The sequence below is a fragment of the Oceanicella sp. genome (assembly GCF_056449545.1).
Map to the genome: position 1 here is coordinate 1 of NZ_JBWOMN010000122.1, position 56,340 is coordinate 56,340.

General features: G+C 69.4%; 53 protein-coding genes (1 of these 53 only partly in view). 22 read left to right on the forward strand and 31 right to left on the reverse strand.

Annotated elements, in window-relative coordinates; translation table 11 throughout:
• Nucleotides 1-342: 342 nt before the first annotated feature.
• The 6 genes from AC1HC7_RS15870 (at nt 343) to lexA (ending at nt 5,452) form a co-directional block, all read left to right on the forward strand.
• The gene (locus AC1HC7_RS15870) at nt 343-942 is read left to right on the forward strand and encodes an anthranilate synthase component II (protein WP_479496746.1); all 600 of its coding nucleotides are present in this window, start codon (nt 343-345) and stop codon (nt 940-942) included.
• The gene (gene trpD, locus AC1HC7_RS15875) at nt 942-1,958 is read left to right on the forward strand and encodes an anthranilate phosphoribosyltransferase (protein ID WP_479496745.1); all 1,017 of its coding nucleotides are present in this window, start codon (nt 942-944) and stop codon (nt 1,956-1,958) included. The genes AC1HC7_RS15870 and trpD overlap by 1 nt, the downstream gene beginning before the upstream one ends.
• A gap of 34 nt (nt 1,959-1,992) precedes the next feature.
• Nucleotides 1,993-2,793, forward strand: a complete 801-nt coding sequence (trpC, locus tag AC1HC7_RS15880; RefSeq protein ID WP_479496873.1) for an indole-3-glycerol phosphate synthase TrpC — start codon at nt 1,993-1,995, stop codon at nt 2,791-2,793.
• A 42-nt stretch (nt 2,794-2,835) separates the two neighbouring features.
• Complete coding sequence (gene moaC, locus AC1HC7_RS15885) at nt 2,836-3,312, forward strand: cyclic pyranopterin monophosphate synthase MoaC (protein WP_479496744.1); 477 nt, start codon at nt 2,836-2,838, stop codon at nt 3,310-3,312.
• Nucleotides 3,313-3,420: 108 nt separating this feature from the next.
• Entirely contained in the window at nt 3,421-4,608 is a 1,188-nt protein-coding gene (locus AC1HC7_RS15890) for a molybdopterin molybdotransferase MoeA (protein WP_479499213.1), read from the forward strand.
• Nucleotides 4,609-4,732: 124 nt separating this feature from the next.
• Entirely contained in the window at nt 4,733-5,452 is a 720-nt protein-coding gene (gene lexA / locus AC1HC7_RS15895) for a transcriptional repressor LexA (protein ID WP_479496742.1), read from the forward strand.
• 54 nt (nt 5,453-5,506) lie between these two features.
• Here lexA and AC1HC7_RS15900 read toward each other — a convergent pair whose 3' ends face one another.
• Entirely contained in the window at nt 5,507-7,600 is a 2,094-nt protein-coding gene (locus AC1HC7_RS15900) for a ComEC/Rec2 family competence protein (RefSeq protein WP_479496741.1), read from the reverse strand.
• 73 nt (nt 7,601-7,673) lie between these two features.
• On the opposite strand from AC1HC7_RS15900, the gene gltX reads away from it, so the two are divergent.
• Nucleotides 7,674-9,107, forward strand: coding sequence for a glutamate--tRNA ligase (gene gltX, locus AC1HC7_RS15905; RefSeq protein WP_479496740.1), 1,434 nt, complete (start codon nt 7,674-7,676; stop codon nt 9,105-9,107).
• A gap of 95 nt (nt 9,108-9,202) precedes the next feature.
• Complete coding sequence (gltA, locus tag AC1HC7_RS15910) at nt 9,203-10,498, forward strand: citrate synthase (protein ID WP_479496739.1); 1,296 nt, start codon at nt 9,203-9,205, stop codon at nt 10,496-10,498.
• 62 nt (nt 10,499-10,560) lie between these two features.
• Here gltA and lpxB read toward each other — a convergent pair whose 3' ends face one another.
• The 12 genes from lpxB to pyrH all read right to left on the reverse strand — a co-directional run bounded on the left by lpxB (nt 10,561) and on the right by pyrH (nt 22,920).
• Nucleotides 10,561-11,751 carry a lipid-A-disaccharide synthase gene (gene lpxB / locus AC1HC7_RS15915; RefSeq protein WP_479496872.1) on the reverse strand — a complete coding sequence of 397 codons (1,191 nt, stop codon included), beginning with the start codon at nt 11,749-11,751 and terminating at the stop codon, nt 10,561-10,563.
• A 14-nt stretch (nt 11,752-11,765) separates the two neighbouring features.
• Entirely contained in the window at nt 11,766-12,620 is an 855-nt protein-coding gene (locus tag AC1HC7_RS15920) for an LpxI family protein (RefSeq protein WP_479496738.1), read from the reverse strand.
• Between the two features lie 5 nt (nt 12,621-12,625).
• Nucleotides 12,626-13,426, reverse strand: a complete 801-nt coding sequence (gene lpxA / locus AC1HC7_RS15925) for an acyl-ACP--UDP-N-acetylglucosamine O-acyltransferase (RefSeq protein ID WP_479496871.1) — start codon at nt 13,424-13,426, stop codon at nt 12,626-12,628.
• Between the two features lie 14 nt (nt 13,427-13,440).
• Nucleotides 13,441-13,938, reverse strand: a complete 498-nt coding sequence (fabZ, locus tag AC1HC7_RS15930; protein WP_479496737.1) for a 3-hydroxyacyl-ACP dehydratase FabZ — start codon at nt 13,936-13,938, stop codon at nt 13,441-13,443.
• A 121-nt stretch (nt 13,939-14,059) separates the two neighbouring features.
• Nucleotides 14,060-14,767, reverse strand: a complete 708-nt coding sequence (locus tag AC1HC7_RS15935; RefSeq protein ID WP_479496736.1) for an OmpH family outer membrane protein — start codon at nt 14,765-14,767, stop codon at nt 14,060-14,062.
• A 13-nt stretch (nt 14,768-14,780) separates the two neighbouring features.
• Nucleotides 14,781-17,189, reverse strand: a complete 2,409-nt coding sequence (gene bamA / locus AC1HC7_RS15940; RefSeq protein ID WP_479496735.1) for an outer membrane protein assembly factor BamA — start codon at nt 17,187-17,189, stop codon at nt 14,781-14,783.
• Nucleotides 17,190-17,286: 97 nt separating this feature from the next.
• Nucleotides 17,287-18,621, reverse strand: a complete 1,335-nt coding sequence (gene rseP, locus AC1HC7_RS15945) for an RIP metalloprotease RseP (RefSeq protein WP_479496734.1) — start codon at nt 18,619-18,621, stop codon at nt 17,287-17,289.
• Nucleotides 18,622-18,652: 31 nt separating this feature from the next.
• Nucleotides 18,653-19,843, reverse strand: a complete 1,191-nt coding sequence (dxr, locus tag AC1HC7_RS15950) for a 1-deoxy-D-xylulose-5-phosphate reductoisomerase (RefSeq protein WP_479496733.1) — start codon at nt 19,841-19,843, stop codon at nt 18,653-18,655.
• A 9-nt stretch (nt 19,844-19,852) separates the two neighbouring features.
• The gene (locus AC1HC7_RS15955; RefSeq protein WP_479496732.1) at nt 19,853-20,692 is read right to left on the reverse strand and encodes a phosphatidate cytidylyltransferase; all 840 of its coding nucleotides are present in this window, start codon (nt 20,690-20,692) and stop codon (nt 19,853-19,855) included.
• Between the two features lie 40 nt (nt 20,693-20,732).
• On the reverse strand, nt 20,733-21,491 hold the full coding sequence (gene uppS, locus AC1HC7_RS15960; RefSeq protein ID WP_479496731.1) for a polyprenyl diphosphate synthase: 759 nt from the start codon (nt 21,489-21,491) through the stop codon (nt 20,733-20,735).
• A 67-nt stretch (nt 21,492-21,558) separates the two neighbouring features.
• Nucleotides 21,559-22,122 (reverse strand): ribosome recycling factor, encoded by a 564-nt coding sequence (gene frr / locus AC1HC7_RS15965; RefSeq protein WP_479496730.1) that lies wholly within the window; start codon nt 22,120-22,122, stop codon nt 21,559-21,561.
• 42 nt (nt 22,123-22,164) lie between these two features.
• Nucleotides 22,165-22,920, reverse strand: coding sequence for a UMP kinase (gene pyrH / locus AC1HC7_RS15970; RefSeq protein WP_479496729.1), 756 nt, complete (start codon nt 22,918-22,920; stop codon nt 22,165-22,167).
• A gap of 344 nt (nt 22,921-23,264) precedes the next feature.
• On the opposite strand from pyrH, the gene AC1HC7_RS15975 reads away from it, so the two are divergent.
• The 3 genes from AC1HC7_RS15975 (at nt 23,265) to AC1HC7_RS15985 (ending at nt 26,840) form a co-directional block, all read left to right on the forward strand.
• Nucleotides 23,265-24,479 (forward strand): calcium-binding protein, encoded by a 1,215-nt coding sequence (locus tag AC1HC7_RS15975; protein WP_479496728.1) that lies wholly within the window; start codon nt 23,265-23,267, stop codon nt 24,477-24,479.
• Between the two features lie 433 nt (nt 24,480-24,912).
• Nucleotides 24,913-26,199, forward strand: coding sequence for a PQQ-dependent sugar dehydrogenase (locus AC1HC7_RS15980; RefSeq protein WP_479496727.1), 1,287 nt, complete (start codon nt 24,913-24,915; stop codon nt 26,197-26,199).
• A gap of 140 nt (nt 26,200-26,339) precedes the next feature.
• Nucleotides 26,340-26,840 carry a c-type cytochrome gene (locus tag AC1HC7_RS15985; protein WP_479496726.1) on the forward strand — a complete coding sequence of 167 codons (501 nt, stop codon included), beginning with the start codon at nt 26,340-26,342 and terminating at the stop codon, nt 26,838-26,840.
• 6 nt (nt 26,841-26,846) lie between these two features.
• Here AC1HC7_RS15985 and AC1HC7_RS15990 read toward each other — a convergent pair whose 3' ends face one another.
• On the reverse strand, nt 26,847-27,194 hold the full coding sequence (locus tag AC1HC7_RS15990; protein ID WP_479496725.1) for a transmembrane 220 family protein: 348 nt from the start codon (nt 27,192-27,194) through the stop codon (nt 26,847-26,849).
• Between the two features lie 123 nt (nt 27,195-27,317).
• On the opposite strand from AC1HC7_RS15990, the gene AC1HC7_RS15995 reads away from it, so the two are divergent.
• From AC1HC7_RS15995 to AC1HC7_RS16005, 3 genes are read left to right on the forward strand one after another with little or no spacing between them, the layout of a single operon-like run.
• The gene (locus tag AC1HC7_RS15995) at nt 27,318-28,538 is read left to right on the forward strand and encodes a 3-dehydroquinate synthase (protein ID WP_479496724.1); all 1,221 of its coding nucleotides are present in this window, start codon (nt 27,318-27,320) and stop codon (nt 28,536-28,538) included.
• On the forward strand, nt 28,539-29,720 hold the full coding sequence (gene eboE, locus AC1HC7_RS16000) for a metabolite traffic protein EboE (protein ID WP_479499214.1): 1,182 nt from the start codon (nt 28,539-28,541) through the stop codon (nt 29,718-29,720). It begins immediately after the preceding gene.
• Nucleotides 29,717-30,586, forward strand: coding sequence for a UbiA family prenyltransferase (locus AC1HC7_RS16005; RefSeq protein WP_479496722.1), 870 nt, complete (start codon nt 29,717-29,719; stop codon nt 30,584-30,586). The genes eboE and AC1HC7_RS16005 overlap by 4 nt, the downstream gene beginning before the upstream one ends.
• Before the next feature lie 8 nt (nt 30,587-30,594).
• Here the strand turns inward: AC1HC7_RS16005 and AC1HC7_RS16010 are convergent, their stop codons facing one another.
• Nucleotides 30,595-31,977, reverse strand: a complete 1,383-nt coding sequence (locus tag AC1HC7_RS16010; RefSeq protein ID WP_479496721.1) for an alkaline phosphatase family protein — start codon at nt 31,975-31,977, stop codon at nt 30,595-30,597.
• 125 nt (nt 31,978-32,102) lie between these two features.
• Between AC1HC7_RS16010 and AC1HC7_RS16015 the strand changes: the two genes are divergently transcribed.
• Genes AC1HC7_RS16015 through idi form a run of 3 tightly spaced genes read left to right on the forward strand, consistent with a single transcriptional unit; the run spans nt 32,103 to nt 34,470 of the window.
• Entirely contained in the window at nt 32,103-32,966 is an 864-nt protein-coding gene (locus AC1HC7_RS16015) for an EboA domain-containing protein (RefSeq protein WP_479496720.1), read from the forward strand.
• A gap of 3 nt (nt 32,967-32,969) precedes the next feature.
• A complete protein-coding gene (locus AC1HC7_RS16020) occupies nt 32,970-33,890 on the forward strand; it encodes a TatD family hydrolase (RefSeq protein WP_479496719.1) in 921 nt (306 codons plus the stop codon).
• A 25-nt stretch (nt 33,891-33,915) separates the two neighbouring features.
• Nucleotides 33,916-34,470, forward strand: a complete 555-nt coding sequence (gene idi / locus AC1HC7_RS16025) for an isopentenyl-diphosphate Delta-isomerase (protein ID WP_479496718.1) — start codon at nt 33,916-33,918, stop codon at nt 34,468-34,470.
• Nucleotides 34,471-34,579: 109 nt separating this feature from the next.
• On the opposite strand, the gene AC1HC7_RS16030 is transcribed toward idi, so the two are convergent.
• The 4 genes from AC1HC7_RS16030 to AC1HC7_RS16045 form a co-directional block, all read right to left on the reverse strand.
• The gene (locus AC1HC7_RS16030) at nt 34,580-35,062 is read right to left on the reverse strand and encodes a rhodanese-like domain-containing protein (RefSeq protein ID WP_479499215.1); all 483 of its coding nucleotides are present in this window, start codon (nt 35,060-35,062) and stop codon (nt 34,580-34,582) included.
• A 23-nt stretch (nt 35,063-35,085) separates the two neighbouring features.
• Nucleotides 35,086-36,723, reverse strand: coding sequence for a VPLPA-CTERM-specific exosortase XrtD (gene xrtD, locus AC1HC7_RS16035; protein ID WP_479496716.1), 1,638 nt, complete (start codon nt 36,721-36,723; stop codon nt 35,086-35,088).
• Between the two features lie 287 nt (nt 36,724-37,010).
• Complete coding sequence (locus tag AC1HC7_RS16040) at nt 37,011-37,727, reverse strand: cupin domain-containing protein (protein WP_479496715.1); 717 nt, start codon at nt 37,725-37,727, stop codon at nt 37,011-37,013.
• Between the two features lie 164 nt (nt 37,728-37,891).
• Entirely contained in the window at nt 37,892-38,695 is an 804-nt protein-coding gene (locus AC1HC7_RS16045; protein ID WP_479496714.1) for a sulfotransferase, read from the reverse strand.
• Nucleotides 38,696-38,877: 182 nt separating this feature from the next.
• On the opposite strand from AC1HC7_RS16045, the gene AC1HC7_RS16050 reads away from it, so the two are divergent.
• Complete coding sequence (locus AC1HC7_RS16050) at nt 38,878-39,936, forward strand: hypothetical protein (RefSeq protein ID WP_479496713.1); 1,059 nt, start codon at nt 38,878-38,880, stop codon at nt 39,934-39,936.
• 97 nt (nt 39,937-40,033) lie between these two features.
• Here the strand turns inward: AC1HC7_RS16050 and tsf are convergent, their stop codons facing one another.
• The 6 genes from tsf to AC1HC7_RS16080 all read right to left on the reverse strand — a co-directional run bounded on the left by tsf (nt 40,034) and on the right by AC1HC7_RS16080 (nt 44,846).
• Nucleotides 40,034-40,927, reverse strand: coding sequence for a translation elongation factor Ts (gene tsf / locus AC1HC7_RS16055; RefSeq protein ID WP_479496712.1), 894 nt, complete (start codon nt 40,925-40,927; stop codon nt 40,034-40,036).
• Between the two features lie 236 nt (nt 40,928-41,163).
• Nucleotides 41,164-42,063 carry a 30S ribosomal protein S2 gene (gene rpsB, locus AC1HC7_RS16060; RefSeq protein WP_479496711.1) on the reverse strand — a complete coding sequence of 300 codons (900 nt, stop codon included), beginning with the start codon at nt 42,061-42,063 and terminating at the stop codon, nt 41,164-41,166.
• A gap of 345 nt (nt 42,064-42,408) precedes the next feature.
• Nucleotides 42,409-42,912 (reverse strand): MarR family winged helix-turn-helix transcriptional regulator, encoded by a 504-nt coding sequence (locus tag AC1HC7_RS16065; protein ID WP_479496710.1) that lies wholly within the window; start codon nt 42,910-42,912, stop codon nt 42,409-42,411.
• A gap of 83 nt (nt 42,913-42,995) precedes the next feature.
• Nucleotides 42,996-43,298, reverse strand: coding sequence for a succinate dehydrogenase assembly factor 2 (locus AC1HC7_RS16070; protein WP_479496708.1), 303 nt, complete (start codon nt 43,296-43,298; stop codon nt 42,996-42,998).
• Nucleotides 43,299-43,483: 185 nt separating this feature from the next.
• Nucleotides 43,484-43,870, reverse strand: coding sequence for a helix-turn-helix domain-containing protein (locus AC1HC7_RS16075; protein WP_479496707.1), 387 nt, complete (start codon nt 43,868-43,870; stop codon nt 43,484-43,486).
• Nucleotides 43,871-44,048: 178 nt separating this feature from the next.
• Nucleotides 44,049-44,846, reverse strand: coding sequence for a TatD family hydrolase (locus AC1HC7_RS16080; protein WP_479496706.1), 798 nt, complete (start codon nt 44,844-44,846; stop codon nt 44,049-44,051).
• Nucleotides 44,847-45,092: 246 nt separating this feature from the next.
• On the opposite strand from AC1HC7_RS16080, the gene AC1HC7_RS16085 reads away from it, so the two are divergent.
• The 3 genes from AC1HC7_RS16085 (at nt 45,093) to AC1HC7_RS16095 (ending at nt 48,877) form a co-directional block, all read left to right on the forward strand.
• Nucleotides 45,093-46,295 (forward strand): pyridoxal phosphate-dependent aminotransferase, encoded by a 1,203-nt coding sequence (locus tag AC1HC7_RS16085; protein WP_479496705.1) that lies wholly within the window; start codon nt 45,093-45,095, stop codon nt 46,293-46,295.
• 272 nt (nt 46,296-46,567) lie between these two features.
• Nucleotides 46,568-47,695 (forward strand): carboxylate-amine ligase, encoded by a 1,128-nt coding sequence (locus AC1HC7_RS16090; protein WP_479496704.1) that lies wholly within the window; start codon nt 46,568-46,570, stop codon nt 47,693-47,695.
• 279 nt (nt 47,696-47,974) lie between these two features.
• A complete protein-coding gene (locus AC1HC7_RS16095; RefSeq protein ID WP_479499216.1) occupies nt 47,975-48,877 on the forward strand; it encodes a DUF2189 domain-containing protein in 903 nt (300 codons plus the stop codon).
• Between the two features lie 332 nt (nt 48,878-49,209).
• Here AC1HC7_RS16095 and AC1HC7_RS16100 read toward each other — a convergent pair whose 3' ends face one another.
• Nucleotides 49,210-50,865 carry an FAD-binding dehydrogenase gene (locus AC1HC7_RS16100; protein ID WP_479496702.1) on the reverse strand — a complete coding sequence of 552 codons (1,656 nt, stop codon included), beginning with the start codon at nt 50,863-50,865 and terminating at the stop codon, nt 49,210-49,212.
• Between the two features lie 182 nt (nt 50,866-51,047).
• On the reverse strand, nt 51,048-51,875 hold the full coding sequence (locus tag AC1HC7_RS16105; RefSeq protein WP_479496701.1) for an SDR family oxidoreductase: 828 nt from the start codon (nt 51,873-51,875) through the stop codon (nt 51,048-51,050).
• A gap of 656 nt (nt 51,876-52,531) precedes the next feature.
• On the opposite strand from AC1HC7_RS16105, the gene AC1HC7_RS16110 reads away from it, so the two are divergent.
• On the forward strand, nt 52,532-53,194 hold the full coding sequence (locus AC1HC7_RS16110) for an invasion associated locus B family protein (protein ID WP_479496700.1): 663 nt from the start codon (nt 52,532-52,534) through the stop codon (nt 53,192-53,194).
• Between the two features lie 94 nt (nt 53,195-53,288).
• Here AC1HC7_RS16110 and AC1HC7_RS16115 read toward each other — a convergent pair whose 3' ends face one another.
• From AC1HC7_RS16115 to AC1HC7_RS16130, 4 genes are all read right to left on the reverse strand, one after another.
• On the reverse strand, nt 53,289-54,503 hold the full coding sequence (locus AC1HC7_RS16115; protein ID WP_479496698.1) for a beta-ketoacyl-[acyl-carrier-protein] synthase family protein: 1,215 nt from the start codon (nt 54,501-54,503) through the stop codon (nt 53,289-53,291).
• A gap of 7 nt (nt 54,504-54,510) precedes the next feature.
• Entirely contained in the window at nt 54,511-54,777 is a 267-nt protein-coding gene (locus tag AC1HC7_RS16120) for an acyl carrier protein (RefSeq protein WP_479496697.1), read from the reverse strand.
• Between the two features lie 63 nt (nt 54,778-54,840).
• Nucleotides 54,841-55,935, reverse strand: coding sequence for a UDP-3-O-(3-hydroxymyristoyl)glucosamine N-acyltransferase (locus AC1HC7_RS16125; protein WP_479496696.1), 1,095 nt, complete (start codon nt 55,933-55,935; stop codon nt 54,841-54,843).
• 176 nt (nt 55,936-56,111) lie between these two features.
• Nucleotides 56,112-56,340 carry the final stretch of a L,D-transpeptidase family protein gene (locus tag AC1HC7_RS16130; protein WP_479496695.1) on the reverse strand. 1,451 nt of this gene lie beyond the right edge of the window, so 229 of the gene's 1,680 nt are visible here — the last part of the coding sequence; the start codon falls outside the window, past its right edge — the gene reads right to left on this strand; its stop codon occupies nt 56,112-56,114.

The window sequence follows — 56,340 nt, forward strand, 5'->3', positions numbered from 1 at the left end:
GCGTCGACTCCGCCCCGCCGCCGGCCCCGCCCGCCGCCGCATCGCCCGCCGGCGCCGCTGGCCGCGTCGGATAGGCCACGATCGCCGCCGCCGCCGCCGCCGCGCTGAGCGCGAACCCCACGACCACCCCCCGGAACACGCCGCCCGATCCGCTTCCGCTCATGCTTCCCACTCCGTTCATTTGAGTTACGCGCCGAACCGGGAGCGCGATCCCGATCGCTCCCGCCCGGCATGACTTGACGCTGTCTTGACGCGACCATCCGGTTCCCCGCATGTATTACCGGTGAATGGGCGGGCAGGCCAGCCTGCCCATGATCCCGAATCCGAAAGGCGCGCCTGCCCATGTTACTGCTGATCGACAACTATGACAGCTTCACATACAACCTCGTGCACTATCTGGGCGAACTCGGCGCCGAGGTGGAGGTCTGGCGCAACGATCAGCTTACGGTTGCCCAGGCCATGGCCAAGGCCCCGAAAGCCGTGGTGCTGTCGCCCGGCCCCTGCGACCCGGACCGGGCGGGGATCTGTCTGGAGCTGACGCGGGCGGCGGCGCGGGCGCGGCTGCCGCTGATGGGGGTGTGCCTCGGGCATCAGACCATCGGACAGGCGTTCGGCGGCGCGGTGGCGCGCTGTCACGAGACCCTGCACGGCAAGACCTCCAGGATCCGCCACGGCGGCAAGGGGCTGTTCGCCGGCCTGCCGCAGGATTTCACCGCCACCCGCTATCATTCGCTGACCGTGCTGCGCGACGACCTGCCCGATTGCCTCGAGATCACCGCCGAAAGCGACGGCGCCGCGCCGGTGATCATGGGGCTGCAGCATCGCGACCTGCCGATCCACGGGGTGCAGTTTCACCCGGAATCGATCCGCTCCGAGCACGGCCACGCCATGCTCGCCAATTTCCTCGACCTCGCGGGGCTGCCCGTGAAGGAGCCCGCCTGATGTCCGACGCACTGAAACCCCTGATCGCGCTGGCCGCCGAAGGCCCCCTGTCGCGCGAACAGGCCACCGCCGCCTTTGACGCCATCATGTCGGGCGAGGCCACGCCGGCGCAGATCGGCGGGTTCCTGATGGCCCTGCGCACGCGCGGCGAAAGCGTGGGCGAATACGCCGCCGCCGCCTCGGTGATGCGCGCCAAGATGGATCGGGTGCGCGCGCCTGAAGGCGCCATGGACATCGTCGGCACCGGCGGCGACGGCAAGGGCACGCTCAATATTTCCACCGCCGCGGCCTTCGTGGTGGCCGGCGCCGGGGTGATCGTCGCCAAGCACGGCAACCGCAACCTCAGTTCGAAATCCGGCGCGGCCGACGCGCTGGGACAGATGGGGGTGAACGTGATGGTCGGCCCGGCGGTGGTGGAGGCGGCGCTGAAGGGCGCGGGCATCGCCTTCATGATGGCCCCCATGCATCACCCGGCGATGCGCTACGTGGGCCCGGCGCGGGCGGAACTGGGCACGCGCACCATCTTCAACATCCTCGGGCCCATGACCAACCCCGCCGGGGTCACGCGCCAGCTGACCGGGGTGTTCGCGCCCGACATGCTGCGGCCCATGGCCGAGACGCTGACCGAACTGGGGACCGAGCGCGCCTGGCTGGTGCACGGCTCGGACGGCACCGACGAATTGTCCATCGCCGGGCCGTCCGCAGTGGTGGAAACCCGCGACGGCGCGCTGCGCGACTTCGAGGTGCATCCAGAGGACGCCGGCCTGCCGGTGCATCCCTTCGAGGCGATCCTCGGCGGCGAACCCGCCGAGAACGCGGCGAAACTCCGCGCCCTGCTCGACGGCGCCCCCGGGGCCTATCGCGACGCGGTGCTGCTGAACGCCGCCGCGGCGCTGGTGGTGGCCGGGCGCGCCGACGACCTGAAGGCCGGGGCCGAGATCGCGCGCGAAAGCATCGACGGCGGCGAAGCAAGGCGCCGGATCGAGGCGCTGGCCCGCATCACCTCCGCCGCCTGAACCGCGCCGGCGTCCATTGCAAGCAGAGACCCAGATCATGACCGTGCTCGACCGGATCAAGGCCTACAAGCTCGAAGAGATCGCCGCGCGCAAGGCGGCGCGCCCCCTGGCGCAGGTGGAGGACGCCGCCCGCGCCGCGCCGCCGCCGCGCGGCTTCGCCCGCGCGCTGCGCGACGCGGCGCGGGCCGGGCGCTACGGGCTGATCGCGGAAATCAAGAAGGCCAGCCCCTCCAAGGGCCTGATCCGCGCCGATTTCGACCCGCCGGCGCTGGCCCGCGCCTATGAGGCCGGGGGCGCCGCCTGCCTGTCGGTGCTCACCGACGCGCCGTCCTTCCAGGGCAGTGAAAGCGACCTTGCGGCGGCGCGGGCCGAGGTCTCGCTGCCGGTGTTGCGCAAGGATTTCATGTATGATTCCTGGCAGGTGGCCGAGGCCCGGGCCATGGGCGCCGACTGCATCCTGATCATCATGGCCAGCGTCGCGGACGACCAGGCGCAGATGCTCGAAGCCGAGGCCGCGCGCTGGGGCATGGATGCGCTGATCGAGGTGCATGACGCGGCGGAACTGGCACGCGCCGCCGCCCTCGAGTCGCCGCTTATCGGGGTCAACAACCGCAACCTGAAGACCTTCGAAACCCGGCTGGAGACCACCGAGACGCTGGCCGCCGCGATCCCGGAGGATCGGCTGCTTGTGGCGGAATCCGGGCTCTCGACGCCGGCTGACCTCGCCCGGCTCGCCCGCGTCGGCGCCCGCTGCTTTCTCGTCGGCGAGAGCCTGATGCGCCAGGACGACGTGGCCGCCGCCACGCGCGCGCTGCTCGCCGCCCCCGACGACTGAAAGCCGACCACGCAAGCATCCTGGAAATCGGAGGCCCGCCCCATGCCTGAACTCACCCATTTCGACGCCCAGGGCGCCGCGCATATGGTCGATGTCTCCGACAAGGCGGTCACCGCGCGCACCGCGATCGCGCGCGGCGCGGTGGAGATGGCGCCCGCGACCCTGGCGCTGATCGCCGGGGGCCGGGCGAAGAAGGGCGACGTGCTGGCGGTGGCCCGGCTCGCCGGGATCATGGCCGCCAAGCGCACCGCCGAGCTGATCCCGCTCTGCCACCCGCTGCCGCTGTCCAAGGTCTCGCTGGACCTGACGGCGGACGCCGCGACCAATCGGGTCGAGATCGAGGCCACCGTGCGCACCACCGGGCGCACCGGGGTTGAAATGGAGGCGCTGACCGCCGTCGCCATCGCCCAGCTCACCGTCTATGACATGGTCAAGGCGGCGGACAAGGCCATGCGGCTGACCGACACGCGGCTGGTGTTCAAGGAGGGCGGCAAGTCGGGGGTCTATCAGGCCGACTGAACGCCCCGGTCGGATGTCTGCGCGTTTGGCGCCATTGCGCGGCGGCGGGTTTGCGCGCTCTAGTCACGCAGCCCGATCGCCGCGACAAGAGAAAGCGAAACCAGAAGAATGATCTCGACCGATGAGGCGCTCGCCCGCATCCTCGCCCTCATGTCCCCCGCAGGCGACGTGGAAACCGTCCCGCTGACCGCCGCCATGGGCCGGGTGCTGGCCGCCCCGGCGCGCGCGCGGCGCAGCCAGCCGCCCTTCGCCGCCTCGGCCATGGACGGCTACGCGGCGCGCGACGCCGACATTCGCCCCGGCGCGACGCTGCACGTGATCGGCGAGGCCCGGGCCGGGCGGCGCTTCGGCGGCAGGGTCGGCCCCGGCGAGGCGGTGCGCATTTTCACCGGCGCCCCGGTTCCCGAAGGCGCCGACCGGGTGCTGATTCAGGAAGACGCGATCCGCGACGGCGATCGCGTCACCATCGCCGCCGACCCCGACCCGCAAGCCTATGTCCGCCCCGCCGGGCTGGATTTCGCCGCCGGCGACGAAATTTCCGCGCCGCGCCGGCTGTCCGCGCCGGACCTGGCGCTGATCGCGGCGATGAACCTGCCCGAGGTGACGGTGCGGCGGCGCCCGGTGGTGGCGCTGATCCCCACCGGCGACGAATTGGCGGAGCCCGGCGAAACCCCGGGCCCCGACCAGATCATGTGCTCCAATTCCTACGGGCTTTTCGCCATGCTCGCCGCCGCCGGCGCCGATCCGCGCCTGATCCCCATCGCCCGCGATGACCGCGACAGCCTGCGCGCGGCGCTGGAGGCGGCGCGCGGCGCCGACCTGATGGTGACGCTTGGCGGCGTGTCGGTGGGCGATCACGACCTGGTGCGCGAGGTGTTCGGCGGCGCCGGGCTGGATCTGAGCTTCTATCGCATCGCCATGCGCCCCGGAAAGCCGCTGATGGCGGGACTGCTGGGCGGCGCGCCCATGCTCGGGCTGCCGGGCAACCCGGTCTCGGCCATGGTCTGCGGGCGGCTGTTCCTGATTCCGGCGGTGGACGCGTTGCTGGGGCTGCCCGCCGCGCGCCCGCCGCGCCGCGCCGCGCCGCTCGCCCGCGCCCTGCCCGCCAACGGCGCGCGCGAACATTTCGCCCGCGCGCGGCTGCGTCGGCGCGACGGGCGGGAAACGCTGGAGGTTTTCGACAATCAGGACAGTTCGGTGCTGTCGCTGCTGGCGCGCGCCGACTGCCTCGCGGTCATCCCGCCGCATGCGGGCGAACAACCTGCTGGTGCAATGGTGGACTACATATTACTCTAGCATGAACCGATCTCCGATCCTCTTGACACAAAACGAGAACTTAACTAGAACAATGTCGGAAGGGGCGGTTTTCTGCGGAGTGGAACTGATTTTTCCGCAGCATCAGGAAAAGTGAGGGACCGGCATGCTGACACGTAAACAACTCGACCTTCTCCAGTTTATCCACACCCGGGTGCAGAAGGACGGGGTGTCGCCCTCGTTCGACGAAATGAAGGTGGCGCTGGATCTGCGCTCCAAATCCGGCATCCACCGGCTGATCACGGCGCTCGAGGAACGCGGCTTCATCCGCCGGCTCGCCCATCGCGCGCGGGCCATCGAGATCGTCAAGCTGCCCGACAGCATGGTCGCCCAGGGCCGCGCCGCGTCGGGCTTTTCGCCGACGCTGATCGACGGCGGCGCCCCGGATCGCGGCGAATCCCGCCCTGGCGCGCAGCCTGGCGCCATGCCGGTGATCGCCGAGGCGCGGGCGGTGCCGCTGATGGGCCGCATCGCCGCCGGCGTGCCCATCGAGGCCATCCAGCAGACCACCGGGCAGGTCGGGGTGCCGGCCTCGATGCTGGCTTCGGGGGCCGATCACTACGCGCTGGAGGTGCGGGGCGATTCCATGATCGACGCGGGCATCCATGACGGCGACGTGGTGGTGATCCAGCGTCAGGACATGGCCGATAACGGCGACATCGTGGTGGCGCTGGTCGAGGACCAGGAGGCGACCCTGAAACGCCTGCGCCGGCGCGGCGGCGCGGTGGCGCTGGAGGCCGCCAACCCGGCCTACGAAACCCGCGTCTACAACGCCGATCAGGTGCGCATCCAGGGCAAGCTGGTCGGATTGATCCGGTCCTACTAGGCGTTTTCGCCCCGTGGGCTCAACGATCCGGGGCGCCGGATCCGGGGCGCCCGGCTATCGGTCGCGCGCCATGCCCCAGACCCTTTCGCGCGCATCGTCCAGCGCGTTGCGCAGGGCGACGCCGTCGCCGCGCGGGGTGATCGACACCGCGCCGCGGCGGCGCAGATCCTCGGGCCCGAGGCGAAGGCAGTCGCCCGGCGCCGACGCCCGCGCCCCCGGCGTGATCAGGATGACGCCGGGCTTGCAGGCCGCCTCCAGCGTCTTGAGGCTGGCGCGGCCGCGGATCAGCGCCACGCGCCAGCCGTTGCTCAGCGACCCCTCCGCCCGGCCCTCGCCATGGGTCAGCCCGGGGCGACGCGCCGCAGCGCGCTGATCCGCGCCGTCGCCGTCGCGGGCCAGCCAGACCGTCGCCGGGTAGCCGCCCCCGCGCGATCGGTCCAGCGCCCGGCCCTGCGGTCCCATCAGCCCGATCAACCGCCCCTCGGGCGCGATCAGCAGTTCCGGCCGGGCGCCGGCGACCCCCCACGTCGCCATGGCCAGCGCCAGGGCGCCAAGCCCCAGAAACCGCATCCGCGTGGACCACAGCGCCAGCCAAAGCCCGCCCAGCGTGATCAGCGGCAGCACCGCGTCATGGGCCGCCGCCACCGGGCGCACCGCGCCGGGCAGGGACGCGACCACGCGCGCCACCCAGAGGATCGCGCCGATCCCCTGCCCCATGAGCCACAGCGCCGGCTGCTCCAGCCCCAGCGGGGCCAGCGCCGCCGCCAGCGCCCCCATGGGCATCACCCAGAACGCCATCACCGGCACCGCCGTCACATTCGCCAGCAGCCCGTAATTGGCGATGCGGTTGAAGCTGATCGCCGAAAACGGCGCCGTGGCCAGCCCGGCGATCAGCGAGGTCAGCGCCAGCCCCACGGCGTATCGCGCCAGCACCCGCCAGCGGCTGCGCGCGCCGTCAAAGGCGAACCACTGGCGCCGCCGGGCGATTTCATAGAAGGCGATCAACGCCGTAGTGGCGGCGAAGGACATCTGAAACCCGGCGCCGGTGAGGCTCTCGGGCCGATACAGCAGAATCGCCAGCGCCGCCGCCGCCAGCGCCCGCAGCGAGATCGCCGGCCGGTCCAGCATCACCGCGATCAGCGCCGCCGCCGCCATCACGAAGGCGCGCTGCGTCGCCACCGAGGCCCCGGACAGCAGCAGATAGGCCAGCCCCGCCGCCAGCGCCGCCGCCGCGGCGATTTTCTGGGTCTGCCAATACAAGGCCGCGCGCGGGATCAGCGCCAGCAGCAGGCGCACCGCGCCAAACACGATCGCCGAGAGCAACCCCATGTGCAGCCCCGATATGGCCAGCAGATGCGCGAGGTTGGAATCGCGCAGCGCCTGGGTGGCGGACTGGCGCACGCCCTCGCGGTTGCCGGTGAGGATCGCCGAGGCGAAGGCCCCGTTCTCGCCCGGGATCGCCGCCTGAATGGCGCGCGACAGGTCGCCGCGCCGCTGCGCCAGCCAGTTGCGCAGGCGGCGCATGGGGCCTTCCAGTTCGGCATGCACCGCCGCCACCGCCGGGCCGCGCGCGAAACCGACCGCGCCGAGCCCCTCGAACCAGGCCCAGCGGCGGAAATCGAAAGCCCCGGGCTCCACGGGATCGCCCGGCGGGCCGATGCGCGCGAACACCGCGATGCGGTCGCCGATCTGCACGTCGCGCGCGAAGGCGCCCTCCAGCAGCGTCACCCGCACCCGCGCCGGGGTCTCGCCGCGCGCCACGCCGAAGATCACCACATCCTCCAGCAGCACCCGGCGCATGTCGGTGCGCGATCGCGAGATGCTCATCACCTGGCCCTCGACGGTGGCGTCGATGGCCCCCGCCAGCACCGGCTCGGCGGCGATCCGCGCGCGCAGCGTGGCCATGGCCAGCCCCAGCGACACCAGCGCCAGGGCGATGAAGGCCAGCGACAGCAGCGGGCGGCGCCGGCCCATGGCCATGGGGATCGTCGCCACCGGCGCGGCCAGCGCCACGGCCACCACCCAGCCCGAGGGTTCGAAGGGCGCGGCGAAATACAGCCATATTCCAAGGCCGAGGCACACCGGCGCCCAAAGCGGCGCGCGCCGTCGTTCCCGCATAAGCCAGCGAACCAGGTCCAATCGGGTCAAGCGCCTTGTTCTCCGGGCAATGGATTGCGATAACACGCGCGCACTTTAGACATATTCCGGACGTGTGAAAGCCATGACCCGACAAGAATCCGATGCAAACCCGCCCGTGGTGACGCGATTCGCGCCCTCGCCCACCGGATTCCTGCATATCGGCGGCGCCCGCACGGCGCTGTTCAACTGGCTGTACGCGCGCGGACGGGGCGGGAAATTCCTGCTGCGCATCGAGGACACCGACCGCGCGCGTTCGACCCCCGAGGCGACGCAGGCGATTCTCGACGGGCTGACCTGGCTCGGGCTCGACTGGGACGGCGAGGCCGCCAGCCAGTTCGCCGCCAAGGCGCGCCATGGCGAGGTGGCCGCCTCCATGCTGGCCAACGGCGCCGCCTTTCGCTGCTACGCCACGAAAGACGAGATCGACGCCTTCCGCGCGCAGGCCAGGGCCGAGGGCCGCCCGCCGCAATTCATCAGCCCCTGGCGCGACGCGCCCGCGGCGCAACGCCCCGACCGGCCCTTCACCATCCGCCTGAAGGCGCCGCGCGACGGCGAGGTGACGGTGAATGACGCGGTGCAGGGCGATGTCACCTGGGACGCGGCGCAGATGGACGACCTGATCCTGCTCAGATCGGACGGCACGCCCACCTACATGCTCGCCGTGGTGGCGGACGATCACGACATGGGCGTCACCCATGTCATTCGCGGCGACGACCACCTGACCAACGCCGCGCGCCAGACCCTGATCTACCGGGCCATGGGCTGGAAGGTTCCGGTTTTCGCCCATATCCCGCTGATCCACGGCCCCGACGGGGCCAAGCTGTCCAAGCGCCACGGCGCGCTCGGCGTCGAGGCCTATCGCGACATGGGCTATCTGCCCGAGGCGCTGCGCAACTATCTGGCGCGGCTCGGCTGGTCCCATGGCGATGACGAATTCTTCACCACCGCGCAGGCCGTGGCCTGGTTCGACCTGCCCGGCGTCAACAAGTCCGCGGCGCGATTCGACTTCGCCAAGCTGGCCAATCTCAACGGCCAGCACATGCGCGCCGCCAGCGACGCGCGGCTGGTGGCGGCGGTGCGCGATCTTTTTGCGGCGCAGCATGCGCCAATGCCGAGCCAGACCCGCATGGCAATGCTGGCGGCGGCCATGCCGGGGCTGAAGGAACGCGCCAAGACCGTCGTCGAGCTTATTGACAACGCTTACTATATATTCGCAGACAGGCCTTTGGAGCCGAACGAAAAAGCGCTGAAAATCCTCACGCCGGAGGCCCGCGCCATGCTCGCCAGTTTGACTTCGCGGTTGCAAAATGATAGCTCGTGGACCGAAGAAGCGCTGCATCAGAGCGTGCGCGACTTCGCCGAGGCGGAAGGCCTGAAACTCGGCAAGGTCGCCCAGCCGCTCCGCGCAGCGCTGACCGGGCGCGCCATCTCGCCAAGCGTTTTTGACGTGATGGTTACGCTCGGGCGTGAGGAATCCCTCGCACGACTGAATGACGCTTCGGCCGCCGGAGGCTGACGCGATTGAACCGGGGCGGCCCGCGTCGCCGCCCTGCATGATCCGAACGCGCGGCGACGCGCCAACAGACCGTCGACAGACAAGGGGGATTTCCCATGACCAATGACACCACCCGATCCGCTGCGCTTTCCATCGGCGAGAGCACGATCGAGCTGCCGGTCCTTGAGGGAAGTCTCGGCCCGAAGGTCATCGACATCCAGAAGCTCTACGCCCAGTCGGGCATGTTCACCTACGACCCGGGCTTCACCTCGACCGCCGCCTGCGAAAGCGCCATCACCTTCATCGACGGCGACAAGGGCGAATTGCTGTATCGCGGCTATCCCATCGACCAATTGGCCAGCCAGTCGCATTATCTGGAGGTCTGCTACCTGCTGCTCTACGCGGAATTGCCCTCGGCCGCGCAGCTCGAGGATTTCGAGACCCGCGTCACCCGCCACACCATGCTGCACGAACAGATGCAGGGGTTCTATCGCGGCTTCCGGCGCGACGCGCATCCCATGGCCATCGTCTGCGGCGTGGTCGGCGCCATGTCCGCCTTCTATCATGACAGCACCGACATCAACGATCCCTGGCAGCGCGAAGTCGCCACCATCCGGCTGATCGCCAAGCTGCCCACCATCGTCGCCTGGGCCTTCAAGTATTCGATCGGTCAGCCTTTCGTGTTCCCGCGCAACGACATGGATTACGCCACCAATTTCCTGCACATGTGCTTCGCCACCCCCTGCGAGGACTACCATGTGGACCCGGTTCTGGCGCGGGCCATGGACAAGATATTCACCCTGCACGCGGATCACGAACAGAACGCCTCGACCTCGACGGTGCGGCTGGCCGGGTCGTCGGGCGCCAATCCCTTCGCCTGCATCGCCGCCGGGGTGGCCTGCCTGTGGGGGCCGGCCCATGGCGGCGCCAACGAGGCGGCGCTCGACATGCTGCGCGAAATCGGCACGGTGGATCGCATCCCCGAATTCGTCGCCCGCGCCAAGGATCGCGACGATCCCTTCCGCCTGATGGGATTCGGGCATCGCGTCTACAAGAATTTCGACCCCCGCGCCAAGGTGATGAAGGAAAGCGCCGACGAGGTGCTGCACCTGCTCGGGGTCGATGACAACCCGACCCTGCAGGTGGCCAAGGAACTGGAGCGCATCGCGCTCGAAGACCCCTATTTCATCGAGAAGAAGCTGTATCCGAACGTCGATTTCTATTCGGGCATCATTCTCGAGGCCATGGGCTTTCCGACCTCCATGTTCACGGCGCTGTTCGCCATGTCGCGCACCGTGGGCTGGATCGCCCAGTGGAAGGAGATGATCGAGGAAAGCTCCAAGATCGGCCGGCCGCGCCAGCTTTACACCGGACCGGCGCAGCGCGACTACGTGGAGGTCGAGAACCGCTGAATCCGCTTGCGATCGGCGTCAGGTGAAGAACGGGGCCGGCGCGGCCCCGTTTTGCGTTGCGCTCAGGCTTTGTGCGCGCCCCCGGCGCCCAGATGCGCCAGCACGGAACGCGCCGCGCGCAGCCCCGGATCCGGCCCGCCGCGCCCCAGCATGTCCAGCGCCCGCGCGGCCGCGGCGATCTGGCGGACGCGGGCATCGGGATTTTCGATGATCCCGGCCAGCGCCGCCGCCATGTCGGGCGGTTGCATGTAGCGCTGCAGGAATTCCGGGATGATCTTTTCGCCCAGCAGGATGTTGATGAGGTTGGCGCTGTCCACGCGCACGATCCGCTCGACGATGAAGGCCGTGAGGGGATTGCCGCGATAGGCCACCGCCTGCGGCGTCGCCATGGCCGCCAGTTCCAGCGTCACGGTCCCCGAGGCCGCCAATGCCAGATCGGCGGCGGCGAAGGCCTGGAATTTCCGCCGCTCGGCCTCGGCGGGGTCAAGCCCGCGCGGGTCGATCAGCGTCGCCTCCAGCGGCCAGTCGCGCAGCGCCGCCGCGACCTGCGCCGCGACGCCGGGGGCGGCGGGCGCGATGACGGCGATGTCGGGATGGCGCGCGCGCAGCAGCCCCAGGGTTTCGCCGAACGGGCCGGCCATGTTGGCCACCTCGCCCGCGCGACTGCCCGGCAGCACGGCGACCAGCGGCCGGTCGCCGATGCCCAGTGCGGCGCGCAGCGCCTGCGGATCGCGGGTTTCGGGCGGCGCCAGGGCGGCCACCGGGTGGCCGGTGAAATCGCAGCTCATGCCGGCGGCCCGCATATGGGGGGGTTCGAAAGGCAGCAGCGCCAGCACGTGATCCACATGGGCGGCCATCGTCTTCGCCCGCCCCGGCCGCCAGGCCCAGACCGAGGGCGCGACATAATGGATCACCGGGCAATCCGGGCGCGCCGCCTTCAGCTTGCGCGCCACGCGCATGGTGAAGCCGGGGCTGTCGATGGTGATCAGCGCATCCGGGCGCGCGGCGATCGCGTCCGCCGCGGTCTGGCGGATGCGGCGCAGCAGCCCGCGCAGGCGCGGCAGCACCTCGACCAGCCCCATGATCGCCAGTTCGTCGGGCGGGAACAGGGTTTTCAGCCCCTCGGCCTGCATCATCGGCCCGCCGACGCCAAGAAATTCCACCGGGCGCGCCGACGTCGCCTTCAAGCCCTTCATCAGCGCCGCGCCAAGCCGGTCGCCCGAGGCCTCCCCCGAAATCAGATACAGCCGCAGCGGGGCCGCGGCGTTCACGACCCGGTCCGCGCGTCGCCCGCATCCGCCGCCACGCCCCAGAGAAACAACCCCAGCCGGTCGGCCTCGGCGACGGTTTGCGCAGGGCCGAGCATCAGCACCCCGCCGCTTTGCACCGCCACCCCGCGCAGGCCGGCCTCGGCGGCGCGGCGGATGGTCTCGGGGCCGATGGCGGGCAGGTCGGCGCGCCAGTCCTGCCCCGGCTTGGGGGCCTTCAGAAGCAGCCCCGAGGGCCGGTCCGGGCGCAGATCCGCGCTCACCGCGCCCACCTGCGCCAGCAGCGCGTCGGTGCCGGCGATGGCCTCGACGCCAAGGCATTGCCCCCCCGCCACCACCGCGCCCTGCCCCACATCGACGGCGCCGATGGCGGCGACGATGCGCGCCGCGCGGATGGCGTCCGCGCGGTCGCGCTCGTCGGGCTTCACGGCGCCGAGCACGCCCTCGCCCGCCAGCAGGCTTTCGAGCTGCTCATGGGCGGCGACCACGGGAAAGCCCTCGGCGGCGAGGATGTCGGCGAAGCCGCGCAGCATCTCGTCATCGCCCTTGCCCAGCAGCCGCAGCAGCCGCGCGGCCAGCGCCACGGTCTTGAAATCAAAGCGCAGGGGATTGAGCCTGGGCCGCGTCATGGCCCCGGCGAAACACACCCGGTCGCACCCCGCCGCCGCCAGGGCGCGCAACATCCTGCCGGCCTTTTCGAACGGCACGTCCAGATGCGGATGGGCGTCGATCCAGGGCGCGTCCACGCCCTCGGGGCGGATGACGAACACCCGCTGCCCCCGCCGCGCGCGATCCTCGGCGATCAGGCGCGGCAGATCCCCGGCGCCCGCGATGATGCCAAGCGCGCCCGCCACCGGCCTCAGGCGTCGCCCGGGATGCAGATGCGCCGCGCGCTGTCGGCGAGGATGAAATCGGCGATCTCGCGCACCAGCGGCTGATCCGCATTGGCGGCGGCGATCTCGGCGGCGCGCTCGGCCAGCGCGCCCTCGCCGTCGAACAGCGCCCGATAGGCCGCGCGCAGCGCGTGGATCTGGTCGCGGGGCACGCCGCGCCGCTTCAGCCCGATCAGGTTGAGCCCCGCCAGCCGGGCCCGGTCGCCGGTCACCGACCCATAGGGGATCACGTCGCGCTCCACCCCTGTCATGCCGCCGACGATGGCGCCCCGCCCGATGCGGCAATGCTGATGCACCGCCGAATTGCCGCCGAGGATCACATGGTCGCCGATCTGCACATGCCCGGCCAGCGGCACGTTGGCGGCCTGCACCACGCCGTTGCCGACCCGGCAGTCATGGCCCACATGCGCCGAGGCCATGAACAGGCAGCCATCGCCGATCACCGTGCGGCCGCCGCCGCCGTCGGTGCCGGGATTCATCGACACGTATTCGCGGATCATGTTGCGGGCGCCGATTTCAAGCGTGCTGTCCTCGCCGCTGAATTTCAGGTCCTGCGGCTGGTGGCCGAGCGAGGCGAAGGGCCACACCACGGTGGCCTCGCCGATGCTGGTGCGTCCGGCGATCGCCACATGGCTTTTCAGCTCCACCTTCGCGGCCAGCCTGACCTCGGCGCCGAGCACGCAGAAAGGGCCGATGCGCGCCTCGGGGCCGATCACGGCGCCCGGCTCGATGATCGCGGTGGGGTGAATCTGCGCGCTGGGGTCCATGCCCGCGTTGGCGTTCACGCAGCATCCCCCCGGCGCGGATCATCGGGCGGCACGATCATCGCGGCGAATTCCGCCTCGGCCACGGTCTTGCCGTCGACCTTGCCCTCGCCCCAGAATTTCCAGATCTTGCCGCGCCCGCGCAGGATGCGCACATGCAGTTCAAGCTGATCGGCGGGCCCGACTTTCTGGCGGAATCGCGCCTTGTCGAGGGTCATGAAATAGACCAGCATCTCCTGGTTTTCCATGCCGAGCGTGTCCACCACCAGCACCGAGGCGGTCTGGGCCATGGCCTCGACGACAAGCACCCCGGGCATAACCGGCTCCTGGGGGAAATGCCCCTGGAAGAACGGTTCGTTGGCGGTGACGTTCTTGATGCCGACGGCGCTGTCATGCTTGCGGATCTCGCGCACCGCGTCGATCAGCAGGAATGGGTAGCGATGCGGGATCATCCGCTTGATGCGGGCTATGTCCGCGCGGCCCGGCGCATCGGCCGGCTGCGTGTCGTCAGTCATGGCGGCGTCTTGCTCCTCGGCACCCGTTCATCACGAAACGCCCCTGATTAACCTTCGCGCGCGTCAGGTCAAGGGCGCGCGGCGCGCAAAACGCCGCTCGCCGCCCCCGCTTGAGGCCCGGTCACGGCTGGGACAGCGATTCGGGCGGGTCGAAGGACACCCCCTCCATCACCATGTTGAAGCGCTGGATCGCCTCCTCGGTCACGTCATGGACCTGGTCGGCGGCCAGCACCGCCGCGGCGTCGATCAGGATCGCGGCGCCCTTGTCGCGGCGCAGGCCTTCGAGCACCCGGGGCAGCGCCGAGCGCAGGGCGGTGCGCGCCTCGGACAGGAAGCTCAGCAATTGCGTGCCCCGTTCCTGCGCCGCGCGGCGTTCGCGGCGCACCCGGCGGTCGAAATCGCGGGTGCGGCGGCGGAATTCCTCCCGGTCCATGGTGTCGCGCAGGCGGGTCAGTTCAAGCTCCTCGGCCTCGAGCTCGGCCTTCACGCGGTTCAGCCGCGCCTCGACGGTTGCGCGCAGGCGCTTTTCGGTTTCCAGCAGGTCTCGCGCCGGGTTCGAGGCGGCAAGCACGCGCTGCTGGTTGACGATCAGGATCTGCGGGACCGCGACGGCCCGCGGCGCGGTCGCGTCGGGGGTTCCCCGCGCAGGGGCGAGCGCGGCGCCAGGCGCGGCCCCAAGTCTGGAATCGAGATCGGATTCGGGATTGGGTTCGTGATTGGGTTCGGGATTGGGTTCGGGCCCCGGCGCCGCGTCCTGGGCCCAGACCGCGGCCGCCGCGACAGCCGCCAGCGCCGCGCCAAGGCCCAGCCGGCGCAGCCCGCGGGTCATCCCCGGCGCCCGGTCAGAACCGGGTGCCGGCGGTGAAGCGGAAGTATTCGCGTTCGTCATAATCCTTGGAGCTGATGGGATAGGCCAGGTTGAAGCGCAGCGGTCCGAAACCGCTGTCCACGAACAGCGAAACGCCGATCGAGGCGCGCAGATAGGCGTCATCGTCGATCCGCACCTTCTTGCCCGCATTGGTCGGCCCCGACACGGTTTCGTTGAACACCGTGCGATCCAGCCCGAACACCGTGCCCACATCGGCGAAGACGCCGCCATAGAAACCCAGTTCGTCGGGCAGCCCCAGCGGGAACGACATCTCGGCGCGGACCACGGCGAAGTAATTGCCCCCGAGCGAGTCGCTGCGCCGCCGGGTGCGCACGAAATTGCCGTTGGAATCATACTGGTCGTAATTGGAAACGTCGCGCGGCCCGATGCCCGACGAGGCGAAGCCGCGGAAATCGTCGCCGCCAAGCAGGAAGCGTTCGTTCACCCGCGTGTCCTCGCCGAAACTGATCAGCCCGCCCATCTCCAGTTCCAGGCTGGCCACCAGCTGCCCGTCGAAGAACCCCTGCCAGCCCTTCAGCCGCGCCGAGGAGCGCGAATAGAACGCATCACCCCCGAGCCCGGCGATATCCTGGTTGAACACGTAGAGATACCCGCCCGTGGGTTCGATCGGGTCGTTGCGCTGGTCGTAGGAATAGGTGAACCCCACCGAGGAGGTGATGGCCGTGCCCTTGTCGGCGAAAACCGAGGGCGAGGCGTTGAAGCGCACGCTGCGGATCTCGTCCGAGGAGATGCGATAGCGCAGCCGCAGCCTTTCGTCGTTGCTGATGGGGAATTCGACGAAGGGGCGAAAGCCGAGATTGGTTTCCTCGAAGGAGCTTTCGTCGGTGCGGTCAAGCGCCGTGAGCCCGATCGAAAAGCCCACCGCCAGGTCGCGATCCAGCAGCGCCGGCTCCTCGAAGGTGAAGTTCAGCGCCTGCTGATCGCCGGTGTAGTTGATCTGCGCGCGCACCAGCTGGCCGCGGCCGAGAAAATTGCGTTCGGTGACCGAGATGTCGCCGAGGATGCCGTCCGAAGACGAGAACCCGACGCCGAAGGAGATCGAGCCGGTGAGCTGTTCCTCCACCGACACGTTGACCACCGCGCGATCCGAGGCGCTGCCGCGCACCGTGCGCACGTCCACCTTGGAGAAATACCCCAGCCGGCGCAGGTTGTTGCGCCCGTCGGTGATCGCCTGCGCGTTGTAGGCGTCGCCCTCGGCGAACCTGAACTGGCGGCGCAGCACCCGGTCCACGGTGCGGCTGTTGCCCTCGATGTCGAGGCGCTCGATATAGACCCGCGGCCCCTCGGCGATCTGGAAGGTCACGTCGACGGTGCGTTCCTCGACGTTCTTGCGCGCCACCGGGCGCACGTCGATGAAGGCGTAGCCGGCGAGGCCGACCTGGTAGATCAGCCGGTCGATGGTGCGATCCACCAGCTTGGCGCTGTAGGTCTCGCCCGGGGCCATCTGGAATTCCAGCGACAGCGCCTCGGCGTCAAGCCCCGGCAGCGCCAGCTGCACGTCGATGTCGCCGAAGGCGTAGACCTCGCCCTCGTCCACCGCGAAGGTGATGAGGAAATCCTCCCGGTCCGCGGTCAGTTCGGCGGTGGCCGACAGCACCTGAAAATCCGCGTAGCCGCGGTCGAGATAGTAGGTGCGCAGCAGTTCCTTGTCCAGCTCCAGCCGGTCGGGATCATAGATGTCGGAGGTGAACAGGAACGCCAGGATGCCGCTTTCCGAGGTCTCGATCACGCCGCGCAGGCGGCGGTCGGAATAGACCTCGTTGCCGACGAAATCGATGGACCTGACGCCCGTCGGCTCGCCCTCGACGATCTCGAACACCAGATCGACCCGGTTGCCGTCGCGCTCGATGATCACCGGGGTGACGCTGGCGCCGTAGCGCCCGGTGCGCCGATACAACTCGGTGAGGTTGCGCGCGTCGCTTTCGGCGACGGCGTTGGAAAAGGCGGCGCGCGGGGCGGATTTGACCACCCCGGCCAGATCCTCGTCCTTGATCTTGTCGTTGCCCTCGAACACCACGCGGTTGATCGAGGCCGCCTCCACCACCTGCACCAGCAGCCCGTCGGCCAGGGGCGAGATGGTCACGTCGCGAAACAGCCCGGTGTCCAGCAGCCGGCGCACGGATTCGTTGATCGCGTCCGGCGTGGCGGGCTCGCCCTCCCGGACCGTCATGTAGGCCTTCACGGTGCTGTCGGCGACGCGGCCATTGCCCTCGACCAGGATCCGTTCGACCCGCTGCAGCGCCGGCGCGCCCTGCGCGCGGCCGGGGCCGGCCGGCGCCGCGACAAGCCCCGCCAGCAGAATCACCGCCCCCGCGATCCGCGCGGCGATCCTGCGCGCGCCCCGGACATCAATGCCGCTCATGTATCCACTCCGCCTTGTTCCCCAACCGCCGGTTTGGCCCCGCGGCATATTGATTTCGCCTGCGTTTTCGCCCGGCGTTGGCTTGGCGGGCCGGCGTCTAGAGGCTGGCGATGTCGTTATAGGTCACGAACACCATCAGCAGGATCACCAGACCGATTCCCAGTCCCGTCGCCGCCTCCACGAAGCGGTTGCCAAGTGGCCTACCACGCAGCGCCTCGATTGCATAGAAAAGCAGATGCCCGCCGTCCAGCACCGGGATCGGAAAAAGATTGATCAGCCCGATCGAGGTGGAGATCAGCGCGATCATCCCCAGAAAGCTGGCGAACCCGGCCTCCGCGGCCTCGCCGGACATGGAGGCGATGCGGATCGGCCCGCCCAGCGACGAGGAATCCGCCTCTCCCCAGATCATCGCGCCCATGAAGGACAGCGAAGACGTGATCACCGTCCAGGTGCGCTTCACCCCGTGACCCACCGCCTCGATCGGGCCGGGGGTTCGGATTTCAGGGGCGGCGAGGGTCATGGCGGTGACGCCGATCAGCGGGCGCATGACGATGTCGCCGTTTTCGTCGGGCGCCGGGTTCATCAGCGGCGTGATCGCCAGGTCGCGGATCTCGCCGCCGCTGTCCACGCGCAGCGCCACCGGCGCATCGGCCCCGGCGCGCACCGCGTCCTGCAGATCGCGGAACGATCCCAGTTCGACGCCGTTGGCCGACAGGATCACGTCGCCGGGCAGCAGCCCGGCCTTGTCGGCGGGGGCGCCCGACCCGACGCCGCCCACCACCGGCGGGATCAGCGGGCCGGTTTCCAGCGTCATCACCCGGCCGTCGCGGCGGATCTCGGCGGTGAAACTGCCTTTCCCGGGTTCGGAATAGGCGTCGACGACGGCGGCGAAGGTCTCGGTCGGCACGCCGTTCACCGACAGCACCTCGTCGCCGGGCCGCAGGGGCATGGCGTAGCCTTCGGTCTCGAACACCTCGCCGATCACCGGGCGTTCCGACCCGAGGCCGAGGGCCATCGCCATGCCGGCGAAGATCACGATGGTCAGCAGGAAATTGGCGAACGGACCGGCGGCGACGGTGGCCGCGCGCCGCCACAGCGCCGCGCCGGGGAAGGATCGCGCCCGCTCGCTTTCGCTCAGATCGTCGAGCAGGTCGCTGTCCACCCGGCTGGAGGCGTCCGCATCGCCGAGAAACCGCACATAGCCGCCCAGCGGCAGGGCCGCGAGCCGCCATTTGGTGCCCCGGCTGTCGGTCCAGGAATACAGTTCCTTGCCGAAGCCGATGGAAAACACCTCGGCATGGATGCCGCACCAGCGTCCGACGATGTAATGGCCGTATTCATGGACGAACACCACCACGCCCAGCACCGCGAGAAACGGGATGACCACGGTGACGAACGTGCCGATCAACGGGATCTGACTGATGAAATCCATGAACAAGCTCCTTTGAGGGCCCGGCGCGGCGTCAGGCCGCGCGGACCTGCACGCATTCGACCGCCCTGCGGCGCGCGGCGGCGTCGATGGCGAACACGTCATCAAGATGGGTCGCCGGGGCGAAGGGGGCAAGGCGCGACATGGCGTCTTCGACCACCGCCGCCATGTCCAGAAAGCCGATGCGCCCGGAAACGAAGGCCGCCTGCGCCGCCTCCTTGGCGCCGTTCAGCGCCGCGCCGGCCAACCCGCCCGCCGCCATGGCTTCGCGCGCGAGGCGCAGGGCGGGGAAGCGGATTTCGTCGGGGGCCTCGAATTCGAGCCGCCCGAGCGCGGCGAAATCGACGCGCTCCACCGGCAGGTCGGCGCGGTCGGGCCAGGTCAGCGCGTAGCCGATCGCCACCCGCATGTCCGGCGGGCCGAGTTGGGCCAGCACCGAGCCGTCGCGATAGCCGACCATGGAATGGACGATGGATTGCGGATGCACCAGCACCTCGATCCGCTCGGGCGCGACGCGGAACAGATGGCGCGCCTCGATCATTTCCAGCGCCTTGTTGAACATCGAGGCGCTGTCGATGGAGATCTTCGCCCCCATGTCCCAGTTCGGGTGCGCCATGGCCTGCGCCGGGGTGACCGCGGCCATGCGCGACGCAGGCCAGTCGCGAAACGGCCCGCCCGAGGCGGTGATGATGATCCGCTCCACGGCGCGCGGATCGCCGCTCAGCACCTGGAAAATGGCGTTGTGCTCGCTGTCCACCGGCAGCAGCGTGGCGCCGGATCGCGCGATGGCGTCCAGAAACAGCCCGCCGGCGCTGACCAGGCATTCCTTGTTGGCCAGCGCCACGACCGCGCCCTGCGCCGCCGCGGCCAGCGTCGGGGCCAGCCCGGCGGCGCCGACGATGGCGGCCATGCACCAATCGGCGGGGCGGGCGGCGGCCTCGGCCACCGCGTCGGGCCCGGCGGCGGCCTCGACCCCGGATCCCGAGAGCGCGTCGCGCAGGTCGCCCAGGCGCGCCGGATCGGCGGTGACGGCGATGTCGGCGCGGAATTCCCGCGCCGCGGCGGCAAGCGCGCGGATGTTGCGCCGCCCGGTCAGCGCCGCGACGTCGAACCGCGCCGCGCCCCCCATATGGCGCATCACCTCAAGGGTGCTCGCGCCGATGGAGCCGGTGGCGCCCAGCACGCTGACGCGGCGCCTCGCGCCGGTTGAAGGGGAGTCGCTCATATGCGCAATCTACCAGATAAACACCGACTGACCGCGCGAAAACGTCACCAACGCGGCGATCAGCGCCGCCGCCAGCAGCCCGTCCATGCGGTCCAGAACCCCGCCATGGCCCGGGATCAGCGCGCTTGAATCCTTCACCCCGCACAACCGCTTGACCCGGCTTTCCAGGATGTCGCCGCCCTGCGAGACCAGCGCGATCAGCGCCGAGACCACGGCGACCTCCTCGACCAGCGTGTCGCGGGTGAGCACCGAGAACACCGCCCCCACCAGCATCGCCAGCCCCACGCCGCCGCCGAGCCCGGCCCAGGTTTTCTTGGGGCTGACCGCGGGCCAGAGCTTCGGGCCGCCGATCAGCCGCCCGCCGAAATAGCCGCCGATATCCGAGGCCGCGACCACCAGCACCACCCACAGCGCCGCTGCGACGCCGTATTGCGGATCGCCGCGCAGCCCCACGAACCCGGCGCAGGCGACGCCGATGTAGAAGATCCCGATCGCGAACATCCCGGCGCGCCGTTCGCCGCGCGCCAGCGCGTAGGCGGCAAGCGCCGCCAGCGCCAGAAACGCCGCGCCGTGGCGCATCAGCAGCCATTCGGTCAGCAACGGCGCGCCCAGCGCGCCCGCGACGCCGATCCAGCCCGCCAGATCGAAGCGCCCGACCAGCATCCGGCGCAATTCCCACGCCATGGCCGCGCCGGCCAGCGCCACCAGCCCCGCAAAGGCCCAGCCGCCAAGCCACAGCGCCGCCGCCGCCGCCGCCACCATCGCCGCGGCGGAGCCGGCGCGCAGACGCAGGTCGGCGAAGGAGGCGGATTTGCCGGGGCGCGGCGCGGATCCGGACGCCTGCGTCATCAGGCGGCGCCCCCGCCGGGCCGGCGCGGCGGCGGAACGCTCACGCCCCGACTGCGCCGAAGCGCCGTTCGCGACAGCCGAAATCCTCGAGCAGGCCGGCGAAGCGTTCGACGGTGAAATCCGGCCAGCATTCCTCGACGAAGGCGAATTCCGAATAGGCGCTCTGCCAGGTGAGGAAGTTGGACACCCGCATCTCGCCCGAGGTGCGGATCACCAGATCCGGGTCCGGCAGCCCGGCGGTGCAGAGCGCGCCGCAAAACAGGTTCCCGAACGCCGCGTCGTCCAGCGCCGCGGGATCGATGCGCCCGGCCGCCGCGTCGCAGGCGATGCGCCGCGCGGCGGCGAGGATTTCCGCGCGCCCGCCGTAATTGAGCGCGATGTTGAGCCCCAGCCGGGTGTTCGCCTGGGTCAGGTTCTCCAGCTCGATCATCAGTTCGACCAGATCGGGGGCCAGCATTTCGCGATCGCCGAGAAAGCGCACGCGCACGCCTTCGCGGTGCAGCGCGCGGGCCTCCTTGCGGATATAGATGCGAAACAGGCTCATCAGCCCGCGCACCTCGGCCAGCGAGCGCTTCCAGTTCTCGGTGGAAAACGCGTAGAGCGTGAGGTTGCGCACCCCGAGATCGGGACAGGATTCGACGATGCGGCGCACGACCTCGACGCCGCGCTTGTGTCCGGCAAGGCGCGGGCGCCCGCGCGCGGTGGCCCAGCGCCCGTTGCCGTCCATGATGATGGCCACATGCGCGGGACGCGACGCGTCGGCATCCTGCAGAGCCGCGGCGGGGGACGCCTTCAACATACAATTCTCCCATGCGGCGCGGCGCCCCCGGACGGGTCGCCTGCGCCTGAAAAGACCAGACCGGCCGTCAGACCTGCATGATCTCCTCCTGCTTGCTGGCCAGCGCCGCATCGATTTTCGCGATCGCCGCGTCGGTCAGCGCCTGCACCTCGTCGGACCACATCTTCTGGTCGTCCTCCGACATCCCGTCGGCCTTGGCCTTCTTGATCATGTCCATGCCGTCGCGGCGCACGTTGCGCACCGCCACCCTGGCCGATTCCGCATATTGTCCCGCGACTTTGGCGAGTTCGCGGCGGCGTTCCTCGTTCAGTTCGGGGATCGGCAGGCGCAGCACCGTGCCGTCCATCACCGGGTTGATGCCGATGCCCGACGATCGGATCGCCTTCTCGACCTTGCCCACCAGCGCCTTGTCCCAGACATTGACCGTGACCATGCGCGGTTCGGGCACGTTGATGGTGGCCACCTGGTTGATCGGGGTCATCTGCCCATAGGCGTCGACCATGATCGGTTCGACGATCGAGCCCGAGGCCCGCCCGGTGCGCAGCGAGGCGAAGTCGGTGCGCAGATTGGCCCGCGCGCCGTCCATGCGGCGTTCGATGTCGTCGGTGTCGATCTCGATATCGTCACTCATTCTTCTGCTCCCAGCGCGGATCTTCGCACGCGCGACCCGGCATCATTGCTCGACAATGGTGAATTTTCCGCGTCCGCTCAAGACTTCCGCGAATCCGCCCGGCGCGTGCAGCGAAAACACCATCAACGGCAGGTTGTTGTCCCGCGCCAGCGCGATGGCCGAGGCGTCCATGATCTTGAGGTTGCGGGTCAGCACCTCCTGATAGGTGATGCGGTCGTATCGCTTGGCGTCCGGGTTGGCCCGGGGGTCCGAATCATAGACCCCGTCAACCTGCGTGCCCTTCAGGATCACGTCGCAATTCATCTCCATCGCCCGCAGCGTGGCGGCGGTGTCGGTGGTGAAATACGGGTTGCCGGTGCCCGCCGCGAACACGCAGACCCGGCCCTTTTCCAGATGCCGCACGGCGCGGCGGCGAATGTAGGGTTCGCAGATCTGATCCATGGGGATGGCCGAGATCACCCGGGTGAACACCCCGACGCCCTCCAGCGACGACTGCATGCCCAGCGCGTTCATCACCGTGGCCAACATGCCCATGTAATCGGCGGATGTGCGCTCCATGCCCTGCGCCGAGCCCTGCAGCCCGCGAAAGATGTTGCCGCCGCCGATCACCAGGCAGATCTCGATGCCCAGATCGTGGACCTTCTTGATCTCGCCGGCGATGCGTTCGACGGTCGGCGGGTGCAGCCCGAAGCCCTGATCGCCCATGAGCGCCTCGCCGCTGATTTTCAGCAGCACCCGCTTGTAGGCGGGATGCGGCGCGGATGCGTCGCCGTCGGCGCTCTCGGGGGCTGCGGGCATGCGGGAGTCTCCTGATCATAGGGGTCGGCGCAATCTGTCGCATGCCATGCCCGGTTTCAAGCGGCGACTGCTAAACCCGGGCGCCAAACGCGCCGCGCGGGGCGGACGCGTCGTCGCGGCAAGGGGCGTCGATCAGGCGCTGGGCGACGTGACATCCGCGTGATCGGGATGCGGCGGCGGCGGGCGCGCGTTCGCATAACGGGATTGGCTTTTAACCGCTCCGCGCCGGTATTCTGTTCATGAGCCGCCCGCGCATCGTCGCGGCGCGGGACCAGAACGCATCACGCAGGACATTTCACGTCGCGGCGCGGGACAGGCGCGACGCGGCACGCAAGGAGCGACGCATGGCCGGGACCGGCAGGATATTCCAGATCAGGGGGCATGAATTTCACGCGCGGGGCGGCGACCCCTTCGCGCTGGCCACCGAAATCGAAACCGCGCTGAAGCGCCTGCCCTGGCAGTTCCGCAACAGCGACCGGATCCGCATCGACGGCGGCGCGGATGACGACGCGCTGTTCGCCGCCAAGCTGGACCTGGTGCAGATCAGGGGCAATGGCGGCGCGGATTTCCTGCGCGGCGGCGCCGGGCATGACAAGATTTTCGGCGGCGCCGGGGACGACGTGCTGCGCGGCGGGCGCGGCGACGACGCGCTGCAGGGCGGCGCCGGCGACGACCGCATCTACGGCGGCGCCGGCAATGACTGGATCCGCGGCGGCGCCGGCGACGACCTGCTGGTGGCGGGGCGGGGTCTGGACCGCATGCGCGGCGACGCCGGCGACGACCACCTGATCGGCAATGACTCGCCCTTCAACAAGCTTTACGGCGGCAGCGGCAATGACCTGATCGAGGCGCGCGGCGGCGCCGACTGGGTCTGGGCGCAGGGCGGCGACGACGTGGTGATGGGCGGCGACGGCTATGACATCATCCATGGCGGCGCCGGCGACGACACGCTTTACGCCGGCGCCGGGGGCGACACCTTGCGCGGCAATGACGGCGACGACGTGCTGATCTCGGTCTCCGACGCCGGAACCCCGACCCGGATGGCCGCGGATCGCGGCGGCATCGCGCGCGGAAAATTCACCTGGGACGACATCCTGACCGGCGGCGACGGCGCCGACAGCTTCGTGTTCCGGGTCGAGATGAACGCCAGACGCGAGATCGCCGCGCGCAATCTCAGGGATGACGGCACGGTGGACTGGCGCGCGGTGATGGATGAGAACGACAATCGCCACGACCACTGGGTGGACTGGCTCGGCACCGAGCGGATCCGCGATTACGACCGCGCCGAGGGCGACGGCATCGTGATCGAGGGGCATTCGGTGGCGCTCCAGTCGATCCGCCACATCGACCGCGACGGCGACGGCGTCACCGACCTGTCGGTGATCCGGCTGGTTTCGGACCAGTCGGCCATGGTGGTCAACGCGGCGGTGAACGGCGCCCATCACGGCGACCTGCTCGGCGTCATCAAGGTCGAGGGCGACGCGGTCTACGCCGAGGACCTGGTTTTCGACGCCTCCAGAATGTACGCGGCCTTCGACACGCTCGACGGCATCGGCTGACCCGCGCGCCGGGGTCCGGCAGTCGTCCGAAATGCCGACGCCGCCCCCGGCAAGCATCGCCCCGAACAAGTCATGAATTGACGGGCCGCGCGACAGGATTCGCGCGGGCTTTCATATTCGCCTTGGCGAATGTCATGGCGCTGCGATCCGGCAATCGCCGGCGTGACTTGCCCCGGTTCGCCCCGCCGCCGCCGATCGCGCCGGAAATTCTGCGCGCGGCCAAGCCCGGGTGTTGACTTCGCAAAGCCCGGCCGTAACATGTCATTCGTAAGGCAGGCGGATGAAATGCCCGCCAAGCCCTTGCGCAACAATGATTCCGGCGCTCCCGACTCTCGGGACAAGCGGGAACGTTGCAAAAGAATCCACGCGCCAAACCCGGGATGGCGGACCGACCAGGCCCGCCGCGCGGGCTCGGTTTTCTGGGAGGAAAAGCATGAAGACTCTAGCAGCAATGACTTTGGGCGCGCTGGCGTTCGCCCTGTCCGGCGCCGCGGCGCAGGAAACGCCGACGGTGAAGATCAAGCTCGAACCCTACGTGTCGGGCCTGAATTCGCCGCTGGCCATGGTTCAGCCCAAGGGCGACGACCGCAAATTCGTGATCGAGCAGTGGGGCCGCGTGCGCATCATCGACGCCAACGGCGAATTGCTGGGCGAACCGTTCCTCGACATCCGCACGCTGGTCATCGACCGGTTCCCGGATTTCGACGAGCGCGGGCTGCTCGGGCTGGCCTTCGCCCCCGATTTCAAGACCAGCGGCAAGTTCTACGTGAGCTACGCCGGCACGCTCGATTTCCAGAGCGATCTGGGCCAGATGCTCTGGTACGATCACTCCAACATCGTCGCCGAATACACCGTGTCCGCCGATGATCCCGACGTCGCCGATCCGAAATCCGGGCGCATCATCTCCAGCATTCCGTGGCCGCAGTTCAACCATAACGGCCACTGGATCGACATCGGCCCGGACGGCATGCTCTACATGTCCGCCGGCGATGGCGGCTACGCCAATGACTGGGGCATCGGCCACAATCCGGCCACCGGCAACGGCCAGGACCTGACCATCCGCAACGGCAAGATCCTGCGCCTCGACCCGGCCACCGGCATGGCGCCCGCCGACAACCCCTTCGTCGGCGACGAGAACGCGCTGGACGAGATCTGGGCCTACGGCCTGCGCAACCCCTGGCGCTGCTCGTTCGACATTGGCGGCGACAACGAACTGTTCTGCGGCGACGTGGGTCAGAACAGCTTCGAGGAGATCGACATCATCGTCAAAGGCGGCAACTACGGCTGGCGCGTGAAGGAAGGCACCCATTGCTTCGACTACCTGGCCCCCAACGACCATCCGGACAGCTGCGACGATGACGGCATGATCGACCCGATCATCGAATACAACAACTGCGGCGCCCAGCCCAAGGGCTGCATGGGCATCTCGGTGACCGGCGGCTTCGTCTATCGCGGCGCCAACAAGAACTGGGACGGCACCTATGTGTTCGGCGACTGGTCCCGGAACTTCGGCGTCATGGACGGCGTGATCATGCTGGGGATCAAGGGCGAGGACGGCAACTGGACCCGCTACAACACCGAAGTCGTCAACCTGGACATCAACCCCTACATTCTGGCCTTCGGGCAGGATGCGGCGGGCGAGGTCTATGTCCTGACCTCGGTCACCACCGGTCCGGTCGGCAGCCTCGACACGATCTACAAGATCGTTTCGGCCGAATGACCGCCTGACCCGCCGATCGTCCTGCGCGCGGCTTCGCGCGCAGGATCCGAAGACGCGAACCGGACGCCGCCCCCGCCTTGCGCCCCCGATCCGGGGACAACGGGGCGGCGTCGCCATCGCCCGGACTTGATGAGGATATGATGAAATACAGTCTCGGGGCCGCGATCTGCGGCCTGTCCCTTGCGCTTGGCGCCATGCCCGCGGCCGCGGAGGCGACGCTGACCGAAGCGCAGGTGCGCCAGATCGCGCAGGAGGTGGCAAAGGAAGTGGCCCGCCAGGTCGCCGAACAGGTCGCCAGGACCACCGCCGAGGCCGTGGCCCGCGACGTGATCGCGAAATCAGCCGCCAAGGCGGCGACCGCGGACCCCGAAAAGCCCCGCTTCAGCGACGCGATTCTCGCCGATCCCGCGCGCATCGCCGCGGGCCGCGAGATCTGGGAGGGCCAGTGCGCGCTGTGCCACGGCAAGGCCTCCTATCCCGGCAAGGCGCCCAAGCTGAAACCCAAGCGCTACACGGCGGATTTCGTCTATTCACGCATCACCAACGGCTTTCGCAAGATGCCGTCCTGGAAGGAGGTCTATGACGAGGAGGAACGCGTCGATATCGTGGCCTGGGTGTTGAGCAGGCATTTCTCGCCCTGAGCGCGCTCAGACCCGGCGGCGCGCCACCATGGCCGCGGCGATCAGGCCCAGCGCGACGATCATCATGCCCATGCCTTCGCGCGCGGTCTCGACCTCCATCCACACCGGCTTGGTCCACCATTCCGGCGTCTGGGGCCAATAAAGATAGACGCCGGCGAACGCCGCGATCAGGCACAGGCCGAAGGCCGCCTTCACCGGCGTCTGGCGAAACGCCGAGGGGCGAAACGCCGCAAGTCCGGCCCAGAGCGCGCCGAGCCCGTAGATCGCGCCCCAGACCAGAGGATCGGGATCGTTGTACTGGACCGCGACGAACAGAATGAAGATCACGAAGAACAGGCCATTGACAATGCGCACAATCTCGCTCCTTCCGATTTTCCCGATTGTTTCCGACCGGAAGTATCGCGCCTGATCGACATGGCGCAAGTCAAAAGCGCCCGGGATCAAACACCGGGCGAAACCCTCGGGGGGAGAATGTCCATGACGGCCGATTCAACGCGCAAAGCAGGCGCGGATCCGGGCGCGGCGACGGCGGGCGCGGTCCGCTACATGCAGCGATTCTCGGTGCCCTACGAATATCTCGTGGCCTTCACCCGCGATCTGTTCGCGCCGGAAAACCCGCTGCTGGTCGAATCGCTGAGCGCGCGCGAACCCGAAAAGCGCCACCGCTGCCTGGTGTTCATCGACGATCAGGTGGCGGCGGCGCAGGGTGATCTCGCCGCGCGCGTCACCGCCTATTTCAGCGCCCATCCGGCGCGGATGCAGCTGCTGGCGCCCCCGGCCCTGGCGCCGGGCGGCGAGCGCATCAAGACCGAACTGACCCATATCGAGGCGGTGCACGAGGCCATCCACCGGCTGCGCGTCGACCGCCATTCCTACGTGATCGCCATCGGCGGCGGCGCGGTGCTCGACGCCGTGGGGCTGGCCGCGGCCACCGCGCATCGCGGGGTGCGCCACATCCGCGTGCCGACCACGGTGCTGGCCCAGAACGACAGCGGCGTCGGGGTCAAGAACGCGGTCAACCTCAACAACGTCAAGAACTACATCGGCGCCTTCGCGCCGCCCTGGGCGGTGCTGAACGATTTCGACCTTCTGCGCACGCTGCCGCGCCGCGACCGCATCGCCGGAATCGCCGAGGCGGTGAAGGTGGCGCTGATCCGCGACGGCGCGTTCTTCGCATGGCTGGAGGCCAACGCCGACGGGCTCGCCGCCTTCGATCCGCCGGTCGAGGAGCGCATGATCCGCCGCAGCGCCGAACTGCACATGCGCCAGATCGCCGAGGGCGGCGACCCCTTCGAACAGGGGTCGGCCCGGCCGCTGGATTTCGGCCACTGGGCGGCGCATCGGCTGGAGGCGCTGACCCATCACCGCCTGTCCCATGGCGAGGCGGTGGCCATCGGCGTGGCGCTCGACACCCGATATTCGGCGCTGGCCGGGCTGCTGCCCGAGGCCGACGCGCTGCGCGTGGCGGCGCTGCTTGAACATCTGGGGCTGCGCATCCACCACCCGGCCCTGACCCGGCGGGGCGCCGACGGCGAACCCGCGGTGCTTCAGGGCCTGCGCGAATTTCGCGAACATCTGGGCGGCGAACTGACCGTCACCCTGCTGAACGGGCTTGGGACCGGGGTCGAGGTCAACAGCATGGACCCGGATCTGATCCTGCAATCCATCGACTGGCTGGCGGCGCGGGAGGGGCGCTGAATGACCGCCGCAACGCCGCAGCGCCTCACCTATTGCCTCAACATCCACCCGGCCGAGACCTGGTCCGAGGTCGCCGCCGCGCTCACCGGCCCGGTGCGCGCGGTGAAGGCGGCGGTGTCGCCCGACGCGGCCTTTCCCGTGGGGCTGCGGTTTTCCGGGCAATGCCTGGCGAGGCTGACCGAATCCGGGCCGCGCGCCGAACTGAAGGCCATTCTCGCCGCCGAGGATTTCGCGGCGGTCACCGTCAACGGCTTTCCCTACGGCCCGTTCCACGGCGTGCGGGTCAAGGAACATGTCTACCTGCCCGACTGGCGCAGCCCCGAGCGGCTCGCCTACACCAACGGGCTCGCCGACCTGATGGCCGAAATCGCGCCCGCGGGCGACATCGCCAGCCTCAGCACCGTGCCCGGCGCCTTCAAGCCGCGGGGCCGGGGCGCCGAGGCCGAGATCGCCGAGAACCTGCTGCAGGCCGCCGGCCATTGCGCGCGGCTGCGCGACGCCACCGGGGCGACGGTGGCGCTGGCGCTGGAGCCCGAACCCTTCTGCCTGCTCGAAACCATCTCCGAAAGCATGTCGTTCTTTGACCGCCACCTGTTCGGCCCGTCGGCGGTGCGGCGCATGGCCGATCTCGCCGGGCTCGATCGCGGCGCGGCGGCGGCGGCCCTGACCCGGCATCTCGGGCTGTGCTACGACGTTTGCCACGCGGCGGTGGAATTCGAGGACCCGGCGGGCAGCGTCGCGGCGCTGCGCGAAGCGGACATCCCCATCCACAAGCTGCAGCTGAGCGCCGCCCTGCGCGCCCCGCGCATGAACGCCGCGACCCGCGCCGCCATGGCCGGGTTCGACGAACCCACCTACCTGCATCAGGTGGTGGCGCGCGGCCCCGGCGGCCTGACGCGATATTCCGACCTGCCCGAGGCGCTGGCCCGCGGCGCCGCCTCGGACGGCGAGGAATGGCGGGTGCATTTCCACGTGCCGATCTTCGTCGAGCGGCTGGAGGCGTTCGAGACCACGCAGGATTTCCTGTCGGACATCCTCGCGCTGCATCGCGAAACCCCGATCTCGCCGCATCTGGAGGTCGAAACCTACACATGGGGCGTATTGCCGCCCGAATTGCGGGGCGCGCGCATCGAGGACGCCGTCGCGCGCGAACTGCGCTGGGTGGCGGACCGCCTGCGATGAGCGCCGGCGCCCGGGATTGGCGGGTCTGGCTGCGGCTGGGGCGGGTGTCCAACCTGCCCACGGTCTGGACCAACGGCTTGGCGGGCTGGGTGCTGTCGGGCGCCGGGCCGGACGCGCGCCTGTGGCCGCTGCTCGCCGCCCTGTCGCTGTTCTACGTGGCGGGGATGTATCTCAACGACGCCTTCGACGCCGAGATCGACGCCCGCGAACGCGCCAATCGGCCGATCCCCATGGGCGAGGTTTCGCGCGGCCTGGTGTTCGCGCTTGGCGGCGCGATGCTGGCGCTTGGCGCGTTGCTGGGGGGCTCGCTGGGCTGGCGGGCGGGGCTTGGCGGGTTGGCGCTGGCCGGCGCCATCGTGCTTTACGACTGGCTGCACAAGCGCACGGTTTTCAGCCCGCTGATCATGGGCGCCTGCCGGTTTCTGACCTATGTCACCGCCGGATTCGCCGGCGGCGGGGTCACCGGCGCGCTGCTGATCGGCGGGCTGGGATTGTTCTGCCACGTGGTGGGGCTCACCTACGCCGCCAAACAGGAGGCCTACGATCGCATCGGCGCCGCCTGGCCGCTGGCGGTGATGGCCGCGCCGGTGGCGGCGGGCGGCGTGGTGATCTGTTTTTCGTTTGGCGGCGCGCCGCTCGCCGCGACGCTGCTGGCGGTCTACGCGCTTTGGGGCGCCTGGGCGATCAGCCTGCTGTTCCGCCGCCGGCCCGGCGACGTGCCGCGCGCGGTGGTCAGCCTGATCGCCGGGATCTCGATCTTTGACGCGGCGCTGATCGCGGGCATGGGGGACTGGGCGCTGGCGCTGCTGGCGCTGGCCGGCTTCGCCGCCACGCTGGCGCTGCAAAAGCTGGCGCCGGGGACATGACCGGCCGTTCAGTCGAACACATGCGCCAGCATCAGCGCCTTGAAATCCACCGCCGCCACATGGCCGTCGGGCATCAGCCCCGGTTCCGACGAAATCACCAGCGGCCCGTCATCCGGGTCGTCGGTCAGCCGCCCATGGGCGCCTTTGACAAGCTGCGTGTCCTTCAGCGAGATCAGGTCCATCAATTGCCGGAACCCCAGCAGCCGTTTGCCCAGCCGCCAGCCCGCCGCCAGCCTGGGCCAGCGGATGGCGGGGTCCATGAACAGCTCCACCGGGTCGTAGCCGGGTTTTCTGTGGATATCGACGGTGCGCGCGTAATCCGGGGCCCGCTGGTCGTCGAGCCAGTAATAATAGCTGAACCAGCGGTCAGGGCGCGACACGGCGACAAGTTCGCCCGAATTCGGATGATCGAGCCCGTTGGCGGCCTTTTCCGCCGCATCCCAGACCGCCTCGACGCCGTCAAGCCGCTCGATCAGCGCCTTCACCTCGGCGATGCGCGCCGGATCGCGCACATAGACATGGGCGATCTGGTGGTCGGCGACGGCGAAGGCGGCCGAGGCGCCGGCGTCGAACTGTTCGCGCCCGCGTTCCTCGCGCACCGCCACCAGCCCGGCTTCGCGCAGGGCGCGGTTGATGTGAACCGCGTCGGTGCAGGGCGTGATCCCGTATTCCGAGACCACCAGCACGCGCCGCCCCTCGCGGTCCGCCTGGTCGATCAGGCGGCCGCAGATCTCGTCGATCTCGCGCAGATCGGCCTGGATGCGCGGATGCGACAGGTCCGGCCCCAACCGCTGCAGGTTGTAATCCAGATGCGGCAGATAGGTCAGCGTCAGGGTCGGGTCGCGGGTCTCCATCACATGCGCGGTGGCCCCGGCGATCCAGTCGCTGGCGCTGCGATCGGTCAGCGGCCCCCAGAACTTGAACAGCGGAAACTGGCCGAATTTCGCGTCCAGCTCGTCATGCAGTTCCGGCGGAAAGGCGTAGTGATCGGGGATCTTGCGCCCGTCGGCGGGATACATCGGGCGGGGCGTGGCGCTCCAGTCCGCGGTGGAATACATGTTGTACCACCAGAACATCTTGGCGCAGGTGAAGGCGGGATCGCGTTTGCGCCCGGCCTCCCAGACCTTTTCGCCGCCCACCAGCCGGTTCGATTGACGCCAGAGCCAGACTTCGGCCAGATCGCGGAAATACCAGCCATTGGCCACCGCGCCATGACCCGCGGGCGGGGTCCCGGTCAGCAGGGTCGATTGCACGGTGCAGGTGACGGCCGGGGTCACGGCGTCGAGCGGGCGCAGCCCGCCGCGCGCCGCCAGCCTGGCCAGATTCGGCGTATGGGCGCCGACCAGCGAGGGCGACAGCCCGACGACGAGGATCACGAGCGTTCGATTCATGGGGATGCGGTTCATGCCGGGCATCCTCGACGAAGAACCGCGCCCGCTCAACAGCTAAAGCGGCTTTGACAATGCCCGGCGCGCGATGCAGCCTGACCGTCGAGCCGCCTGAAACGGAGTCCGAAATGATTGCACCGCTCAACCTGTTGCGACGCTGGGTCATGGCCCGCGCCGGCGACGAGGCCGGCTGGTTCGCCGGGCAGCTCGACCTGCTGGGCGCGGGCGCGCCGGAGCGGGCGCTGCACATGACGCTGGGCTACGCGCCGCGCCGGCTCGGCAAGGCGGATCTGGCGCTCGGCGCCGCCGAACTGGCCGAGGCCGACGCCGCGCGCCCCGGCTGGCGCCCCGCGGACTGGAGCATCGACGGCGCCGCGCGCGTCGCCGCCCTGCTCGCCCACAAGTCCGACCGCCCCTTCGCCGAACGCTTCAAGGATCTGCGCCGCACGTCGGACGTGGCCGAGATGATCGCGCTCTATCGCGGATTGCCGCTGTATCCCGACCCCGAAACGCTGTTTTTCGAGGCCGGCGAGGGGCTGCGCTCCAACATCGTCGCGGTGTTCGAGGCCATCGCCCATGACAACCCGTTCGCGCGCGATCATTTCGACGATCATCGCTGGAACCACATGGTGCTGAAGGCGCTGTTCATCGGCGCGCGATTGGCGCCGGTGGTGGGGCTGGATGCGCGCGCCAACGCCGAACTGGCGCTGATTCTGCACGATTTCGCCCATGAACGCTGGGCCGCCGGGCGCCCCGTGCCCGACGAACTCTGGCGCTGCGTCGGCCCCTTCGCCGCCAGCGACGCCGCGCTCGCCGATCTGAAACGCGCGCTTGGCGGGCCGCCGGGACAGCGCGCGGCCGCGGCGCTGGCGCTGGCGGCGAGCCCGGCGCCCGAGGCCGCCGCGCTTCTCGCCGCCGAGGGCGACATCGCTGAAAGGCTCGCCAGCGGCGCGCTGACCTGGGACACCCTGCCCGCCGAGGAGGCCCGTTGAAAAATGTTCATCGACCCGCATGCCCACATGATTTCCCGCACCACCGATGATTACGAGGCGATGGCCGAGTCCGGCGTGGTGGCGGTGATCGAACCCGCCTTCTGGCTGGGCCAGCCGCGCAGCTTCGTCGGCAGCTATGTGGATTACCTGTCCACCATCGTCGGGTTTGAACGCTTCCGCGCCGGGCAGTTCGGCATCCGCCATTACTGCACCGTCGGGCTGAATTCCAAGGAGGCCAACAACGAGGAACTGGCCGAAGGCGTGATGGAATGGCTGCCGCGCTTCGCGCTGAAGGAGGGCGTCGTGGCCATCGGCGAGATCGGCTATGACGAGCAGACGGCGCTGGAGGACCGCTATTTCCGCCTGCAGCTGGCGCTGGCGGTGGAACTGAACCTGCCGGTGATGATCCACACCCCGCATCGCGACAAGAAGCGCGGCGCCTCGCGCTCCATGGATGTGTGCGAGGAGATGGGCGTCGATCCCTCCATGGTGGTGATCGACCACAACAACGAGGAAACCGCCGCCGAGACCCTGCAGCGCGGGTTCTGGGCCGGGTTCACCATCTACCCGTCGACCAAGATGGGCAATGCGCGCATGGTCGAGCTGCTCAAGCAGTATGGCGGCGAACGGATCATCGTGGACAGCGCCTGCGACTGGGGGATTTCCGACTGTCTCGGCGTGGCGAAGACCGCGAAACTGGCGCTGGAAAGCGGCGTCTCGCCGGAGGTGGTGCGCAAGGTCACCTATGAAAACGCGCTGGCGGTCTACGGAAAAAGCGGCCAGATGCACGAGGATGACTGGCTGAACCCGCCCGAGATCGACCAGCGCACGCTTTACGAGGGCAACTCCATCCTGCGCGGCGGGCGCGAGCCGCGCATCGAGGCCCCCGGAACCCGGCGCGCCGGCGACATGCTGATCGAATGATCACGGCGGCGCGGGGGCATCTTCGATGAGCGATCGCGCGCGCCCGCATGACGCCGGGCTGATGATCCCCTGCATCGACGCGGAAGGCGGCCTCTATCCGGTGGAAAAGCTGGAGGCGCATCGTCGGGGGTTGAAGCATCTGGCGATCTCGGTGTTCGTGTTTTGCGGGGATGATCTGCTGCTGCAGCGCCGCGCGATTGGCAAATACCATTCGGGGCTGCTGTGGACCAACACCTGTTGCTCGCATCCCCATATGGGCGAGGAGATCGGCGCCTGCGCCGCGCGCCGGGTGGGCGAGGAGCTTGGTTTCACCCTGCCGCTGGTCCCGGCCTGCGTGGTGGACTACCGCGCGGATGTGGGCAACGGGCTGATCGAGAACGAGCGCGTGCATCTGTTCGTGGGGCGCGCCGATCGCAATGCGCTGCGCATCGCCCCCGACCCGGCGGAGGTCGCCGACACCCGCTGGATCGCCCCCGAGGCGCTGACCCGCGAGGTGGCGCAGCGGCCCGAGGCGTTCTCGGCCTGGATGCGCATCTATCTCGCCGATCCCGACAGCTGGCGGCGGGTGGCGGCGGCCTGACAGGGGCGGCGGTTGGGCCCGGCGCGCACGGCTGGGGGGGCGCCGCATGCCCGGCGATCGCGCCGGGCCGGTTTCCTGCTTGCCAGACCCGCGAGGATCTTTCAGGGGGTCAGGGGGCGGGTTTGACCGGCAATCCGCGCGCCAGCCAGCCATCGGGGCGGCCATGCACCCCGGCGCTCACGTCGACGATATTGGTCATGCCGGCTTTTCGCAGATATTGCGCCACATAGCCCGAGCGCATGCCGGTGGCGCAGATGAAGCCGATCTTGCCGTCGGGGTCGGCCTCGCGGATCGCGGCGACGCGGCCGAGGAAATCCGGATCGCGCATGTCGATGGGCCGGGCCACGTCGGGCACGCCGGACTCGGCCCATTCCTCGGGGCGGCGCACGTCGATCAGCGTCAGCGCCCCCGATTGCGCCGCGGCGCGCGCGTCCTTGACGCTCATGGTCGTTGCGTGACCGGCGGCGGCGGCCGGCGGCGCGAGCCCCGCCAGCGCCGCCGCTGCGCCAAGTCCGACAGCCAGGCCCGCGCCCAGCGCCGCGCGGCGCGACGCCGCGTCGGAGCCGATCGCCTTGCGGTGGTCCGCCGTCAAGGGCGCCCGCCGGCCCGACGGCATCAGGTTTTCGACCGGTATTCGGGGATGAAGCGCCTGAGTTCGGGCATCATCCCGGTCATGAAGTCGACCAGCCGCGCATCGGCCTTTTCCTCGCCTTTTTCATCGCCGCGCGTGATCGGCGTGATCACCCGCACCAGCGCGCCGTCGGTGCGGCCCATGGCCAAGGAATCCCACACCGTATAGGCCTTGGTCACGTAGTCGTTGGTCAGACGGCGGCCGCGCTGTTCGAACCAGTAATAGACCAGCTGGCGGTTTTCGCCCTTCTGGATGATCGAGCGGTTGACCTCGAAGGGCGCGACTCCGGCGCTGTCCGGCAGGGTGATCAGCGCATCCTCGATCGAGGACATCTCCCAGCCGCCGACCGGGATGCAGACTTCAGGCGAATGGATGCCGCTGCCTTCGGTTTGCTTGAAGTAGTAGGCGGTGAAAAAATCCACCGGCGCGGCTTCGTTGGGGCTGGTGTAGCTGGCGGAATAATAGTCGTCGGCGCCCAGCACCCGTTCGATGCTGGATTCCAGCAGCCGGCTGGATCCGTTCCAGTCGCCCAGCGTGCGCGGGAACACCGCGAAGGGGTCGCGCTGGATCCGCGTCGCCGGGGTTTCCGGCGTCGCCACCCAGACCCCGGCGATGGTCGTGGACGCGATCGCCGCGACGATGATGCCGCGCGACGGGCGCAGGTCGGTGACCCGGCGCAACTGCTTGCCGACATTGTCGAAATCGAGGTCCAGCGCCTCCATCAGCGGCATGGGGCGCTTTTGCAGGCGCTGCATGGCCCAGGCCATGAAGAACAGCAGCGCGATGCTGATGGCGAACAGCACCCAGCCCTGGAACAGGTGCAGGAAGCCCTCGGCCTGTTCGATGCCGTAATTGTCGACCAGAATGCCGATGACGCCGATGCGAAAGCTGTTCATCAGCACGGCGATGGGCATCGCCGACAGCAGCAGCACCGCCTTGTGCCACCACGGGCCGCGATACAGCACGCTGAACACGTAGCTGAAGGACATGATCGGGAAGATGTAGCGCAGCCCCGAACAGGCCTCCGCCACCTGCAGCTTGTAGACGCCCAGATCGATGACATTGCCGTCGAGGAACACCGAAATCCCCATGGCGCGCACCATTTCGACGCCGATCTGCGAGGAGATCAGCTGCAGCCCCACGGTCACCTGCCAGTAGATGAACTGCGGCAGCGGCAGCATGAAGATCAGATGCAGCACCGAGGGCCAGAAGATGATGCCGCGCTTGAATCCGTAGACGGTGAGGATCATCCCGCCCACCCAGAGGATGAAGGCGTAGGTGATGATGTCGGGGATGCGCACCAGATTGCCCATCACCGCGATGCCGAGCGCCAGCACCGTGACCATCACCCCCTGCCAGCGGTCGGTGATCGGCTGCGTGGTGGGCGGCACCAGCCGCATCTCGCGCAGGAACAGGAAGGAGGACAGCACCGGGATCAGCGGTCCGTGGGAATATTCCGGCACGCCCCATGCCTGAGCCAGCGACACGAATCCGTCCCAGAACAGCGGAATCGTCGACAGGACAGTGACCAGCAGCCAGAAAACGCCGAGGGCATTGCCCCGGGCCGCGTTCGGAATCATGCCGCTATGGCCGATCTTGGGGTCAATTGACGAAACAGACATGACTAGGCTTCCCTCCCGAAATCCACCCCGACCGCGCCTCGAACACGAGAGCGCCGGGACGGGTCGCTTTTGCGGCCACACTCCGCGCAGCATTCAGACAACTCAAGCACCACTCTCGTTAAATACCCGTAATCGCGGCTCGAATGGTGTCAAATCCGCGTCAGACGGCCCGAAGGAGCGCAATTTACCCAGGTTTTGCGGCGCAATTGCGACGATTGGCAGCAGGGCGGCGCCGTTCATGCGCCGCCCCCGCGGGGCGCGGGCGCGCCCGATTCGCCGCTCGCCGATCACGCCGTCCCGCCCGTTCGGCCCGCCGCGCCTCCGCCGCCGCCGGGCGCGGTCCGGGGCTGCGCCAGATGGCCGCTTTTCACCCAGACCCGCGCGCCATGCGGGCCGGCGCGCGCCGCCAGCGCCTCGCCCGGCGGCAGGCGCAGCCAGGACTGCACGTCGAAGGCGTCGCCCGAGTCCTCGAAACCACCCTCCACCACCAGCAGTTCGAGCCCCTCATGCCCGCGCAGCGCGATCTCGGCCTGCGGGGCCCAGATCTCCATGCGCACATCCTCGCGCGCGTCGCGATGCAGGGGGATCGTCGAGACCCCGGGCCGGTCGCGGGCCGGGGTCGCGGGCGCGATCGCGGCGTCGACGCGGACCTGCCGGCGATCCGCCGGGTCGAACTGCCAGAGCTTCACCAGAATGACGCAGCCCTGCGCCGCGCCCGGCCGGTGCCGGGTCGTCGGCGGGTTGCGCACATAGGTTCCGGCGGGAAAATCCCCGTGCTCGTCCTGGAACACGCCGTCGAGCACCAGGAATTCCTCGCCGCCGTCATGCACATGGGGCGAGAACCGGCTGCCCGGCGCGAAACGGACGATCGTGGTGGCGCGCGCCACTTCGTCGCCGATGCGATCGAGCATCCGGCGATGCACCCCGGGCATCGGCGTCGCGGCCCAGTCGAGCCGCCCCGCATGCACCGCGGCGCGCTTGCTGAAATCCGCATTCAGATTCATCAGATCGCTCCCCGCCCGGATCCGCCGCCGGGCGTTTTCGCGCAACCGGCCTCTGGGACATATTGGGATCGCGCGGCGATTTTCCAGAGCGACCAGCGTTAACGGGCGCCCCGAGGCCGAACGGATCGGTGATCGAGACCCCAAAACGAGGCCAGCGAGCAAGGTCAGTGATCGAGGCGGCGGTCCAGAAGCGCGCGGACCCGATCGCGGTCCAGCTCCTCGCCCAGCAGGTCGAAAAACGGCTGCAAGGCGCCCGGATCGGTCGAAAAATCCTCGTAGCGGGTCAGGTGGCAGCAATTGGGATGGGCGGCGGCGTAATCGGCGAAGCGCCTGTCGCTGTCGGCGATCATCGCCCGGACCTCGTCTTCGTCCTCGCCCTGCCACCATCCCGACTTGACCACGTCATCGGCGGCGCGGGTGTTGAACAGGAAATGCGCGTTGGGAAAATTCGCCCGCATGAAATTCAGCATCGGCGCCAGATCATCCCCGAGGCGGCCGTAGCGGATTTCCTTGAAGCCGATCCAGCGGCTGTCGGGCGGCGGGTTCAGGATGTGGGAGATGAACAGCGCGATCAGCGCCCGCCCGTACTCCTCGGGCACGATGTTCTCGGCGCCGTACCAGGGATGCGCGTCGTCGGTGACCTCGGCGCCGAAATTGCGCCTGGTGAAGTTCGACAGCCGCCAGGTGCGAAACAGCGCCTCCAGCACCCGGTCGTTTTCGTCGCGCATGCGCAGGCTGCGGATCACGTCGCGGATCCACAGCCGGACCGAGCCGCGCGGGCGACGGTAGCGATAGCCGGATTCGCGCCAGCTGCGGAACTGCATCTCCAGCACCCGGTCGCTTTCGCCGCGCAGGCAGGCGCCCGGAATGGCGTTCAGAATCCGCTGCAGGACGGTCGACCCCGACCGCCCGTAGGTGACGATGAAAATGCTGCCCCGAAGCCGCGGCAGGCCAAGCTGCGCTGACATGTCTGGATGCTCCCTGACGCCGGATCGCGCCGGGCGCGGCGCCGCGCCCGTGCCGATGCGTTGCCTAACCGACCGAATGGACGGACACAAGATGGACGGACGCGAGTCCGGGCCTCGCTTGCAAAGGATACACCCCGTCGCTAAACGTGCGCCGACCGCCCCCAAGCACAGGACAGGCGCTGATGACCCGACTATTCGTGCATATCGGCCACCCGAAGACCGGAAGCACCTTCCTGCAGGCTTTTCTGGGCAGGAACCGCCGGCTGCTTGGGGATCAGGGGGTGATGGTGGTGGACGGCGACGGCGAGATCGCGCCGCGAAAACACCGCCGCTGCAATTACTGGCGCTACGCCAGTCGGCCCGACTCCGACCCCAACCGGCTGGCCGACCTGGTGCGCGCCCACGGCGATGGCGACATCCTGGTGTCCTCGGAAAGCTTCGTCAGCGAGGCGTATCTCGACCCGATCCGCCGCGCCGCCGAACATGCCGAGACCCATATCCTGTATTACGCCAAGCGTCAGGATTCGTGGCTGCTGTCCTCCTGGGGGCAATGGGGCATGCGCAACGGCAAGTCGCTGGGCGACGTGGTGAAGGCGTCGCTGCGCAAGAACACGCTGGATTTCGCCGCCATCGCCGCGCCCTGGGCCGAGATCAGCGGGCGCGACCGTTTCCACACCCGCTTCATCGACAAGGCCTATCTGCATGACGGCGATCTGCTGGCCGATTTCAGCGCCGCGACAGGCATTGACCTGGAGGGGCTGTTCATCCCGCCTCGCGCCAATGTCAGCCTGCCGGGTCCGATGCTGGATTTCCTGGTGCGCCAGCCGCATCTGTTCGCCGACGCCCATGATTCGCAACTCAGCGACCTGCTGCGCGGGCTTGGCGGCGACGCCCCGGGCAAGACCCTCACCAGCAGGATGTTCCGGCGGATCGAGGCGCATTACGAGCCGCTCAACAAGCGTTTCGTCGAGGATTTCATGCCCGGGATCCCCTATGCGCCGGTGATCCGCGCGGCGGACGCGCGGGTGTCCGACGACCCGCCCCATCCGGCGGACTCGCGCGACGTGATGATCGCGGCGCTGCTGCAGCTGGCGAACAGACAGCAGGCGCAGATCGACGAGCTGACGCGCCAGATGCGCACGCTGCCTGGCCCGATCCGGCGCATGATGCGCGCCAACGGCCGCGCCGGGGCCGCAGGCCGCCCGGGCTGGCTGGCGTCGCTGCGCCCCGCAAAACGCTAGGCCACGCCCCCGCAAAACGGAAACCCCCGCGTCGCGCGACGCGGGGGTTTTTTGGTTCGCCAGGCCGGCGCGGGGGCGGCGAGCCCCCGCGCGGATCTCAGCCGCCCATGGTCTTGGCGACCTCGGCGGCGAAATCCTCCTGCTTCTTCTCGATGCCCTCGCCGACCTCGACGCGCCGGAAGCCGGCGATCTCGATGCCGTCGCCGGCCTCTTTCAGCGCCTTCTCGACGGTCAGATCGGGGTTGATCACGAAAGTCTGCTTCAGCAGGCAGACCTCCTGGAAGAACTTGTTCATGCGCCCGACGATCATCTTCTCGATGACGTTGTCGGGCTTGCCGGATTCGCGGGCCTGCTCGGTGAGCACCTGCTTCTCGCGCGCCACCAGCGCCGGGTCCAGATCGGCTTGCGACAGCGCGGCGGGGTTGGTCGCGGCCACATGCATGGCGATCTGCCTGCCGATGGCGCGGGCGGCCTCGGCGTCGCCGCCCTTCAGGGCCACCAGCACGCCGATCTTGCCCATGCCGTCGGCCACCGCGTTGTGCACATAGGCGGCCACCACGTCGCCCTCGACCGCCGCCATGCGCCGCAGGTTCATGTTCTCGCCCACGGTGGCGACCCTGGCGGTCACGGTCCCGGCCACGGTGTCGTCGCCCATGGGGGCGGCGAGCAGCGCCTCGGTGTCCGCGACGTCCAGCGCGATCTGCGCGATTTCGCCGACCATGTTCTGGAATTCGGCGTTGCGGGCGACGAAATCTGTTTCGGAGTTCAGTTCCACCGCCACGCCGCGGCCGTCCTTGACGGCGACGGCCACAAGGCCCTCGGCGGCGATGCGCCCGGATTTCTTCGCGGCCTTGGACAGGCCCTTGGTGCGCAGCCAGTCGGTGGCCGCCTCCATGTCGCCGTGGTTTTCGGTGAGAGCCTTCTTCGCGTCCATCATGCCCACGCCGGTCTGGTCGCGGAGCTCTTTCACCATTGCTGCGGTGATCGCCATGTCTTCATCCTCGCGATGAGCGGGCGCGCCGGGGAAATCGCCGGATGCGACTGAGCGCCGGCGGCGCGCCGCTGATTTCGGGTCGTCTGTTCTGGGGTCGTCTGTTCTGGGGTCGTCTGTTCCGGGGTCGTCTGTTCCGGGGTCGTCGAACAAGGTCGTTGGTTCGGATCTGTCTTCGGGGTCGCCCGCCCCGCGCGGCGGCGCGGCGGGCGATGTCGTCAAGCGCGGCGCGCGGTTCAGGCCTTGGCCGCCTCGGCCGGGGCCTCGGCTTCAGGCGCGGGGGCTTCAGGCGCGGGGGCTTCAGGCGCGGCTTCGGCGGGCGCTTCGGCTGCAACTTCGGCGGGCGCGGCTTCACTCGGCGCGGCCGCCTCGACCACCTCCTCGACGGCGAGCGCCTCGTCCTCGGGCAGGTCTTCCAACTCGCCCAGATCGAACCCGGCCTCGCCCAGCTGCGCGGCCATGCCGTCCAGCGCGGCGCGGGCGATCAGGTCGCTGTAGAGCGCGATGGCGCGGGAGGCGTCGTCATTGCCCGGGATCGGAAAATCGATGCCGATCGGATCGGAATTCGAATCCAGCACCGCGATCACCGGAATGCCCAGCTTGCGGGCCTCGGCGATGGCCAGCGCCTCCTTGTTGGTGTCGATCACGAAGATCAGGTCCGGCAGGCCGCCCATCTCGCGGATGCCGCCAAGCGAGGCCTGGAGCTTTTTCTGCTCGCGCTCCATGGTGAGGCGCTCTTTCTTGGTGAAGCCCTCGGCGCCGTCGGCCAGCTTCTCATCCAGCTTCTTCAGCCGGGTGATCGAGTTGGAGACGGTTTTCCAGTTGGTGAGCGTGCCGCCCAGCCAGCGGTGGTTCATGAAATACTGCGCGCAGCGCTCGGCCGCCTCGGCGACCGGCTGCGCCGCCTGGCGCTTGGTGCCCACGAACAGGATGCGGCCGCCCTTGGCGACCTTGTCGCGCACCGCGACCAGCGCCGCGTCGAGCAGCGGCACGGTCTGGGTGAGGTCCATGATGTGGATGCCGTTGCGATCGCCGTAGATGTAGCGCCCCATGCGGGGGTTCCAGCGATGCGTCTGGTGGCCGTAATGCACGCCGGCTTCGAGGAGCTGGCGCATGGAGAATTCGGGCAGAGCCATTCTGCGTTTTCCTTTCCGGTTTCAGCCTCTGCGGGGGTAGAGCGCGAGCCCAACCGGCGGACCGTCCGGGATGTCTCCCCTTTCGGCCCAAACCCCGCATGCGGTTTGATCTGCGCGCCTATACGCGCCCCGGGCGGCGAATGCAAGGCGGGGCGCCAAAACCCGCCGCGCAACGGTTTTTCGCCGGAGGGGCCCGATCGCGCGCCGCGGCGCGCGCAAAGCGCCGGCCCGGCGTCCTGGGGGGACTGCCGGACACGAATCCGCCCGGCGCGGAACTGCCGGGCATGGGACTGCCGGACACGGGACTGCCGGGCATGGGCCCCGGGCCGAACGCGGTCGCGGCGATCAGTAGATGTAGCGGATCTGATCCATCCAGAAGCGTTCCAGCCGCCGCATGCCGTTGTTGATGTCGCCCAGACGCTCCTCGCCCACATGGTCGTCGGAGATCACCGCCTCGGCATGGCGCGCGAACAGCGCCGAGACCGAATCGCGGATCATGCGGCCCTTGGGCGTGAGGCGGATGCGCACCGAGCGGCGGTCCACGGCGCTGCGTTCGTGATGCAGATACCCGGCCTCGACCAGCTTCTTGAGATTGTAGGAGACATTGGAGCCCTGATAGTAGCCCCGCGATTTCAATTCGCCGGCCGTCACCTCGTTGTCCCCGACATTGAACAGCAGCAGCGCCTGCACGCTGTTGATGTCGATCATGCCGAGGCGCTCGAATTCGTCCTTCACCACGTCGAGCAGCAGCCGATGAAGACGTTCAACCATGACGAGCAGATCCACATACTGGCCCTGAAAGCCCGTCTGCGGCGTCTCCGCCCGCGCCATGCTCGCATTGTAGCCCATGCGTCCTCTCCAACCGGTCCATTCGTCAAAGGGCAGAATCGGTCAAAGAGGTGTGGATGCGGTTAACGCCGCCCAGAGGCGACTCAGCCGTCGCGCCGGGGCCGGATCCGCTGATGGGCGCGCAGGGTTTCGATGATGTCGCGATGCGCGGGCGGATGCGGCGCGGCGCCGGTGATCCACAGGTAGAGATCCTGGTCGTTCTCGCTCATCAGCGATTCCAGCGCATCAAGATCCGCTTCCGCCTCGCCCTTGAGCAGCGCGTCGGCGAAGGGGCCGAGAATCAGGTCCATCTCCTTCATGCCGCGCCGCCAGCAGCGGATGCGCAGGCGTTTCAGCCGCGTGGCGCGCGCCTCGGGCGGCGCGGTCTCGCGCAGGGGGTCGATCATTGGCGCACTCCTTTGGCGGCGTCATCCCCCAGCGGGCCCGGCGCGGACGCTCCGGTCGAAAAGCCGGCCGCGGCGGGGGGCGCAGAGGGAGCGCGGCGGGTCGGGCCGGGGCGCAGCGAGGGCCGAGCAAGCGGGTTTTCCGCCCAGGCCCGCCCGGCGCGCCACCCCGGCAAGGCGGCGCGGGCCTAGACGGACCGGTCCTGGAACTGCCCGGCGCGCAGCCGCTTTTCCAGCCGCGCCAGGCGCTCGCTGAGCTGGATTTGCGCCATGCGCACGCTGCGCAGATCGGCCAGCACCGATTGCGAATCCGGGTCGAGCTCGGCGGCCGGGGCGACGCCGTGGCCGCCCTCGCCGGTGAGCAGCCAGATGATCGAGACATTGAGCACCCCGGCCAGCATCTGCAGCTTGTTGGCGCGCGGTTCGGAGCGATCGCTTTCCCAGTTCTGCAGCGTCACGGCGCGCACGCCGATGCGCGCAGCCAGCTGATTCTGGGAAAGCCCGAGCGCCTCGCGCCCGGCGGCGACGCGATCGCCGAAGGTGGCCGCGTCCTCGCTGAAGTAATCATCTGCCATGGCCGTGTCAGTCCCTTTGTTGGCCCCCCGCGCGGGGGGCCTCGGTTTGGGTCGATGACTGCATGCCCGTTTTCTAGCGCCGCGCCAAGCCTTGGCGCATGCCGCCGCGCGACCAGAAACCGCCGAAACCCGTCATCGAACGCGAATCGCGGGGCGCAAACGCCCCCGGCGCGCGACCTCAGATCCCGAACAGCCGGCGCGCAGCGCCCGTCGCGTGCGCGGCCAGCGACGCGGGGCTCTCGCCGCGCAGATCCGCCACCACTGCGGCGATATGCGTCAGATGCGCGGGCTCGTTGCGGTTGCGCGAGGCCTTGCGCGGCGCCGTATCGGAGCGCGGCAGCGACCGCGGATGCAGCCAGGGCGCGTCGGTCTCCAGCATCAACCGCCCGGCGGGAATGCGCGGGACCAGCGCCTGCAGCCCCTGTCCGCGGCGTTCGTCGCAAACCCAGCCGGTGACGCCGATGGCCAGGCCCAGTTCCAGATACCCGTCGAGCGCCGCCGCGTCGCCGGTGAAGCAATGCAGCACGGCGGGCGGCAGGTCGCCGCCCATGGCGCGCAGCATCGCCAGCATCTGCGGCGCGGCGTCGCGTTCATGCAGGAACAGCGGCATGGCGCGGTCGGCGGCGAGGGCCAGCTGCGCGTCAAAGGCGCGGGTCTGTTCGGCGGGGGTCGAGAAATTGCGGTTGAAATCCAGACCGCATTCGCCCACCGCGCGCACCGGCGCCCGATCCAGCAGATCGCGAATGCGCGGCGCCTGCCCAGCCCAGTCCGAGGCCCGGTGCGGGTGCAGCCCGGCGGTGACGGCCATGCCGGGCCGGTCCCGGGCGATCGCGACGCAGGCCGCGGCGCCGTCGGCGTCGCCCCCGGTCAGCGCCATGAAGGCGACGCCGGCGTCGCGGGCGCGCGCGATCACCGCGGCGCGGTCGGGATCGAAGCGCGGATTGGCGAGATTGACGCAGATGTCGAACAGCTCCATGGCGCGACCCTAGCGGGGCGCATCCATCCGATCCAGCGGCGGGTGGGCGCGATCCGCCCCGGACTCGCGCGCATCGCCGCGGGGCGCGCGCCGCCGGACGCGCGGCGGCCGGATGCATCGGAACGGGCGGGCCCAGCGGCGCGACCCTGACCCCGGGGGATTCCCGCCCATGGGGGCATTCGCCGTCTTGCCGCCCGTTTCGCGCGGGCGTAGACAGGGGCCGAACGCAAATCAGGAGCCAAGATCATGGCCTTTCTCGCCGACAGCCTCGCCCGCGTGAAACCCTCTCCCACCATCGCCGTGTCCACCAAGGCGCGCGAGTTGAAGGCGGCGGGCAAGGACGTGATCGGCCTCGGCGCCGGGGAACCTGATTTCGACACCCCCGACAACATCAAGGCCGCCGCCAAGGCCGCGATCGACGCGGGCCACACCAAATACACCGCCCCCGACGGCATCCCGGAGCTCAAGCGGGCGATCTGCGACAAGTTCCGGCGCGACAACGGGCTTGCCTACGATCCGTCCCAGATCTCGGTGGCGAACGGCGGCAAGCAGATCCTCTACAACGCGCTGGTGGCGACGCTCAATCCCGGCGACGAGGTGGTGATCCCGGCCCCCTACTGGGTCAGCTATCCCGACATGGTGCTGCTGGGCGGCGGCGAACCCGTGCCGGTCGAGGCGACGCTGGAGAATGATTTCAAGATCACCCCGGCGCAGCTGGAAGCGGCGATCACCCCGAAGACCAAGTGGTTCATTTTCAACTCGCCCTCCAACCCCTCGGGCGCGGGATATTCGCGCGCCGAACTCAAGGGCCTCACCGACGTGCTGATGCGCCACCCCCATGTCTGGGTGATGAGCGACGACATGTATGAGCACATCGTCTACGCGCCGTTCGAATTCTGCACCCCGGCGCAGGTGGAGCCGGGCCTGCATGATCGCACGCTGACCTGCAACGGCGTGTCGAAAGCCTACGCCATGACCGGCTGGCGCATCGGCTATGCCGGCGGGCCGGTCGAACTGATCGCCGCCATGCGAAAAGTGCAGTCGCAGAGCACCTCCAACCCGTGCTCGATCTCGCAATACGCGGCGCTGGAGGCTCTCACCGGCCCGCAGGACTACATCGTCGCCAGCCGCGCGGCGTTTCAGCGGCGCCGGGATCTGGTGGTGTCGATGCTCAACCAGGCGACCGGGCTGCAATGCCCGACGCCCGAGGGCGCCTTCTACGTCTACCCGTCGCTGAAGGCGCTGATCGGCAGGACCGCGCCCTCGGGCAAGGTGATCGAGAACGACGAGGTCTTCGCCACCGAGCTGCTGGAAAGCGAAGGCGTCGCGGTGGTGTTCGGCGCCGCCTTCGGTCTGTCGCCGAATTTCCGGGTCTCCTACGCCACTTCGGACGAGGCGCTGACCGAGGCCTGCACCCGCATCCAGCGCTTCTGCAACGCGCTGAAATAGCTGTCTTGCGCGTCCCGGGCCTGATCCGGGACCGCCCGACCGGTTGCAGCGCGGCCCCGGATCCCGCCCCGCCGCGAACACCGCGATGCGCACGGCGCAGGCGGCCTTCAACGCCCGGATCGCGCTCGCCCGTCCGATCCGGTCCCGCGCCGGCGCCGTGGACAGCGGCCCGCCCGGCCCCGGCCGCCGAAACCTTTGTCAGCCCCGGCGACTTGCGTCTAGGATCGGGGCAAGGCGCGACGGGAACGCCGCGGGACATGGGAGCGCATGCGATGGACAGACCCTCGTTCACCCTCGGCATCGAGGAGGAATACCTGATCGTCGATCGCGAAACCCGCGATCTGGTGCGCGAACCCGACCCGGATTTCATGAAGACCTGCTCCGAACGCCTCGGCGATCAGGTGACGGTGGAATACCTGCGCTGCCAGGTCGAGGTCGGCACCCGGGTTCACGGCACTGTCGGCGACGCGCTCGACGAACTTGTGGCGCTGCGCGGCTGCGTCGCCGAATCGGCCGAGAAATGCGGCTACGCGGCCATCGCCGCCTCCACCCACCCCTTCGCCCGCTGGCGCGACCAGACCCACACCCGCAAGCAGCGCTATGACAGCCTGCGCGCCGATCTGGGCCACACCGTGCGGCGCATGCTGATCTGCGGTTTCCACGTGCATGTGGGCATCGAGGATGACGACATGCGCATCGACCTGATGAATCAGGCGACGTATTTCCTGCCGCATCTGCTGGCGCTGAGCTGTTCGTCGCCGTTCTGGGAGGGCGAGGACACCGGGCTGGCCAGCTACCGCCTGACGGTGTTCGACGCGCTGCCGCGCACCGGGCTGCCCGATCAGCTGAATTCCTATTCCGAATACCAGCGGCTGGTGGCGCAGCTGGTAAAGGTGGGCTGCATCGAGGACGCGACCCGCATCTGGTGGGACATCCGGCCTTCGGCCAAGTTCCCGACGCTGGAACAACGGGTCACCGACGTGTGCAGCCGGGTGCGCGACGCCGCCGCCATCGCCGCGCTGTATCAATGCCTGATCGCCTATCTTTATCGCCTGCGCAGCCTCAACCAGCGCTGGCGGCTGTATCCGCACACGCTGATCCGCGAAAACCGCTGGCGCGCCCAGCGCTACGGGGCCAGCGGCAAGCTGGTGGATCACGGTCAGGGCCGCATGGCGCCGCTGCCCGACCTGATCGAGGAGCTGATCGACATTCTGCGCCCCGAGGCGGAGATGCTGGGCTGTCGCGCCGCGCTGGTGCATGCAAGGCGCATCGCCGCCGACGGCAATTCCGCCGATCGCCAGCGCCGGGTGCACGCCGCCGCCCGCGCCCGCGGCGCCGACGACCGCGAGGCGCTGGTGGAGGTGGTGGATTCGCTGATCGCCGAATTCACCGAATCCTGAACGGCGAACCCGCCGGCGAACGGCCTGACGGATGGCCTGACGGATGGGCGCCCCCGCCCGCCCCCGCCCGCCCCCGCCCTGCGCCGGGTCAACCGCGCGCCGCCTTGCCGCGTCAACCGCCCGCCCGCGCCGTCCCTGCGGCCAAACTGGTTTCAATTCACAACTTTATTCAGCGCGCGCAAACAGTTGCCTTGAGAGATCATTTTCTGGCGCCGCCCGGCGATTCGCCCCTAACCTGTCGCAAAAGCCATGCCGGCACGCCGAACAGGGAGACGAGACATGACCGAAACCACCTCCGTTTCAGGCCCCCCGCCAGAGTCCGGGCCAGAGTCCGGGCCAGAGTCCGCGCCAGAGTCCGCGCCCGATCCGACCGGCGAGACGCCCCCGCGCGTCTATCCGAAAATGCCGGTGGTCAACGCGGTGAGCTTCGACGACATTTCCTACGCCTTTCACAAGGGGGTGGAGGATTTTCGCGCCGCGCCGCGCTACGGGCTGTTCTTTGGCGGCATATACGCGCTGAGCGGGCTGCTGCTGCTGATGTTCCTCACCTGGTTCAAGATGCCGTGGATGATCCTGTTCTTCGGCATCGGGTTCCCGCTGGTGGGCCCCTTCGTCGCCGTCGGCCTTTATGACGTGAGCCGCAGGCGCGCCGCGGGCCAGGCGCTGAACTGGAAAGGCGTGCTCGGCGTGGTCTTCGCCCAGCGCAAGCGCGAACTGGGCTGGATGGCTTTCGTGGTGCTGTTCATCTTCTGGTTCTGGCTCTATCAGGTCCGGCTGCTGCTGGCGGTGTTCCTCGGGTTCAAGTCGTTTTCCTCCATCGAGGCGTTCCTGACCGTGGTCACCACCAGCGTCGAGGGCGCGGCGTTTCTCATCGTCGGCTCCATCGTCGGGGCGTTTCTGGCGCTGGTGCTGTTCTCGGCCACGGTGGTCGCGATTCCGCTGCTGCTGGACCGGGACCGGGATTTCATCACCGCGCTGATCACCAGCTTCCAGGTGGTGATCCGGAACCCGACGCCCATGGTGGCCTGGGGGCTGATCGTCACCGCGATGGTGATTTTCGGCATCCTCACCGCGTTCCTCGGGCTGATCGTCATCCTGCCGATTCTCGGGCATGCAACCTGGCATCTCTACACCCGGGCCGTGGGGCCCGAGCCGGCCGGGACCGACCCTGCCGCCGCCTGACGCCGATTCGGGGGCGGGCGCGCGACTCAGCAGCCGGCATCGGAATCAGGCAAGAAAAAAGGCGCGGATCCCGGAAGGAGGATCCACGCCCTGAAGTTGTTAAATAGCATCCAGTGTGGCCGAGGGGCCAGAAACCGGAACAGTGAACCCGATTTCACATCCGGAAATGAATGTCGGCCTCCGCCTTTTGACGTGATCTTTGCGGACCCCGCCAGCGCCCGCGACCTTGCTTCGCGATAGCGCCTCCCCCCAACTCGTCCTTGAAACAAGTTCAACGTAATTGATTCGGCGTTATACAAACGTGATAGAAATCTGATCCCCGCGCCCGCGCCTCAGACCGCCGCCGCCGCGGCGCGCCCGGCGGCCCGGCCCGAGAACAGGCAGCCGCCCAGAAACGTGCCCTCCAGCGCCCGGGCGCCATGCATGCCGCCGCCGCCGAACCCCGCCGCCTCGCCCGCCGCAAACAGGCCGGGGACCGGCGCGCCGTCGGGGCCGAGCGCCCGCGACTGAAGGTCGGTCTCGATCCCGCCAAGCGATTTTCGGGTCAGCACATGCAGGCGCACCGCGATCAGCGGCCCGTTGGCGGGGTCGAGGATCCGATGCGGCGGCGCGGTGCGAACAAGCCGGTCGCCCAGATACCGGCGGGCGTTGCGAATCGCCATGATCTGCGCGTCCTTGCAGAACCGGTTGTCGAGCTGCGCGTCGCGCGCCGCGATCTCCGCCTCGATGGCCTTCGGGTCCAGCAGCCCGTCGCCGCTGAGCGCGTTCATGGCGCGCACCAGATCGGCGATGTCGTCGCGAATGATGAAATCCTCGCCCCTTTCCTTGAACGCCTCCACCGGCGCGGTGGCGCGCGACCCGAAGGCGCGCGCGGCCACCAGCCGCCAGTCCCTGCCGGTCAGGTCCGGGTTCTGCTCGGACCCCGACAGCGCGAATTCCTTGCGGATGATCTTCTGGGTGAGGATGAACCAGGAATAATCGCGCCCCGTGGACAGGATGCGCCCCAGCGTGCCCAGCGTGTCGAATCCCGGCAGGAACGGCGCCTCCAGCCGCTTGCCCAGCGCGTCGAACCACATCGCGGAAGGCCCCGGCAGGATGCGGATGCCATGGGCCGGCCAGATCGGGTCCCAGTTCCGCACGCCCTCGCAGTAATGCCACATGCGATCGCGGTTGATCAGCCGCGCCCCGGCGGCGCCCGCCATGTCGATGGCCCGCCCGTCCACGTAGTCGGGAACCCCGGCGATCATGTTTTTCGGCGCGCCGCCAAGGCGCGACGGCCAAAGCGCGCGCACCTTGGCGAAATCCCCGCCCACGCCGCCCGAGGCGACGATCACCGCCCCCGCCGACAGCTGAAACGCGCCGATCTCGTCGCGGTTGGCGGGGGCGCCGCGCGGCGCGCCGTCATCGGCCAGCACCGCCCCCTCGACCCCGGTCACGGCGCCGTTGGCGCGCGTCAACCCGTCGACCCGGTGGCGAAAGCGGAACCTCAGGCGCCCCGCCGCCGCCTGCGCGCGGGCGCGCGCCGCAAAAGCCTCGACCAGCGCCGGGCCCGTGCCCCACACGATGTGGAACCGGGGGACCGAGTTGCCCGGCCCGCTCGCGCCCCGGCCGCCGCGTTCGGCCCAGCCCACCACCGGAAAGAATTTCAGGCCGCGCGCGCGCAGCCAGGCGCGCTTCTCGTTGGCGGCGAAATCCACATAGGCCTCGGCCCAGGCGCGGGGCCAGCGATCCTCGGCGCGATCGAACCCCGCCGTGCCCATCCAGTCGCGCAGCGCCAGCGCATGGCTGTCCCGCACCCCCATGCGCCGTTGTTCCGGGCTGTTCACGAGCATCAGCCCGCCGAAGGACCAGAAGGCCTGGCCGCCGAGGCTCTGCGGCCCCTCCTGATCCAGCAGCGTCACCCGCCGCCCGGCCTCGGCCGCCTCGACCGCGGCCGCCAGCCCGGAAAGACCCGCGCCCAGAACCAGAATGTCGGACTCCTGCGTCATCGCGCTTCTCCCCTGCAGCCGAAACCGCGCGGCGCGCCGGCAAGGCGGCGCGCCTGGCGGGCCAATGGCGGATCGGGATCCGCCCTACGAAAAATTCGCTGCGGCGCAGGGCGTCGCGGGTCGCGCCTGACGCGGCGGCTGGCGCAGGGCGGATCCCGATCCGCCATTGCCCCAGCGTGTCCTCAGGCGCCGCGCCCCGCCGCCCGGTCGGCGATCCGATCGAACCAGGCCTCGAGCCACGGCTTGACCACGCCGCCGAAGCGGCCCAGCGCCCACAATTCCCGGCCAACGAAGATTTCGCTGCGGCCGCGCGCCAGGCCCCTCAGCATCGCCGCCGCCACCGCGTCCGCCGACCACGCGCCGGCGCGCCCGGCGATGGCCGCGGTTTCGGGCGGCTTCAGCGGCGCCTCGCCCGCCAATTGCGGCGTGTCGGTGTCCGGCGGGTGGCAGATCGACACCAGCACCCCGTCCGGGCGGCATTCGGCGCGCAGCGAATCCACCAGCCCGCGCAGCGCGAATTTCGTCGGCGCATAGGCGCTGTACCCGAAAATCCCCATCAGCCCGGCGCCTGAGCCCAGCACGCAGACCCGCCCCCGCCCCCGCGCCCGCATCCCCGGCACGGTGGCGCGCAGGCTGTTCAGGACGCCGAAGTAATTCACCTCCATGAGGTCGCGGAACGCCGCCTCGGGGATGTCCTCGAACCGCCCGGGGCGCGCCAGCCCGGCCGAGGCGATCAGCAGGTCCACCGGCCCGAACGCGGCCTCGGCCGCCGCAACCGCCGCGCCGACCGCCGCCGCGTCGCGCACGTCCAGCGCCACGGTGCGGATGCGCGCATCGGGATGCGCGGCGCGGATCTCGTCGAAGGCGCCCGCCAGCCGGTCGCGCCCGCGCGCCGCCAGGGTCAGCGCCGCGCCCCGCCCCGCCAGCCGTTTCGCCGCCGCCAGCCCGATGCCGCTGGAGCCCCCGGTGATCAGCGCATGGGCGCCCAGACTGGTGTCGCGATCGGCCATGATGCGCCTCCTGGTTCGCTGCGGGCATGACGTGTCGGCCGAGTCCTCCGGGCCAATCACCGCGATGTCAACGGCCATTGCGCGGCCATCGCGCCGGCGACGCGCGCCGCCCCGGAGCGGCGAGCGATTCCCCCCCGCGCGCCCCTTGCCCGCGCGCGGCCTGACGCCTGCATTAACAATGAATGAATTCTGACATATAGCCCCTGCTTTTAGCTCGTTTTGCACGCTCATTGTCGCCGCAATCCAATTGCGCCGCCCCAGGGGTTGACCCTGCCAGCGAGTCAGCCTAGCGTTTCGACAGCGATTGGCCGAGCCAGTCCGACAGGGATGAAAACGCAACCGAAAATCGGTGCACTCTATCGTCGGGCGCCGTTCCCGCGGCGCCCGATACAGCGCGCTCGGGGCGCGCCGGACCCGGCATCCGAAAACCGCCCCAGGCGCGCAGCGCCGGGGCGCGCCGCCAGCCCCCTTCCAGCATGCGGCAATCATCGGCCGCCCCCGGAATCCACATCCATTTGCGCGCCGGCCGTGGCCTTGCATCGCGCCTGATCGCCCGAAGATTCTTGATTTCAGCGTGCTTGGGGCTAAGACATGGGCAGAGAGGGATCGCGCCCTCCCGCACGCCGCCAAAAAAACAAGCAGGACGATCTCAGAACATGACACGTATTCTCCGCATGGCGCTCGCCGTTTCGCTGATCGCAGCCGCTCCCCTGGCGAATGCGCAGACCGCGGCGACGCACGCTGACGATTCCAAACCCGCCGCCGCCGACACGCCGGCAAGCGGAACGCCGGCAAACGAGGCCCCGGCCAGCGAGACCCCCGCCGCGCAAGCGCCGGCCCAGCCCGCGCCGCAACAGCCTGCGCCCCAGCAGCTGCAGCGCCCTCAGGAGGTCGTCGTCGCCAGCCATGGCGACTGGGACATCGTCTGCGCCCCCGGCGGCTCGCCCTGCGTGATGCTGCAAAAGGGCGAAAACGCCCAGGGCCAGAACGTCATGGAGGTGCGCATCCGCCGGATCAAGCCCCAGCAGACCCAGCAAGGCACCGTCGAGGGCGCGATCCAGGTCGCGGTGCCGCTCGGCGTGCTGCTGCCCGCCGGGATCAACATCCAGATCGATTCATCGAAGCCGATCCGCGCCGGCTACTCCATTTGCGATCGCAGCGGCTGCCTGCTGCAGCAGCCCATGCCCAACCGCATGATCGCGGCGATGAAGAAAGGCGCCAAGGCGGTCTTCACCATCGTCGCCCCGCCCAAGCGTGAAATTCCGGTGGAAATCTCGCTCAAGGGCTTCACCGCCGCCTATAACGCGCTGCCGCACTGAACGGCGCCTGCGCCGCGCGAGCGGCGAAAACGAAAAAACCCGGCCATCGCGCCGGGTTCTTGCGTTCTGGGGCGAGCGGAAAGCAAGCGTCGCGTCAGCCGTCGTATCGGCGCGCCGCCACCACCGCGTTCAGCCCGCCAAAGGCGAATGAATTGGAGATCGCCGCGCCCATGTCGGCGCGGCGCGCCGCGTTTGGCACCACGTCGAGATCGCAATCCGGGTCCGGGTCCTGATAATTCGCCGTCGGCGGCGCCATGCCGCTGCGCAACGCGTGCACCAGCGCCACCATCTCCACCGCCCCGGCGCCGCCGATGCAATGGCCGTGCATGGATTTGGTGGAGGAGATCATCAGCCGGTCCGCCTGCGCCCCGAACACCGCGCGCACCGCGGCGCATTCGGTGCGGTCATTGGCGGCGGTGCCGGTGCCGTGGGCGTTGATGTAATCGACCTCCTCGACCGCCATCCCCGCATCGGCGAGCGCGGCGCGCATCGCCCGTCCGGCGCCGTCGACCGAGGGCTGCACGATGTCCCCGGCATCCGCCGACATGCCGAACCCCGCGAATTCCGCGAGGATCGGCGCGCCCCGCGCCAGGGCCCGGTCCAGACGTTCGAGCACGAACACCGCCGCGCCCTCGCCCTGCACCATGCCGGCGCGGTTCTTCGAAAACGGCCGGCAGGCGTCGCGGGCCATCACCCGCAGGCCTTCCCAGGCCTTCATCACCCCGAACACCAGCGGCGCCTCGGCGCCGCCGGTGACGGCGATGTCGACCATGCCCGAGCGCACCATCTGAAACGCCTGCCCCATGGCGTGATTGGCCGAGGAGCAGGCCGTGGACACCGACCAGGCCGGGCCTTTCAGCCCGTGCCTCATGGATATGTGCGAGGTCGCGCCCGAGACCATCAGCCGCGGCACCACGAAGGGGTGCACGCGGTTCTTGCCCTCCTGAAACACGGCGCGATAGGCGTCGTCGATGGTGCCCATGCCGGTCAGCGCGGCGCCCATCACCGTCGCCGTGCGCAGGCGCAGATCCTCGTCGAATTCGATCCCGGATCCGGCGATGGCCTCGTCCGCGGCGGCCAGCGCCAGCTGCGTGGCGCGATCGCACAGCGCCAGTTCGGCGCGCGAAAACCGGTCCTCGCCCTTGAAGAACTTCGCCTGCCCGCCGATGCGGATCGTCAGACGGTCCACATCGCGGATGTCCAGTTCCGAGATCCCCGACCGCCCGGCGTCAAGCGCCGCGCAATGCGCCGCGACCCCGTCGCCCAGCGCCGAGACCACGCCCATCCCGGTGATCGCCACCCGGTTCATCGGCGAATCATGCCTTCTGCGCGGCGATCAGGCCCTTCACCGCCGCGACGATGGAGGCGACGCTGGAAATGTCGAACTCGCTGTCGGTCGGGTCGTTGGCGTTGAAGGGGATGGTGATGTCAAACGCCTCCTCGATGGCGAACACCGTCTCCACCAGCCCCAGGCTGTCCACCCCCAGATCGTCCGGGGTGGACTCGAGCCTCACCTCCGCCGGGTCGAGCACCGCCTGTTCGGCGATGATCGCGATGATCTTCCGGGTCGCGTCGTCGGACATGCCAGTCTCCCGTCAGGTTTTCCCGTCTCCTATCCTGTCGCGATGCGCGGGAAAAGCCGAAATTCATTTCTTGAAGCGGTCCATGAAGCGCGGCAGGCGGCGCATGGCCATCATGGTCTTCATCCATTCGGCGCGCGCGATCGCCGGGGTTCCCATCATCACCGAGCGCGGCGGCACCGACGTGCCGACGCCGCTGAGCGCCGCCACCACCGAATCGTCGCCGATGCGCACATGATCCGCCACCCCGGTCTTGCCGCCGAGCACCACCCGGTCGCCGATGACCGCGCTGCCCGCGACCCCGACCTGAGCGCAGAGCAGGCAATGCGCGCCGACGCGGACGTTGTGTCCGATCTGCACGAGGTTGTCGATCTTGGTCCCCGAACCGATGCGGGTGTCGCTGAGCGTGCCGCGATCGACGCAGGCGCCGGCGCCGATCTCCACGTCGTCGCCGATGCTGACGGCGCCCAGGGAATGGATGCGCGCGTGGATGGCGTTGCGCGCGCCGATCTCCACGGCGCCGGTCTCCCTGGCGCTCTCCACGGATCCTTTTTCCGGGGTGACGTAGGAAAACCCGTCGCCGCCGATCACCGCGTTGGGCTGGGCGATGAACCGGTCGCCGATGCGCACCCGCTCGCCGATGCGCACGCCCGGATGCAGCAGCGCGCCGGCGCCGATGACGGCCTGCGCGCCGATCGAGCACTGCGACAGGATCCGCGCCCCCGCACCGATGCGCGCGCCGGGGCCGATGACGACGAAGGCGCCGATGCAGGCCTCCGCGCCGATCTCGGCGTCCGGGTCGATGACCGCCGAGGCGTGGATGCCGGATGGCGCATGCAGCGGGTGCTGGAACAGCGTGGTGACCCCGGCCATGGCGTAGCGCGGGCGCGGCGCGAAGATCGCCGCCTTCAGCCCCATGTCGCGCCAGTCGGCGCCGGGCCAGAGGATCGCCGCCTCGGCTTTCGACGCCGCCAGCGCTCCGGCGTAGGAGGGGCTCATGGCCAGGGCCAGATCCCGGGGCCCGGCCTCGGCGGGATGCGCGGGGCGCAGGATGGCGAGATCGACCGCCCCGTCGCAATCGGCGCCGAGCGCGGCGGCGATCGCGGCGATGGTCACGGGGCCGGCCATCGGATCGGGGCCGGCGGGGGTGGATCTGGACATGGAGAAACGGACTCCTGAGCGGCGCGCGGCGCCTAACGGCGGCGATGGCCGGGCGCGGCGCCGTCAGGCCGCCGCCGGCCGTCGCCCCCGGGGCGCCCGGACTCTATAGATGCAGGCGCCGGGCTTGACCACCCGGCCAGGCGCCGGATGCGCCCGACCGGCGCCCGCCTTCGCGCCTAAAGCCCCGCGAGCCCGGCCTTGGTCAGCGCCGCGAACACCTTGCGGTCGCGTCCGTAGATGTCGGCGCGGTATTGCGGCTGCCCGTTCTCGTCCACCCAGACGGTGCGATAGGTGAGATGCACCTGCACCGGCTCGTCGAGATTGACATAGGTTTCGCGCCGCGAATTCAGCCATCGCGTGAAGCGGGCCTCGGGATCCGCCTCCTGCGCCGCCAGCAGCTTGTAG

Bases quoted from the DNA above. Each gene is read 5' to 3' on its own strand.
- AC1HC7_RS16105 (WP_479496701.1), bottom strand. From the start codon at position 51,875: ATGGCCGATCGCGACACCAGTCTGGGCGCCCATGCGCTGATCACCGGG.
- AC1HC7_RS16045 (WP_479496714.1), bottom strand. From the start codon at position 38,695: ATGTCAGCGCAGCTTGGCCTGCCGCGGCTTCGGGGCAGCATTTTCATC.
- frr (WP_479496730.1), bottom strand. From the start codon at position 22,122: ATGAGTGACGATATCGAGATCGACACCGACGACATCGAACGCCGCATG.
- AC1HC7_RS16085 (WP_479496705.1), top strand. From the start codon at position 45,093: ATGGCCTTTCTCGCCGACAGCCTCGCCCGCGTGAAACCCTCTCCCACC.
- gltA (WP_479496739.1), top strand. From the start codon at position 9,203: ATGACCAATGACACCACCCGATCCGCTGCGCTTTCCATCGGCGAGAGC.
- AC1HC7_RS16050 (WP_479496713.1), top strand. From the start codon at position 38,878: ATGACCCGACTATTCGTGCATATCGGCCACCCGAAGACCGGAAGCACC.
- AC1HC7_RS16090 (WP_479496704.1), top strand. From the start codon at position 46,568: ATGGACAGACCCTCGTTCACCCTCGGCATCGAGGAGGAATACCTGATC.
- AC1HC7_RS16040 (WP_479496715.1), bottom strand. From the start codon at position 37,727: ATGAATCTGAATGCGGATTTCAGCAAGCGCGCCGCGGTGCATGCGGGG.
- xrtD (WP_479496716.1), bottom strand. From the start codon at position 36,723: ATGTCTGTTTCGTCAATTGACCCCAAGATCGGCCATAGCGGCATGATT.
- dxr (WP_479496733.1), bottom strand. From the start codon at position 19,843: ATGAGCGACTCCCCTTCAACCGGCGCGAGGCGCCGCGTCAGCGTGCTG.
- AC1HC7_RS15890 (WP_479499213.1), top strand. From the start codon at position 3,421: ATGATCTCGACCGATGAGGCGCTCGCCCGCATCCTCGCCCTCATGTCC.
- gltX (WP_479496740.1), top strand. From the start codon at position 7,674: ATGACCCGACAAGAATCCGATGCAAACCCGCCCGTGGTGACGCGATTC.
- moaC (WP_479496744.1), top strand. From the start codon at position 2,836: ATGCCTGAACTCACCCATTTCGACGCCCAGGGCGCCGCGCATATGGTC.
- AC1HC7_RS16010 (WP_479496721.1), bottom strand. From the start codon at position 31,977: ATGAATCGAACGCTCGTGATCCTCGTCGTCGGGCTGTCGCCCTCGCTG.
- uppS (WP_479496731.1), bottom strand. From the start codon at position 21,491: ATGTTGAAGGCGTCCCCCGCCGCGGCTCTGCAGGATGCCGACGCGTCG.
- pyrH (WP_479496729.1), bottom strand. From the start codon at position 22,920: ATGCCCGCAGCCCCCGAGAGCGCCGACGGCGACGCATCCGCGCCGCAT.
- bamA (WP_479496735.1), bottom strand. From the start codon at position 17,189: ATGAGCGGCATTGATGTCCGGGGCGCGCGCAGGATCGCCGCGCGGATC.
- AC1HC7_RS15955 (WP_479496732.1), bottom strand. From the start codon at position 20,692: ATGACGCAGGCGTCCGGATCCGCGCCGCGCCCCGGCAAATCCGCCTCC.
- AC1HC7_RS16080 (WP_479496706.1), bottom strand. From the start codon at position 44,846: ATGGAGCTGTTCGACATCTGCGTCAATCTCGCCAATCCGCGCTTCGAT.
- rpsB (WP_479496711.1), bottom strand. From the start codon at position 42,063: ATGGCTCTGCCCGAATTCTCCATGCGCCAGCTCCTCGAAGCCGGCGTG.
- AC1HC7_RS16100 (WP_479496702.1), bottom strand. From the start codon at position 50,865: ATGACGCAGGAGTCCGACATTCTGGTTCTGGGCGCGGGTCTTTCCGGG.
- AC1HC7_RS16065 (WP_479496710.1), bottom strand. From the start codon at position 42,912: ATGGGCTACAATGCGAGCATGGCGCGGGCGGAGACGCCGCAGACGGGC.
- eboE (WP_479499214.1), top strand. From the start codon at position 28,539: ATGACCGCCGCAACGCCGCAGCGCCTCACCTATTGCCTCAACATCCAC.
- AC1HC7_RS15985 (WP_479496726.1), top strand. From the start codon at position 26,340: ATGAAATACAGTCTCGGGGCCGCGATCTGCGGCCTGTCCCTTGCGCTT.
- AC1HC7_RS16110 (WP_479496700.1), top strand. From the start codon at position 52,532: ATGACACGTATTCTCCGCATGGCGCTCGCCGTTTCGCTGATCGCAGCC.
- AC1HC7_RS16070 (WP_479496708.1), bottom strand. From the start codon at position 43,298: ATGATCGACCCCCTGCGCGAGACCGCGCCGCCCGAGGCGCGCGCCACG.
- AC1HC7_RS15870 (WP_479496746.1), top strand. From the start codon at position 343: ATGTTACTGCTGATCGACAACTATGACAGCTTCACATACAACCTCGTG.
- AC1HC7_RS16120 (WP_479496697.1), bottom strand. From the start codon at position 54,777: ATGTCCGACGACGCGACCCGGAAGATCATCGCGATCATCGCCGAACAG.
- AC1HC7_RS15975 (WP_479496728.1), top strand. From the start codon at position 23,265: ATGGCCGGGACCGGCAGGATATTCCAGATCAGGGGGCATGAATTTCAC.
- AC1HC7_RS15980 (WP_479496727.1), top strand. From the start codon at position 24,913: ATGAAGACTCTAGCAGCAATGACTTTGGGCGCGCTGGCGTTCGCCCTG.
- lexA (WP_479496742.1), top strand. From the start codon at position 4,733: ATGCTGACACGTAAACAACTCGACCTTCTCCAGTTTATCCACACCCGG.
- fabZ (WP_479496737.1), bottom strand. From the start codon at position 13,938: ATGACTGACGACACGCAGCCGGCCGATGCGCCGGGCCGCGCGGACATA.
- AC1HC7_RS16115 (WP_479496698.1), bottom strand. From the start codon at position 54,503: ATGAACCGGGTGGCGATCACCGGGATGGGCGTGGTCTCGGCGCTGGGC.
- AC1HC7_RS16015 (WP_479496720.1), top strand. From the start codon at position 32,103: ATGATTGCACCGCTCAACCTGTTGCGACGCTGGGTCATGGCCCGCGCC.
- rseP (WP_479496734.1), bottom strand. From the start codon at position 18,621: ATGGATTTCATCAGTCAGATCCCGTTGATCGGCACGTTCGTCACCGTG.
- AC1HC7_RS16125 (WP_479496696.1), bottom strand. From the start codon at position 55,935: ATGTCCAGATCCACCCCCGCCGGCCCCGATCCGATGGCCGGCCCCGTG.
- lpxA (WP_479496871.1), bottom strand. From the start codon at position 13,426: ATGGACCCCAGCGCGCAGATTCACCCCACCGCGATCATCGAGCCGGGC.
- AC1HC7_RS16075 (WP_479496707.1), bottom strand. From the start codon at position 43,870: ATGGCAGATGATTACTTCAGCGAGGACGCGGCCACCTTCGGCGATCGC.
- tsf (WP_479496712.1), bottom strand. From the start codon at position 40,927: ATGGCGATCACCGCAGCAATGGTGAAAGAGCTCCGCGACCAGACCGGC.
- AC1HC7_RS16095 (WP_479499216.1), top strand. From the start codon at position 47,975: ATGACCGAAACCACCTCCGTTTCAGGCCCCCCGCCAGAGTCCGGGCCA.
- trpD (WP_479496745.1), top strand. From the start codon at position 942: ATGTCCGACGCACTGAAACCCCTGATCGCGCTGGCCGCCGAAGGCCCC.
- AC1HC7_RS15935 (WP_479496736.1), bottom strand. From the start codon at position 14,767: ATGACCCGCGGGCTGCGCCGGCTGGGCCTTGGCGCGGCGCTGGCGGCT.
- AC1HC7_RS16020 (WP_479496719.1), top strand. From the start codon at position 32,970: ATGTTCATCGACCCGCATGCCCACATGATTTCCCGCACCACCGATGAT.
- AC1HC7_RS16005 (WP_479496722.1), top strand. From the start codon at position 29,717: ATGAGCGCCGGCGCCCGGGATTGGCGGGTCTGGCTGCGGCTGGGGCGG.
- idi (WP_479496718.1), top strand. From the start codon at position 33,916: ATGAGCGATCGCGCGCGCCCGCATGACGCCGGGCTGATGATCCCCTGC.
- AC1HC7_RS15995 (WP_479496724.1), top strand. From the start codon at position 27,318: ATGACGGCCGATTCAACGCGCAAAGCAGGCGCGGATCCGGGCGCGGCG.